The organism is Algibacter agarivorans (assembly GCF_039543245.1).
Taxonomy (GTDB): domain Bacteria; phylum Bacteroidota; class Bacteroidia; order Flavobacteriales; family Flavobacteriaceae; genus Algibacter_G; species Algibacter_G agarivorans.
Window position 1 is genome coordinate 1 of the sequence record NZ_BAABJJ010000027.1, and the last position, 57,671, is coordinate 57,671.

54 protein-coding genes and 1 pseudogene (1 of these 55 running past the window's edge) are annotated in these 57,671 nt (G+C 33.4%); 34 read left to right on the forward strand and 21 right to left on the reverse strand.

Going from position 1 to position 57,671, the window contains the following annotated elements; all coding sequences use genetic code 11:
• Window positions 1–172 precede the first annotated feature (172 nt).
• The 4 genes and pseudogenes from ABD935_RS08605 to ABD935_RS08620 form a co-directional block, all read right to left on the reverse strand.
• Window positions 173–730 (reverse strand): annotated as a pseudogene (locus ABD935_RS08605) (REP-associated tyrosine transposase).
• 113 nt (window positions 731–843) lie between these two features.
• On the reverse strand, window positions 844–1,875 hold the full coding sequence (locus tag ABD935_RS08610) for an aldo/keto reductase (protein WP_345191474.1): 1,032 nt from the start codon (window positions 1,873–1,875) through the stop codon (window positions 844–846).
• A 174-nt stretch (window positions 1,876–2,049) separates the two neighbouring features.
• A complete protein-coding gene (locus ABD935_RS08615; RefSeq protein ID WP_345191552.1) occupies window positions 2,050–3,006 on the reverse strand; it encodes an OmpA family protein in 957 nt (318 codons plus the stop codon).
• Between the two features lie 33 nt (window positions 3,007–3,039).
• On the reverse strand, window positions 3,040–3,822 hold the full coding sequence (locus ABD935_RS08620; protein ID WP_345191476.1) for an exodeoxyribonuclease III: 783 nt from the start codon (window positions 3,820–3,822) through the stop codon (window positions 3,040–3,042).
• A 278-nt stretch (window positions 3,823–4,100) separates the two neighbouring features.
• Between ABD935_RS08620 and ABD935_RS08625 the strand changes: the two genes are divergently transcribed.
• Window positions 4,101–7,523 (forward strand): hypothetical protein, encoded by a 3,423-nt coding sequence (locus tag ABD935_RS08625; protein WP_345191477.1) that lies wholly within the window; start codon window positions 4,101–4,103, stop codon window positions 7,521–7,523.
• Between the two features lie 66 nt (window positions 7,524–7,589).
• Here ABD935_RS08625 and ABD935_RS08630 read toward each other — a convergent pair whose 3' ends face one another.
• Window positions 7,590–8,507, reverse strand: coding sequence for a M28 family peptidase (locus tag ABD935_RS08630; protein WP_345191478.1), 918 nt, complete (start codon window positions 8,505–8,507; stop codon window positions 7,590–7,592).
• Between the two features lie 181 nt (window positions 8,508–8,688).
• Between ABD935_RS08630 and ABD935_RS08635 the strand changes: the two genes are divergently transcribed.
• Window positions 8,689–10,056 carry a T9SS type A sorting domain-containing protein gene (locus tag ABD935_RS08635; RefSeq protein ID WP_345191480.1) on the forward strand — a complete coding sequence of 456 codons (1,368 nt, stop codon included), beginning with the start codon at window positions 8,689–8,691 and terminating at the stop codon, window positions 10,054–10,056.
• Between the two features lie 78 nt (window positions 10,057–10,134).
• On the opposite strand, the gene ABD935_RS08640 is transcribed toward ABD935_RS08635, so the two are convergent.
• The 5 genes from ABD935_RS08640 to ABD935_RS08660 all read right to left on the reverse strand — a co-directional run bounded on the left by ABD935_RS08640 (window position 10,135) and on the right by ABD935_RS08660 (window position 17,748).
• The gene (locus tag ABD935_RS08640) at window positions 10,135–10,878 is read right to left on the reverse strand and encodes a succinate dehydrogenase/fumarate reductase iron-sulfur subunit (protein ID WP_345191553.1); all 744 of its coding nucleotides are present in this window, start codon (window positions 10,876–10,878) and stop codon (window positions 10,135–10,137) included.
• A gap of 14 nt (window positions 10,879–10,892) precedes the next feature.
• Window positions 10,893–12,908, reverse strand: coding sequence for a fumarate reductase/succinate dehydrogenase flavoprotein subunit (locus tag ABD935_RS08645; protein ID WP_345191481.1), 2,016 nt, complete (start codon window positions 12,906–12,908; stop codon window positions 10,893–10,895).
• A gap of 2 nt (window positions 12,909–12,910) precedes the next feature.
• Complete coding sequence (locus tag ABD935_RS08650; RefSeq protein ID WP_345191482.1) at window positions 12,911–13,591, reverse strand: succinate dehydrogenase cytochrome b subunit; 681 nt, start codon at window positions 13,589–13,591, stop codon at window positions 12,911–12,913.
• Between the two features lie 171 nt (window positions 13,592–13,762).
• Window positions 13,763–15,592 (reverse strand): T9SS type A sorting domain-containing protein, encoded by a 1,830-nt coding sequence (locus tag ABD935_RS08655; protein WP_345191484.1) that lies wholly within the window; start codon window positions 15,590–15,592, stop codon window positions 13,763–13,765.
• A gap of 347 nt (window positions 15,593–15,939) precedes the next feature.
• A complete protein-coding gene (locus ABD935_RS08660) occupies window positions 15,940–17,748 on the reverse strand; it encodes a T9SS type A sorting domain-containing protein (RefSeq protein ID WP_345191485.1) in 1,809 nt (602 codons plus the stop codon).
• A gap of 109 nt (window positions 17,749–17,857) precedes the next feature.
• Here ABD935_RS08660 and ABD935_RS08665 point away from each other — a divergent pair, with 109 nt between their 5' ends.
• Window positions 17,858–19,150: an aminopeptidase P N-terminal domain-containing protein gene (locus ABD935_RS08665; RefSeq protein ID WP_345191486.1), complete on the forward strand. Its 1,293-nt coding sequence runs from the start codon at window positions 17,858–17,860 to the stop codon at window positions 19,148–19,150.
• A gap of 59 nt (window positions 19,151–19,209) precedes the next feature.
• Here ABD935_RS08665 and ABD935_RS08670 read toward each other — a convergent pair whose 3' ends face one another.
• A complete protein-coding gene (locus ABD935_RS08670; RefSeq protein ID WP_345191487.1) occupies window positions 19,210–20,532 on the reverse strand; it encodes an aspartate kinase in 1,323 nt (440 codons plus the stop codon).
• Window positions 20,533–20,630: 98 nt separating this feature from the next.
• Between ABD935_RS08670 and ABD935_RS08675 the strand changes: the two genes are divergently transcribed.
• A complete protein-coding gene (locus ABD935_RS08675; protein WP_345191489.1) occupies window positions 20,631–21,287 on the forward strand; it encodes a hypothetical protein in 657 nt (218 codons plus the stop codon).
• Here ABD935_RS08675 and brnQ read toward each other — a convergent pair.
• Window positions 21,284–22,564 (reverse strand): branched-chain amino acid transport system II carrier protein, encoded by a 1,281-nt coding sequence (brnQ, locus tag ABD935_RS08680; RefSeq protein WP_345191490.1) that lies wholly within the window; start codon window positions 22,562–22,564, stop codon window positions 21,284–21,286. The two genes, ABD935_RS08675 and brnQ, sit on opposite strands and share 4 nt — an antisense overlap.
• A gap of 36 nt (window positions 22,565–22,600) precedes the next feature.
• Here brnQ and ABD935_RS08685 point away from each other — a divergent pair, with 36 nt between their 5' ends.
• The 3 genes from ABD935_RS08685 (at window position 22,601) to ABD935_RS08695 (ending at window position 24,042) form a co-directional block, all read left to right on the forward strand.
• Entirely contained in the window at window positions 22,601–23,380 is a 780-nt protein-coding gene (locus ABD935_RS08685) for an alpha/beta fold hydrolase (protein ID WP_345191492.1), read from the forward strand.
• Between the two features lie 59 nt (window positions 23,381–23,439).
• Complete coding sequence (locus ABD935_RS08690) at window positions 23,440–23,706, forward strand: hypothetical protein (protein ID WP_345191493.1); 267 nt, start codon at window positions 23,440–23,442, stop codon at window positions 23,704–23,706.
• A gap of 75 nt (window positions 23,707–23,781) precedes the next feature.
• Window positions 23,782–24,042: a hypothetical protein gene (locus ABD935_RS08695; RefSeq protein ID WP_345191494.1), complete on the forward strand. Its 261-nt coding sequence runs from the start codon at window positions 23,782–23,784 to the stop codon at window positions 24,040–24,042.
• A 31-nt stretch (window positions 24,043–24,073) separates the two neighbouring features.
• On the opposite strand, the gene thiL is transcribed toward ABD935_RS08695, so the two are convergent.
• On the reverse strand, window positions 24,074–25,120 hold the full coding sequence (thiL, locus tag ABD935_RS08700) for a thiamine-phosphate kinase (protein ID WP_345191496.1): 1,047 nt from the start codon (window positions 25,118–25,120) through the stop codon (window positions 24,074–24,076).
• 230 nt (window positions 25,121–25,350) lie between these two features.
• Between thiL and ABD935_RS08705 the strand changes: the two genes are divergently transcribed.
• The 16 genes from ABD935_RS08705 to ABD935_RS08780 all read left to right on the forward strand — a co-directional run bounded on the left by ABD935_RS08705 (window position 25,351) and on the right by ABD935_RS08780 (window position 40,958).
• Window positions 25,351–26,904, forward strand: coding sequence for a choice-of-anchor B family protein (locus ABD935_RS08705; protein ID WP_345191497.1), 1,554 nt, complete (start codon window positions 25,351–25,353; stop codon window positions 26,902–26,904).
• Window positions 26,905–26,913: 9 nt separating this feature from the next.
• On the forward strand, window positions 26,914–28,266 hold the full coding sequence (locus ABD935_RS08710; RefSeq protein ID WP_345191498.1) for a hypothetical protein: 1,353 nt from the start codon (window positions 26,914–26,916) through the stop codon (window positions 28,264–28,266).
• A 9-nt stretch (window positions 28,267–28,275) separates the two neighbouring features.
• Window positions 28,276–29,046 (forward strand): MbnP family protein, encoded by a 771-nt coding sequence (locus ABD935_RS08715; RefSeq protein WP_345191500.1) that lies wholly within the window; start codon window positions 28,276–28,278, stop codon window positions 29,044–29,046.
• 6 nt (window positions 29,047–29,052) lie between these two features.
• The gene (locus tag ABD935_RS08720; RefSeq protein ID WP_345191502.1) at window positions 29,053–30,102 is read left to right on the forward strand and encodes a cytochrome-c peroxidase; all 1,050 of its coding nucleotides are present in this window, start codon (window positions 29,053–29,055) and stop codon (window positions 30,100–30,102) included.
• A gap of 499 nt (window positions 30,103–30,601) precedes the next feature.
• Window positions 30,602–30,931, forward strand: coding sequence for a HesB/IscA family protein (locus ABD935_RS08725; protein ID WP_345191503.1), 330 nt, complete (start codon window positions 30,602–30,604; stop codon window positions 30,929–30,931).
• A gap of 15 nt (window positions 30,932–30,946) precedes the next feature.
• Window positions 30,947–32,395 (forward strand): Fe-S cluster assembly protein SufB, encoded by a 1,449-nt coding sequence (gene sufB / locus ABD935_RS08730; protein ID WP_345191505.1) that lies wholly within the window; start codon window positions 30,947–30,949, stop codon window positions 32,393–32,395.
• Window positions 32,396–32,456: 61 nt separating this feature from the next.
• Window positions 32,457–32,876, forward strand: coding sequence for a hypothetical protein (locus tag ABD935_RS08735; RefSeq protein WP_345191506.1), 420 nt, complete (start codon window positions 32,457–32,459; stop codon window positions 32,874–32,876).
• A 4-nt stretch (window positions 32,877–32,880) separates the two neighbouring features.
• Window positions 32,881–33,633, forward strand: a complete 753-nt coding sequence (sufC, locus tag ABD935_RS08740) for a Fe-S cluster assembly ATPase SufC (RefSeq protein WP_345191509.1) — start codon at window positions 32,881–32,883, stop codon at window positions 33,631–33,633.
• A 75-nt stretch (window positions 33,634–33,708) separates the two neighbouring features.
• Window positions 33,709–35,022 carry a Fe-S cluster assembly protein SufD gene (gene sufD, locus ABD935_RS08745; protein WP_345191510.1) on the forward strand — a complete coding sequence of 438 codons (1,314 nt, stop codon included), beginning with the start codon at window positions 33,709–33,711 and terminating at the stop codon, window positions 35,020–35,022.
• A 137-nt stretch (window positions 35,023–35,159) separates the two neighbouring features.
• Window positions 35,160–36,374 carry an aminotransferase class V-fold PLP-dependent enzyme gene (locus ABD935_RS08750; RefSeq protein ID WP_345191512.1) on the forward strand — a complete coding sequence of 405 codons (1,215 nt, stop codon included), beginning with the start codon at window positions 35,160–35,162 and terminating at the stop codon, window positions 36,372–36,374.
• Between the two features lie 154 nt (window positions 36,375–36,528).
• On the forward strand, window positions 36,529–37,674 hold the full coding sequence (locus ABD935_RS08755; RefSeq protein ID WP_345191513.1) for a zinc metalloprotease: 1,146 nt from the start codon (window positions 36,529–36,531) through the stop codon (window positions 37,672–37,674).
• Between the two features lie 87 nt (window positions 37,675–37,761).
• The gene (locus ABD935_RS08760; RefSeq protein WP_345191515.1) at window positions 37,762–38,568 is read left to right on the forward strand and encodes an META domain-containing protein; all 807 of its coding nucleotides are present in this window, start codon (window positions 37,762–37,764) and stop codon (window positions 38,566–38,568) included.
• Window positions 38,569–38,607: 39 nt separating this feature from the next.
• Entirely contained in the window at window positions 38,608–39,030 is a 423-nt protein-coding gene (locus ABD935_RS08765) for a SufE family protein (RefSeq protein ID WP_345191516.1), read from the forward strand.
• A 1-nt stretch (window position 39,031) separates the two neighbouring features.
• Complete coding sequence (locus tag ABD935_RS08770; RefSeq protein WP_345191517.1) at window positions 39,032–39,358, forward strand: SUF system Fe-S cluster assembly protein; 327 nt, start codon at window positions 39,032–39,034, stop codon at window positions 39,356–39,358.
• 37 nt (window positions 39,359–39,395) lie between these two features.
• The gene (locus tag ABD935_RS08775) at window positions 39,396–39,902 is read left to right on the forward strand and encodes a DUF2480 family protein (RefSeq protein ID WP_345191518.1); all 507 of its coding nucleotides are present in this window, start codon (window positions 39,396–39,398) and stop codon (window positions 39,900–39,902) included.
• Between the two features lie 126 nt (window positions 39,903–40,028).
• Complete coding sequence (locus ABD935_RS08780) at window positions 40,029–40,958, forward strand: DUF3078 domain-containing protein (protein WP_345191519.1); 930 nt, start codon at window positions 40,029–40,031, stop codon at window positions 40,956–40,958.
• Between the two features lie 138 nt (window positions 40,959–41,096).
• Here ABD935_RS08780 and ABD935_RS08785 read toward each other — a convergent pair whose 3' ends face one another.
• Window positions 41,097–41,846: a uroporphyrinogen-III synthase gene (locus ABD935_RS08785; protein ID WP_345191520.1), complete on the reverse strand. Its 750-nt coding sequence runs from the start codon at window positions 41,844–41,846 to the stop codon at window positions 41,097–41,099.
• A 19-nt stretch (window positions 41,847–41,865) separates the two neighbouring features.
• On the reverse strand, window positions 41,866–42,513 hold the full coding sequence (locus ABD935_RS08790) for a DUF4271 domain-containing protein (protein ID WP_345191521.1): 648 nt from the start codon (window positions 42,511–42,513) through the stop codon (window positions 41,866–41,868).
• 120 nt (window positions 42,514–42,633) lie between these two features.
• Here ABD935_RS08790 and ABD935_RS08795 point away from each other — a divergent pair, with 120 nt between their 5' ends.
• Genes ABD935_RS08795 through ABD935_RS08805 form a run of 3 tightly spaced genes read left to right on the forward strand, consistent with a single transcriptional unit; the run spans window position 42,634 to window position 45,286 of the window.
• Window positions 42,634–43,356 carry a polyprenol monophosphomannose synthase gene (locus tag ABD935_RS08795; RefSeq protein ID WP_345191522.1) on the forward strand — a complete coding sequence of 241 codons (723 nt, stop codon included), beginning with the start codon at window positions 42,634–42,636 and terminating at the stop codon, window positions 43,354–43,356.
• Window positions 43,357–43,364: 8 nt separating this feature from the next.
• Entirely contained in the window at window positions 43,365–44,708 is a 1,344-nt protein-coding gene (locus tag ABD935_RS08800; RefSeq protein WP_345191523.1) for a dihydroorotase, read from the forward strand.
• Window positions 44,705–45,286: a DUF4296 domain-containing protein gene (locus ABD935_RS08805; protein ID WP_345191524.1), complete on the forward strand. Its 582-nt coding sequence runs from the start codon at window positions 44,705–44,707 to the stop codon at window positions 45,284–45,286. The genes ABD935_RS08800 and ABD935_RS08805 overlap by 4 nt, the downstream gene beginning before the upstream one ends.
• Here ABD935_RS08805 and ABD935_RS08810 read toward each other — a convergent pair.
• Window positions 45,261–46,262: an NAD-dependent epimerase/dehydratase family protein gene (locus tag ABD935_RS08810; RefSeq protein ID WP_345191525.1), complete on the reverse strand. Its 1,002-nt coding sequence runs from the start codon at window positions 46,260–46,262 to the stop codon at window positions 45,261–45,263. The genes ABD935_RS08805 and ABD935_RS08810 overlap by 26 nt on opposite strands.
• 281 nt (window positions 46,263–46,543) lie before the next feature.
• Between ABD935_RS08810 and tyrS the strand changes: the two genes are divergently transcribed.
• Complete coding sequence (tyrS, locus tag ABD935_RS08815) at window positions 46,544–47,839, forward strand: tyrosine--tRNA ligase (protein ID WP_345191526.1); 1,296 nt, start codon at window positions 46,544–46,546, stop codon at window positions 47,837–47,839.
• Window positions 47,840–47,963: 124 nt separating this feature from the next.
• On the opposite strand, the gene ABD935_RS08820 is transcribed toward tyrS, so the two are convergent.
• From ABD935_RS08820 to ABD935_RS08830, 3 genes are all read right to left on the reverse strand, one after another.
• Complete coding sequence (locus tag ABD935_RS08820) at window positions 47,964–48,410, reverse strand: YHS domain-containing (seleno)protein (protein WP_345191527.1); 447 nt, start codon at window positions 48,408–48,410, stop codon at window positions 47,964–47,966.
• Between the two features lie 45 nt (window positions 48,411–48,455).
• A complete protein-coding gene (locus ABD935_RS08825; RefSeq protein ID WP_345191528.1) occupies window positions 48,456–49,436 on the reverse strand; it encodes a LuxE/PaaK family acyltransferase in 981 nt (326 codons plus the stop codon).
• An 83-nt stretch (window positions 49,437–49,519) separates the two neighbouring features.
• Complete coding sequence (locus ABD935_RS08830) at window positions 49,520–49,861, reverse strand: T9SS type A sorting domain-containing protein (protein WP_345191529.1); 342 nt, start codon at window positions 49,859–49,861, stop codon at window positions 49,520–49,522.
• Window positions 49,862–50,052: 191 nt separating this feature from the next.
• On the opposite strand from ABD935_RS08830, the gene ABD935_RS08835 reads away from it, so the two are divergent.
• Together ABD935_RS08835 and ABD935_RS08840 are read left to right on the forward strand one after the other, a co-directional pair.
• Entirely contained in the window at window positions 50,053–50,733 is a 681-nt protein-coding gene (locus tag ABD935_RS08835; protein ID WP_345191530.1) for a response regulator transcription factor, read from the forward strand.
• Window positions 50,733–51,776: a sensor histidine kinase gene (locus tag ABD935_RS08840; protein ID WP_345191531.1), complete on the forward strand. Its 1,044-nt coding sequence runs from the start codon at window positions 50,733–50,735 to the stop codon at window positions 51,774–51,776. The genes ABD935_RS08835 and ABD935_RS08840 overlap by 1 nt, the downstream gene beginning before the upstream one ends.
• Here the strand turns inward: ABD935_RS08840 and ABD935_RS08845 are convergent.
• Window positions 51,759–52,805, reverse strand: a complete 1,047-nt coding sequence (locus ABD935_RS08845; protein WP_345191532.1) for a glycosyltransferase — start codon at window positions 52,803–52,805, stop codon at window positions 51,759–51,761. The two genes, ABD935_RS08840 and ABD935_RS08845, sit on opposite strands and share 18 nt — an antisense overlap.
• 303 nt (window positions 52,806–53,108) lie before the next feature.
• Here ABD935_RS08845 and trmB point away from each other — a divergent pair, with 303 nt between their 5' ends.
• The 5 genes from trmB to ABD935_RS08870 all read left to right on the forward strand — a co-directional run bounded on the left by trmB (window position 53,109) and on the right by ABD935_RS08870 (window position 56,283).
• Window positions 53,109–53,783, forward strand: a complete 675-nt coding sequence (gene trmB, locus ABD935_RS08850; protein WP_345191533.1) for a tRNA (guanosine(46)-N7)-methyltransferase TrmB — start codon at window positions 53,109–53,111, stop codon at window positions 53,781–53,783.
• A gap of 2 nt (window positions 53,784–53,785) precedes the next feature.
• Window positions 53,786–54,415: a LysE family translocator gene (locus ABD935_RS08855; protein ID WP_345191534.1), complete on the forward strand. Its 630-nt coding sequence runs from the start codon at window positions 53,786–53,788 to the stop codon at window positions 54,413–54,415.
• Between the two features lie 2 nt (window positions 54,416–54,417).
• A complete protein-coding gene (locus ABD935_RS08860) occupies window positions 54,418–54,747 on the forward strand; it encodes an MGMT family protein (protein WP_345191536.1) in 330 nt (109 codons plus the stop codon).
• Between the two features lie 153 nt (window positions 54,748–54,900).
• A complete protein-coding gene (locus ABD935_RS08865; RefSeq protein WP_345191537.1) occupies window positions 54,901–56,037 on the forward strand; it encodes an Mrp/NBP35 family ATP-binding protein in 1,137 nt (378 codons plus the stop codon).
• A 3-nt stretch (window positions 56,038–56,040) separates the two neighbouring features.
• On the forward strand, window positions 56,041–56,283 hold the full coding sequence (locus ABD935_RS08870; protein WP_345191538.1) for a NifU family protein: 243 nt from the start codon (window positions 56,041–56,043) through the stop codon (window positions 56,281–56,283).
• Between the two features lie 132 nt (window positions 56,284–56,415).
• Here the strand turns inward: ABD935_RS08870 and nifJ are convergent, their stop codons facing one another.
• Window positions 56,416–57,671, reverse strand: the 3' end of a protein-coding gene (gene nifJ / locus ABD935_RS08875; RefSeq protein ID WP_345191539.1) for a pyruvate:ferredoxin (flavodoxin) oxidoreductase. It continues 2,275 nt past the right edge of the window; the window shows 1,256 of its 3,531 coding nt (coding positions 2,276–3,531); its start codon lies off the right edge, out of view; its stop codon occupies window positions 56,416–56,418.

A 57,671-nucleotide genomic window follows, 5' to 3' on the forward strand; every position in this document is an offset into this window, starting at 1 on the left:
AAAGCAATGAAATAAATCAGTAAAATGGTTAGATTTAGTGTGTCCAAAATTTATTTAGGACAGGATTGGTTTAATACATATAAAGTCTATTATCCTTTTTATTTTCATCCTTATGAAAAAACTCGATACCGCTAAGCTCTTGCTTAGTGGCTACAACAGCAAGCAAAAATAATCAACCCAAAAACCCAGTACTATCAATCTCTAAAATGACATGATCAGCCTGAAAATTTCTTGCACTAGAATATTTCCAATCTACAGGATTAGTTATAAAACCGCTTTCCACTGGGTTATAGTGAGTATAATCTATCTTTTGTTTTATAACTGAATCAGTCCATAATTCAATAGGCTGATTATGGTGTTGCCAAAATTGATATTTAGAACTATTACTTTTCTTTTTTGCAGCACGTTCAAAAAATCATAACAAATATTCTTTTCTGCTTTCTTGCGGGTTAGTTTCAATGGCTTCAATCATTTTCTTAGCCGTAAAATTTTTAAAATTTCTTAACAACCCATCGGGTTCATCAACACTAGATCGAAAAATTAAATGTACATGACTTGGCATAAAACAATAAGCATATAATTCCATGTCTTTCTTGGCTCTACAATGGTTTATATTTTCCGCTAATACATCAAAGTAAGCTTGTCTTATAAAAACATCTAACCAATATACGGTAGCAAACGACACAAAATACAACCCTGACTTATTATGAAATTTATAATTTCTACTCATTAGTCTAAAATACAAAAAGCTTTTACATCCTTTACATAGTGGATTGTAAAAGCATCTATTTTTATTACTATACCGCCACTAAGCGGGAGCTTAGCGGTAGCCTTTTGGGAAATTTAAGGTGCTGGATTAGGCATCATATTATGAATCTCATCAATTTGATGTAAAACGTCTTCACTTAAAGTAACATTTATACTCTCAATATTTTGTTTAAGCTGTTTTAAATTAGTAGCACCAACTATAGCACTGGTAACAAAAGGTTGTTGGTTTACAAAAGCTAAAGACATTTGTGCTAAACTCATGTTATTATCCTCAGCAATTTTTAAATAACGCTTTGCTGCTTCTGTCGCTTTTTCACCACTATATCTAGCAAATCGTGGAAATAATTTAAGACGTGCATTATCAGCGGCAGTTCCTTTTATGTATTTACCAGACAATACTCCAAATGCCATTGGGGAGTATGCCAATAAGCCAACGTTCTCTCTTAAGGCAACCTCAGCTAAATCGGTTTCAAAAGTTCTGGTTAATAAAGAATAGGCGTTTTGAATAGTCGCAACTCTAGGTAAATTATGATGTCTGGATTCTTCTAAATAGCGCATGGTGCCCCATGAGTTTTCATTTGATATCCCTATGTTTCTGATTCTACCTGCTTTAATTTCAGAATCTAAACTATGGAGTATCTCGTTAAAGTTGTCTTCCCATTTAGTATCAAGCTTAAAATTTCTAACACCAAACCTATTGGTGTCTCGTTCTGGCCAGTGTAACTGATATAAATCTATATAATCGGTTTGTAGTCTTTTTAATTCTAAATCCATGGCTTCTTTAATTGCGTTTGGGCTAAATCCTGTGGTACGGATATGTGCGGTATAATCACCTCCTCCTGCAATTTTTGAAGCTAGGATTACTTTATCTCTGTTGCCAGTTTTTTTAAGCCAAGATCCAATAATTTTACTGGTTCGTCCGCTCATTTCTGCAGTGGCTGGAACAGGATATAATTCTGCGGTATCAATAAAATTAACACCTTGGTCTAATGCGAAATCTAGCTGTTCGTGTCCTTCTGCTTCGGTGTTTTGATTGCCCCAGGTCATAGAGCCTAGGCATATTTTACTAACTTTTATATTGGTGTTTGGGAGTGTTGTGTATTTCATAAAGAGCTTATTTGTCATTCCAACCTTTCGTATTCGTTCAAGATAAACTACGGCGGGAATCTTTTTAATTGAACTTTTGATATAGTAATGCGTTACTGCCTTCGCAGGAATGACAAAAAGTAAAAGATACAGCGGATAGCCCGACCCTTTTCGGGTAACGCCCTAATGCTAATACTACTCACTCAACAACTTAGAAAGTTCGTCTAACTTTGGTGTTAAAATAACTTCGATACGTCTGTTTTTTGCTCTTCCTACTTTTGTTTCATTAGATGCAATTGGCGCAAATTCGCCACGTCCTGCTGCTGTTAAATTTTCAGGATTTATATTGCTATTTTCTCGTAAAATGTTAACGATTGCCGTAGCGCGTTTGGTTGACAAATCCCAGTTACTAGTTAGGATGCCGTTGCCTTTGTAAGGTACATTGTCGGTATGACCCTCGATTAAAACGGCAATATCTGGGTTGTCTCCAAGTACCTTGCCTAGTTGCCTAACTGCTCTAGTACCTTCTGAACCAACTGCCCAACTTCCAGAACTAAAGAGTAGTTTATTTTCCATAGATACATACACTTTTCCATCACGCTGCTCTACGGTTAAACCTTTGCCTTCAAAATCCGTTAAGGCCTTTGAAATTGCATTTTTTAATGCCGTCATCGCGGCATCTTTTGAAGCGATAACCTGCTCTAATTCTGCTACACGGTTTGAGCGGTCTTCTAACTCTTTTTTAAGTTTTGCTAAACGTGCATTTTCTGCCGCTAATGCCTGTTCTTTAGCCTCTAACTGTGCCAACAACTCTCTATTCTTTTTAGAGTTTGCTGTAATGGCTGCCGAACTATTTTTTTCTAAAGCATTATAAGAGGCTTTTAGATTGTCTAAATTAGATTGAGCAGCGTTGTAATCGGCTTGTAATTTATCGCGCTGCGCAACGGCTTCATCGTAGGCTGATTGTAGTTGCTTCAATTCGTTTTCGGCTGCTGTTTTAGCACTTATAAGCGCTTCGTTATTTGTAGAAAGCGTTCTGTTTTCCTTTTTTAAATTGGCATATTTTGCTTCTAACTCTTTATATACTTTTGGCGATACACAAGAGGCTAAAACCACTAGAGCTAATACTGTGAATATACTTTTTTTAATCATTTTGTTTGGGTTCATTTATTATTTATTAAATACTTAATTTTCTATTTCTACTAGAATGGGACAATGGTCGCTATGTACTGCTTCAGATAGTATAACGGCTCTTTTTATGTTTTCTTGCAATGGTTTTGATACCATGGCATAATCTAATCGCCAACCTTTGTTATTGGCACGTGAGTTAGCACGATAACTCCACCAACTATATTGTTGCAATTCAGGGTTTATAAATCTAAAAGAGTCAATGAATCCACTATCAATAAAACTTCCAATCCACTCGCGTTCAACTGGTAAAAATCCTGAAACGCCTTTCATTTTAGGGTTATGGATATCCATTTCTTCATGGCAAATATTATAATCGCCACAAATAATAAGGTTTGGAATATTTTTTTTAAGATTATTTATATTATCCTGAAACAAATCCATGTATTCTAATTTATGGTTTAATCTGGCATCATTTGTACCTGAAGGTAAATATAAACTCATTACCGAAACAGCATCTCCGCCCACGGAACTGGCAGGAAAATCGGCCCGAATGTTTCGTCCTTCAAAATCCATAGATGCTATTCCAGTGCCATACTCCACGTGACTGGGCTCTGTTTTACTTAAAATAGCCACACCACTGTATCCCTTTTTTTGAGCACTGAACCAGTAATTATATTTGTATCCAGCTTCTTCAAAAAGACTTAAATCCAATTGCTCTTTTAATGCTTTAATTTCTTGTAAACAAACAACATCTGGATTTGCCGCTTTTAGCCAATCTATAAAACCTTTATTGACTGCTGCGCGAATGCCGTTTACGTTATAGGATATGATTTTCATTTGATTTTTTTAAAGTTTAAAAAAATCCTGACCTTCGTCAGGACAATACACTTTTTTTTAAAAGTGTATTGATTTCTGCTAAAATAAATAATGCGTTACTTTTACACCATTAAATGTAGTGAGATTTAACGTTTTTTTTCAACATAAAGGTTGAATACTTGAGATCCCGACATAAAAAGTCGGGATTAGTTCGTCCATCTGTTTTGAGTGCGCCTTACAGGCTTCTTAAAATAGGGTCTCACTAAAATATTTTAAACGATTTACAGTTTAAGTATCTGATGAAGTTTTTTACATGCATTTTAGTACTTTTAATTGGTTTTTGCGGGTTTTCGCAAACCCAAAAATCGAACTATAGAACTAAAAAAGTTGCTGTAAAAGATTCTATTCGTATTGATAGCGTAAGTATAAATTCTAATGTTTTTTCAATTAGAAAAAAAGATAAAACGCTTATAGATTCTACTTTTTATAATATTGATTTTGCCAAAGCGCTTTTAACTTTTAACAAACCAATTGATACCGACTCCATCATAATAAACTATCTAAAATTTCCTGATTTTTTAACAAGAACTTATAAGCAATTGGATGATACCATTATTGTTGAAAACAATAGTAATAATCAAACATTGTACAAACTAACACAATCCAATACAGATAGAAATTTTATTCCGTTTGATGGTTTAACTACTTCGGGTAGTATAACGCGTGGTGTAACGGTTGGGAACAATCAAAACTCCGTTTTAAATAGCGAATTAGACCTTCAAATTACTGGAAAAATAAATGATAAGGTGTCTTTGCGCGCCTCTATACAAGATGCTAACATCCCGTTGCAAGAAAGTGGTTATAGTCAACGTTTAGATGAATTTGACCAGGTATTTATTGAATTGTTTAGTGACCGCTGGAACGTTCGTGCTGGTGATATTGATTTACTAAACAACGATTCTTATTTTGCTAGTTTTTCTAAACGTGTTCAAGGATTAAATTTCAATGTTAAATTAGGCGAAGAAGATGCACAAACTGATTTGTTTGTTGCGGGCGCTGTTGTACGTGGGCAGTTTACAACCAGTCAGTTTACAGCGCAAGAAGGCAACCAAGGGCCGTACAAGCTTCAAGGTCGAAATGGCGAATTATTTGTGCTTATCGTTTCGGGCAGTGAAACTGTTTATGTAAATGGTATTGCAGTAAAGCGTGGCGAAGACCAAGATTATATTATTGATTATAATGCCGGTGAAATTATTTTTAATTCCACTTTTCCTATAACCTCCGAAATGCGAATTACGGTAGATTATCAATTCAGCGAACGTAATTATTCCCGTTTTGTAGCTTATGGTGGAGGGAGGTATGAAAGCGAAAAACTAAAAATGGGTGTTTCGGTATATTCTGAAAATGATGCTAAAAACCAACCTTTACAGCAAAATTTATCAGAAGAACAAGTTCAGATTTTATCAGATGCTGGTGATGACAGGACACAAATGGTCGCACCATCAGAAGTTCGAGAAGCTTTAAATGAAAACAGGATTCTATATAAAAAAGAATTAATTGGTGGTGTTGAAGCTTTTGTGTTTTCAAACGACCCTAATGATGAATTATACAGGGTCACGTTTACATTGGTTGGTGAAAACCAAGGCGATTATGCTTTAAGTAATATTAATGCCATTAATAATATTTACGAATATGTGGGTGTTTTACAAGGAAATTATGCGCCTATTGTGCAGCTTGTAGCACCAACCAAACTGCAAATAGCTGTTGTAAACGGAAGCTATAAACCTTCTGAAAAAACGAGCATCAACTTTGAGGCTTCTGGAAGTAAAAAGGATTTAAACGCATTTTCGAATATAGGAGATGCTGATAATGATGGATATGCTGGAAAAATAAATATCAATCAAACGCTTATTAAAAATGACAGCCTTTGGAATTTTGATGTATTTGTTGATAGTGATTATATAAGTTCTGATTACAGAAATATTGAAGGTTTGTACAATCCAGAATTTAACCGCGATTGGAATTTAGACCAAACCAACATAAACGGTATAGGTCTTAATTTGGGCAATCAAATACTGCTGAATTCTGGCTTTAGAATGGTTCATTCTAAAAAAGGATTTATTAATTATCAGTTTGAGCATTTAAATTTTTCTGAAGGATTTAATGGTAACAGACATGTTGCAAATGCCAATTTACTTCTGAATAAATTCAATATTTCATCATATTCTAGTTTTTTAAACGCTAATTCTAATATAAATGTTTCGACCTTCTTGAGGTCTTATAATCGGGTTACTTATAGTATGAATAAAAGTTGGATAGGTGCAAAAATAGCTATTGAGGATAATGAACAACGAGCTGTTTCAACACAAACATTAACACCGTTAAGTCAAAAATTCAAATCTTATGAAGTGTTTGTAGGTGTTGGAGATAGTACCAAAGTCTTTGCCGAATTTGGTTATAAAAATCGTGTAAATGATAGTGTCAAAAATAACGAATTACAAAAAGTGAATACTTCAAACACCTTTTATTTAGATTCTAGATTTGTTCAAAATAAAAATACCAACCTGTCTTTATATGCTAATTATAGAGCTTTAAAAAGTGAGGAAGAAGGTGTTGAAAACGAAAGATCAATAAACTCTAGACTGCAATTCAATCAAAAGCTTTTTAAACAAATGGTGCAATGGAATACTATTTTTGAAACAAATTCTGGGACTTTGCCGCAGCAAGATTTTACTTACGTAGAAGTTGAAGCTGGACAAGGTACCTATACATGGAATGATTATAATGAAAACGGCATCCAAGAATTGGAAGAGTTTGAAATTGCACAATTTCAAGATCAAGGGACTTTTATTCGGGTGCTTTTGCCCAATCGTGTTTTTATAAAAACACATCAGAATAGACTGAGTCAGACGTTGACTATTAACCCTGCACAATGGTCAGTTTCAGAAATTAAATCGAAAAAATTCTGGTCGCATTTTTATAATCAGACTAGTTATTTGATTGACCGAAAAATAAAACGAGAAGGGAATAGTTTCAATCTAAATCCTTTTAACAATAATGAAGAAGACCAATTAGGTTTGCAACTCAATTTTAGAAATGTCTTGTTTTTTAATCGTGGTAAGCAACACTATACAACATCTTATACATTCCTAGATAACACAACGCGTAATGTTTTATCTGTTGGATTTATTCAAAATAGCTTAAAAAGCCATCAATTAAATTTTAATCATAAAATAGCTGAAAGTTGGTTAATCAATATGCTTTCGGTTTTTGAAAATAATGAAAGTATCAGTGAAAATTTTGCAAGCAAGAACTACAACTTTGATGAAGCCCGATTTAACCCGAAACTTTCGTATTTGTTTAATGATAATTCCAGTTTCGACATCTTTTATCAATTTGCCAGTAAAGACAATACTGTTGGCGATAAGGAATCTTTGAAGCAACAGAAATATGGCGTGTCTTTTACTTTGGCTAGTAGTCAAAAAAGTGCTATAAATGGCGAATTCAACTATTTTTCGAATGCTTACATAGGGAATCCAAATACGCCTGTAGCTTACCAAATATTAGAAGGTTTGCAACCCGGGAAAAACTTTACTTGGAGTTTATTAGCGCAAAAAAAACTAACAGATTTTTTAGATCTTAACTTAAGTTATTTTGGAAGAAAAACGGAGACTAGTAAAACCATTCATTCAGGATCTATTCAGTTAAAGGCTTATTTTTAAACTGGTCATCATAAACGGATCTCGTCCCTAAATTCTTTGGGAACGTTCAACCTAACAAATTCATCATTAAAATTTTGAACAATCTATTTTTTCAAAGACAGAAATAATAGTTTTAACAGCTTCAATATAAAACTCAGGGTGAATATTCTCGTAATCATCCGTTGGCTCGTGATAATCTTTATGGTCTTCAACTCCAAAATACAAAAACGGAATGCCCTTTTTATGAAAATTGGCATGGTCAGATGAATACGTCCAATTATCTAAACCATCATAGCCATCATGGCCTATTTTTAGTTTAATTTTATTTGAAGACTCAAAATGTTTAACAATATATTCTAAGCGCTTGTTGTGTGGGGTGCCTACTGCAAATAGTTCATTTTTAGCACTTCTACTAATCATGTCCATATTCAAATTAACAACGATATGCTTAGTAGAAATAACCGTATTGTCTACAAAGTATTTAGAGCCTTTTAACCCTAATTCTTCACCATCAAAAGCAGCTAAAATCACCGAATGTTTTGGTGGATTTTTTTTATAATATTCAGCAAAACTAAATAGGGCACTTAAGCCTGAAGCGTTATCATCTGCGCCATTATAAATTTTACCATACTTTACACCTTCATGATCATAATGTGCGCTAATAACTATATATTTTTTTGGTGATTCTTTGCCTTTTATAAGTCCCAAAAGATTTATGCCGTTATACTGTTTTCGTTTATTAATAAAGGAAAATGATTGTTCATAATTTTTACCCAAAGGCAAAACTTTTAAACTATGAAATTGATTAATAATATATTTTCTAGCTTTTAAAGCACCTTTTGTACCTGTTCTTCTGCCTTCAAAAGCATCAGAGGATAGTGACTTAACGTGTTTGAGAAGCTTCTTTTTATCAAATAAAGAACACTCTTTAGGTTCTGTTTGAGCAAAACTATCTGTCACTTGAAACGTTAAACAGAAAACAAGTAATAAAAGAATTTTATTCATAATGATTAAATATACGCTCCCAAATTGTTTCTAAATCAACATTTAAGAAATATTTTTAAAATTCTTGTCGTGAGTCGAAGTGTACAAACAATAACAATGTTCCAAAATGAGCAATATCATTGCCTAATAATACTAATTTTTAGAATTTAATTCTTTAAAATAATCTTTTAATTCATGTATCATGAAAACAAAACTACTAGTATTCACAATTTTTATAATCACAAGCATGTTATTACATGCTCAAAGTACTGCAATTCCTGATGCTAATTTTGAACAAGCATTGATTGATCTAAATATTGATACGGATAATACTATTAATGGTAGCGTTGCTACTGTTGATATTTCTGGTGTTAAGTCATTAATTATCAGAAGTAAAAATATTAGTAATCTAACTGGTATTCAAGATTTTTCATCCTTAATCCAATTAGATTGTTCCTACAATCAACTTACATCTTTAAATGTAACTCAAAACTCTGCTTTAACACAAATAACTGTTTATGACAATCAACTTACAGCTCTAGATGTTAGCCAAAATACTGCTTTAACAAGATTAACTTGTCCGGGTAATCAACTTACGACTTTAGATGTAACTCAAAATCTTGATTTGACAAGTTTAGGTTGTAGCGACAATCAACTTACAAATCTAGATATAAGTCAAAATACACTTTTAGGGAGTTTAAGTTGTTCTAACAATCTAATTACTAGTTTAGATGTAGCTCAAAATACACTTTTAGGAAGTTTAAGTTGTTCTAACAATCTACTTACTAGTCTAAATGTAAGTCAAAATACTAATTTAACAGAGTTGGGATGTGGTAACAATCAACTTGCAATTTTAAACATAAGTCAAAACACACTTTTACAGATTTTTAGTTGTTCTAACAATCAACTTACAACTCTAGATATAAGTCAAAATACAATGTTAGGAAATTTAGATTGTTCTAACAATTTACTTACAAATTTAATTTTAAATCCATCTATAACTTATTTAACTTGTTCTAATAATGAAATACAAAGTTTAGATTTAAGTCAAAATACTTATTTATATTTATTAGAGTGTGACTACAATCAACTTATATCTATAGATGTAAGTCACATTTCCAATATTCATGATTTAATTTGTAACAACAATCTACTTACGAGTTTAAATGTGAAAAACGGCAATAATTGGGGATTACAACAGTTTATTGCAACGAATAATCCTTCGTTATCATGTATTGACGTTGATAATGTAACTGATGCTAATAATAATTTTGGATGGGAAAAAGATGACACCACAACTTATTCAGAAGATTGTAGCACAATGAGCATTGAAGACTTTAATAATTATACATTCTCAATGTATCCTAATCCTGTTAGTAATGAGTTGATTATTGATTTTATTGAAGAAGCGCGCTATTCAATAATCCATTTAAATGGTCAGACCTTAAGACAAGGTAATTTAACCAAAGGAGAAAGTGCTATAGACTTTTCCAATATCTCTTCTGGATTATACTTTGTAAAAGTTAAAACAGATAAAGCCATTATCACTAAAAAATTGATAAAACAATAAGGCAATAAAAAATCCCAAACAACAGCTTGGGATTTTTGTTATTATTAGATGCTGAATCAAGTTCAGCATGACTTTAATTTATTTCAGATTAGCTTTCATAAGTTCTCTATTCATTCTAGCAATGTTGTCTAAAGAAATTCCTTTAGGACATTCCACCTCACAGGCGCCTGTATTGGTACAGTTACCAAAACCTTCTAAATCCATTTGAGCCACCATGTTTTGCACGCGGTCTGCTGCTTCAACTTGTCCTTGAGGTAATAAAGCATATTGCGATACTTTTGCACCTACAAATAACATAGCAGAAGAGTTTTTACAAGTTGCTACACAAGCACCACATCCAATACAAGCTGCTGCATCCATAGCCTCATCTGCTGCGTGTTTAGAAATTGGAAGGCCATTAGCATCTTGAGTATTCCCTGATGTATTTACAGAAATGTAACCACCAGCATGCTGAATACGTTCAAACGCCATTCTATCAACAATTAAATCCTTTATTACAGGAAATGCTGCTGCTCTAAATGGCTCAATTGTAATGGTGTCGCCATCGTTAAACATTCTCATGTGTAACTGGCATGTTGTAATCCCTCTATCCGGCCCATGTGCCTCTCCATTGATGTACAATGAGCACATGCCGCAAATTCCTTCACGACAATCATGGTCGAATGCTACAGGTTCCTCGCCAGAGTTTACCAATTGTTCGTTCAAAACATCGAGCATTTCTAAAAAAGACATATGCTCTGAAATATCAGTGACTTTATAATCGACCATTTGACCCTTTGCATCTGAGTCTTTTTGTCTCCAAATTTTAAGTGTTAGATTCATCATCATGCCTTTTCTTATTTGTATGAACGTTGTTTTAATTCAATATCTTTAAACTCTAATTGTTCTTTATGTAAAACCGCATCAGCAGGTTCTCCTTTATATTCCCAAGCAGATACAAAAGCAAAATCTTTATCATCACGTTTTGCTTCTCCTTTTTGCTCACCTTCTAATTCTACAGATTCCTCTCTAAAGTGTCCGCCACAAGATTCGTTTCTTACTAAAGCATCTTTGGCAAATAACTCTCCTAATTCTAAAAAGTCTGCTACACGACCAGCTTTTTCTAATTCAGTGTTCATCTCATTTGCATTTCCAGGAACTTTAACATCTTTCCAGAATTCTTCACGAATAACTTTAATTTCAGCCATAGCTGCTTTTAAATCTTTTTCGTTACGCGACATGCCTACTTTATCCCACATTACTTTACCTAAGCGTTTGTGGAAATGGTCAACAGATTTTGTACCTTTATTGTTGATAAAGAATTCGATTCTATCTTTTACTTCTTTTTCAACTTCGTCAAACTCTTTAGTTTCAGTAGAAATTTTTCCTGTTCTAATATCATCAGATAAATAATCACCAATGGTATAAGGCAATACAAAATAACCATCGGCTAAACCTTGCATTAAAGCAGAAGCTCCAAGTCTGTTAGCGCCATGGTCAGAGAAGTTTGCTTCACCAATACAATATAAACCTTCAACGGTAGTCATTAAGTTGTAATCAACCCAAACGCCACCCATTGTATAATGAGTCGCAGGATATATCATCATTGGAGTTTCGTACGGGTTTTCAGCGATGATTTTCTCATACATCTGAAATAAATTCCCGTATTTTGCTTCAATAATTTCTTGACCTAATTTTATGATGTCTTCTTTAGAAGCATTTTGAATTCCTTTTATTTTTGCTTGCTCACTTCCATAGCGTTCAAAAGCAGCAGCAAAATCTAAATATACGGCTTCACCTGTTGCATTTACACCATAACCAGCATCACAACGCTCTTTTGCTGCTCTTGACGCTACATCACGAGGCACCAAGTTCCCAAACGCTGGATAGCGACGCTCTAAGTAGTAATCTCTATCTTCTTCAGCAATTTGTGTTGGTTTTAATTTACCTTCTTGAATGGCTTTAGCATCTTCTAATTTTGCGGGCACCCAAATTCTACCATCATTACGTAATGATTCAGACATCAACGTTAATTTAGATTGGTAATCTCCAGAACGGGGAATACATGTTGGGTGAATTTGTGTGAAACAAGGATTTGCAAAGTAGGCTCCTTTTTTGTGGATTTTCCATGCTGCAGTGGCATTAGAACCCATGGCATTAGTTGATAAGAAATAAACATTTCCGTATCCTCCAGTTGCAATAACAACAGCATGAGCGGAATGACGTTCTATCTCACCAGTAATTAAATTACGTGCAATAATGCCTCTTGCTTTACCATCAACTTTTACAACATCTAACATTTCGTGACGATTGAACATTTCAATTTTACCACGAGCTATTTGACGATTCATTGCTGAATAAGCACCTAATAACAATTGTTGTCCTGTTTGACCTTTAGCATAGAATGTTCTGGATACTAAAACACCTCCAAATGAACGGTTGTCTAATAATCCACCATAATCACGTGCAAAAGGAACCCCTTGAGCCACACATTGGTCGATAATATTTCCAGAAACTTCTGCTAAACGATAAACGTTTGCTTCACGAGAACGATAATCACCTCCTTTAACTGTATCATAAAAAAGACGATAATTAGAATCACCATCTCCCATATAATTTTTTGCAGCATTAATTCCACCTTGTGCTGCAATTGAATGCGCTCTACGAGGAGAATCTTGATAAGCAAAAGCTTTTACATTATATCCTAATTCTGCTAACGTTGCGGCAGCAGAACCTCCAGCTAATCCTGTTCCAACTACAATAATGTCGATATGACGTTTGTTTGCAGGATTAACAAGATTGATTTTGTCTTTATACGTTGTCCATTTATCTTTAATTGGACCTTTTGGTACTTTTGAGTCTAACGTTGCCATATCTATGATAATACGTATTTAAGGTGATGATAAAGTGCTATAATTATAAACCCTAATGGAATTATAATTGAATATCCTTTCCCAATATTCTGTAATGTTTTCTTTCTACCCGCAGTTACTCCCATAGATTGAAAAGCAGATGTAAATCCATGTGCTAAATGCAATCCTAATAACACAAAAGCAACTACATAAGCAATCGTTCTTATATGACTGTGAAATTTCTCTACCAGTTCATGGAAGTATCTAAATTCACCATGGTGTAAACCAGACATGTCTCCAACAAGATATTTAGTGTTTAATTCTGGAATCCAAAAATCAATAAAATGGAGTACAATAAATGCAAGTATTGCCAGCCCACTGTAAATCATGTTTCTACTCATCCAGGTTGAATTTGCTGCACCGTTATTTTTAGCATATGATACACCATTTGCTTTTTTATTCTTAATTTCTAATACAAAGCCCATAACAAAATGAAACACCACGCCAAATATTAAAACGGGCTGTAGCGCAAATTGTATTAACGGGTTTGTTCCCATAAAATGAGACAATTGATTAAAGACCTCTTCACTAAAAAGTGATGTGATATTTACCGCTAAATGAATAATTAAGAAAAACATGAGGAAGAATGCTGAAAGTGCCATGGCTACTTTTCTTCCAATTGAAGATTTAAAAAATCCGCTCATTATTTTGAAGTTATTTTAATTGATTAGCAAAGGTAAGCTAGGATAGAGTTTTAGACAACTAACAAATGTCATGTTTTTGCTATTTAGAATGATTTTAAAGAAAATTATAACAGTTCATAAAAAAAGACACTCAACTTTGAGTGCCTCAATCCTTTTTCATCTTAAAAAATACTATTCCAAAATAAGTTTTTTAGTAATAAACGCTGTTTCAGAGTGAATATTAACAAAATAAATACCTTTAGAAACTCCTGCTAAACCAATAGTTGTTAAGCCAGATGTATTTGAAATGTCTCTTTTAACAATAAGCCTTCCCGATACATCAAAAACAACAACCTTCTCTAAATTAATATGTCCATCATTACGTATAAACAAATGGCCTTTAGTTGGATTTGGATAAACTTTAATGCCTTCATTTAATTTATCTTCTTCAATACCTAAAGCGCAATTACCAGAAAAATTAGTCATTAAAGGCTTACCGCATACTGGATTGTCTGTGCTATGTTCTTGTATCATGGTTGCGCCTTCAATATTGTCAGAACTTAAAAACCGTAACGATTCTCCTTTAGCAATAGCAAAATGCATTATATTGTCTGTATCAATAATATGATCCATTTGCCTGCAATGGCCTAATTCATGAAGCGCAACACTTTCAAAATCAAACTCGGTACTACTGGGGTTTTGTGAATTAAAGTTCCAATTGGTTTCATCATCAAATAGGATATCAAATTCAGTTACATACCATTCCAAACTAGAAGCGCCATTTTTTGTTACCGTACATCCTGAATAGTGGGAGGTTCTTAAACCAAGAACGGTGTCGGGTAGATTGTCATCTGGATTGGTACTTGTACTGTCATCAAAAGTTAATACATTAATACCATCTAAATTTGCTTTATGTTGTGCGCTAGGACTTGTTATAATGTTTGATTCATTCAAAATCCAATTAAGCTGAGTTTCGCAACTCCAAGTTTTTAATGCTCTTTGAAGTGCTTCTTTTGCTCCAGTTTGCTCAGAAAAACCCGATGACATATGCCACGTATATCCGCCACTACCATTATCATTAATTAATTGTGTTTTATATGCCACATTAACTCCTGAGTTAACATAATCTGAAACTATATTGGCTTGAGCATACCTAATGAATAATGTGTCGCTAGAAATTAAAAGGCTGCCATCATTATTGGTTACTTTTACTTTTCCTGTTCCAGCTTCAGAAGGAATTTCAACCGTAATTCTCGTATCTGTCCAAGTTAATATTTGACTATCTAAAGCATTTATAAAACCCGCACCTCCTTTATCAGCGTTACTAAAGCCAACTTTGCCTTTTGTAGTGCCAAAATTAGAACCTGTAATAGTTAAAACGGATTCTGTACCAGCTGTTGAATTTGTAGGAGAAAAGTTTGTAATGGTTACTGGAAGTGAATTGCTTGTTTTATTTGATATTGAGGTATCATTTTGAACATCAAAATTTGTTAGTTGAATATAATCAGTTTTTGTATAGCTCTTTATTTCATTGTAAAAAGAATTTGCAATTCCTTTTTTAGAAGTAAATTGATTTATTGCAGTATCACTATCTAAATCATATTTATAAAACCCTTGCAATGATCCGTAGGGTTTAAATTTAATTTTATTAGTCTCTTTTTTAGATTCTAATTCTACATGGCTATTGTATAAGGTAAAAACACCCGCATCATCTATGTTTAGTTTTAAACTTGGATAGACAATTTGAGCATCCATACCAATAACTCCACCAAGTGTTATAATTTCAATTGTCGGTAATATTTCGCCCTTAAATATTTTAGAGACTTCAACGGTATTTATAGTATATATTTTTTGATGATTTGTATCCCAAAAAGATTTTTTTGAAAGTACTCTTCCTTCTAATACTAATGTTGATTTTTCAATTTGTTTGTTTAATGATACTTTTTTAAGCATTAGTTGTGCAGATATTGATTTAGTTAATACTAAAAACAACAACAAACTAATTAGTGCATGTTTCTTCATTCTTTCAATTTATAAATAGTTAAATTACACCACATTATGGAGGGATAGGGGTGATTGGTTTTATCTACGGGAAGATTTCACTTTTAGACTATTGAGATATGTTAAAATCGATAAGAAGTTATAGATTGAATACTTTTTATTACAAACTGAAAATCAAATACTTACAAAAGTTTATTTTGATTTAGAACTGATCTTGACTTTTGTTTTTAATCGAAATTGAGATAAGATTATTTTTGAAAGGTATAGCATCGCTGCGCATAAGAAAATAGGTGAAATATGGGAAAATTTTAGCTACATTTTTGGAAATAGAAAAAGGCAAGATGAGTTCTTAGAAGTTTATTTGGTTATTATTCCAAAATAAGTTTTTTAGTAATAAATGTTGTTTCAGAGTGAATATTAACAAAATAAACACCTTTAGAAGCTCCTGTTAAACGTATAGTTAGTGTTCTTGAATTATCTGAAAAATTGTGGATGTATATGAGCCTTCCACTGATATCGTAAATAACCGCTTTTTCTAAATTAACAAAAGACTCATTTTTAATGTAAAATTGATTTTTTGCTGGATTAGGGTATATTGTAATTCTGCCTTCTAAATTTTTTTCTTCAACACTTAAACCACAATCACCAGAATAATTTGTCATAGCGAACTGACCGCAAAGCCCAGATGAGGTACTAAAACTTTGAATTATTCCTGCGGCAGTTTCATTATTAGTATTCAACGCACGCTGATGTTGGCCATTAGAAAGCGAATAATGCATGACATCATTAGTATTAATAACATGGCCTAGTTGATGTCCATGCCCTAATTCATGAAGCGCAACACTTTCAAAATCATAATTATCTGAACCTAATAGAGCTGCATCTGCTCCATAATACCAAGTTTCTGTAATACCACTAGTCTCATCACTATCAACATCGTCATTAAAAATAATATCTAATTGAGGAACAACATGACGTGAGGCACTGCAGCCTCCAGAAATAGTAACACATTCTCCTAAAACACCATCATCAAGTGGAACTGTTGCTAAGTCATCAAAAGTAATAACATTGTCGTCATTTAATCCTGCTTCATTTACAGTAGTAGTTCCTCCAATAACCCAATTAATCCCTGTAGCGCATCGCCAAATCTCAAAAGCTCTTAAAAAAGATTCTTTAGCAGCAGTATTATCATTAAAACGAGTGTTCATTTTCCATGTCATTTCCCCATCCATAGTTTCACCAACATGTTGGCGTAAAAATGCAGTCCCTGATTCTACGCTATTCTGAAGCGCGTAGGAAATAGTTAATGGGTCATTAGACACTTTTGAAGCGCCTCCGTTATCGGTTACTTTAATTGTTCCTGTTCCTGCTCCTGAAGGAACTTGAACAGTTATTTCGGTGTCAGACCACGTTATTACTTGAGAATCCAGAGCATCAACAAAAGTTCCTCCACCATCATCAGCATTAGAAAAACCTATCTTACCTTTAACACTGCCAAAACCCGTACCAGTAATTGTAAGTAATTCAACATTACCTGCTGTAATGGTTGTAGGGGTAAATACAATATTATCAGGTGCTAATAAGCCTTTGCCCTGATTATATTTGGAAACCTTGCTTGCAATATCAAAAGGCGTTATTTCTTTATATGTTGATTTTGTATGGCTACCAATTTCGTTATATAATAATTTAGAAATGTTTTTCCTTTGTTTAAAAGGGTTAACGGCTATATTTTTGTTGAAATTATATTTATAAAAACCTTGTAACGAGCTATAAGGTTTATACTTTTTAACAGAAGATTTATTTTTGCTATCTAATAAAATGTTGTTATCATACAAAGTAAAAACACCAATATCATTAGCATTTAAATTTAAACTAGGAGTTACTGTTTGCGTTGTAAAATCCAATGTGCCTCCATGTGTAATGACCTCGATAGTAACTACAGGTTCACCTTTAAAAACTTTGTAAACTTCAACAGTGTGGACGGTATAAATATTATTATGCTTTTCATTCCAAACGACTTTACTTGATATCACTTTTCCTTCAACGACTAAACTCGAATTTTTGATTTGTTGCTTTAGAGGTATTTCCCTAATCATACCTTGCGCACTAGAAATGCTCTGTATTATAAAAATGGACAACAGAGTAAGTAGTATTTTTGATGATAATTTCGTGTTCATGCGCAATATTTGTCCAAATAAAACTTTTGAGGTACTACCAAATATAACGAATAATATTTTACTTTTAATTTTTTACATTTACTACTAGTTAAACTTAAAGAAAATCAAGATGAAATACTTCCCCATAGATAGATCACTTTTTGTGAAAAATAGAGCCCAATTTGTTGCAAAAATGCAACCTGAAAGTTTGGCGATATTTAACTCAAATGATATTTATCCGATAAGTGCAGATAGTACGATGCCTTTTGAGCAACATCGAGACATTTTTTATTTAAGTGGTGTAGATCAAGAAGAAAGTATATTGGTTTTGTTTCCGGATTGCCCAAAGGAAAAGCATCGAGAAATGCTGTTTTTAAAGGAAACCAACGAGCATATTGCCATTTGGGAAGGCGAAAAATTAACCAAAGAGAAAGCTTTTGAGACTAGTGGAATAAGAACCGTTTATTGGTTGCAGGATCTAGAAAAAATCATGTTTGAAATCATGACGCAATGCCATACGGTTTACATTAACACAAACGAACACTACAGAGCAAATGTTGAAACCCAAACTCGGGAAGACCGTTTTACTAAATGGTTAAAGAACAAATATCCTGCGCACGCTGTTGCAAAAAGCAATCCTATATTACAACGCCTCCGTTCTGTAAAAAACGATATTGAAATTGATTTAATTCAACAAGCTTGTAACATTACAGAAAAAGGTTTTCGGCGTATTCTAAACTTTGTAAAACCGGGTGTTTGGGAATATGAAATTGAAGCGGAATTTATGCATGAATTTTTAAGGAACCGTTCTAAAAAGTTCGCTTACACACCCATTGTTGCCTCTGGTAATAACGCCAATGTACTGCATTATATAGAAAATAATCAACAGTGTAGAGCAGGAGAATTAATTTTAATGGATGTTGGAGCGGAATATGCCAATTATTCTAGTGACATGACACGCAGTGTCCCAGTTTCCGGTCGCTTTTCAGAAAGACAAAAAGCAGTTTACAATGCCGTGCTTAGAGTTAAAAACGATGCTACAAAAATGCTTGTTGCAGGAGCAGATTGGGCAGCATATCATGTTGAAGTTGGGAAAATAATGACCAGTGAATTATTAGGTTTAGGATTGCTTGATAAGACCGATATAAAAAACGAAAACCCTGATTGGCCAGCTTATAAAAAATATTTTATGCACGGCACAAGTCATCACATGGGACTGGACACTCATGATTATGGTATTTTAACAGAGCCCATGCAAGCCAATATGGTTTTTACTGTAGAACCTGGTATTTATATTCCTGATGAAGGCTTTGGAATCCGATTGGAAGATGATGTTGTTGTTCAAGAACAAGGAGACTCTTTTAATTTAATGCGAAACATTCCTATTGAAGCTGACGAAATTGAAGATATTATGAATTCTTAAAAAAAAAGAAAGGGTCGTTGAAAAACGACCCTTTTAGCTAACAAATCTAATATTGTAATTTATAGAGTGACTAATTCAAATAAATAATCGTTTAGTTTTCGTAGCGTATTAATTTTATCTTTTGTATCTACTAATAACGAGATGTTATTCTTACTTCCGCCGTAAGATATCATTCTAATTTTAGTGTCCTGTAATATTTGGAATAATTTATATGTGTTTTGATGATTTACTACTGAATGCCCAACTAAACACACAATACTTTGGTTCTTATCAACTTCTGTTAAAGATATCTCATCTAATTCTGTAAGAATTTTGCCTAAATTTTTATCGTCATCTATGGTAAGTGATACAGCTACTTCAGAAGTGGTTATCATGTCGATAGACGTCTCATATTTTTCAAAAATCTCAAATACTTTCTTCAAGAAACCATGCGCTTGCAACATGCGTGCAGACTTAATTTTTATGGCTGTAATATTATCCTTTGCAGCAATTGCTTTAATGCCATTTCCTGAAGTCTGACTAGAAATTAATGTGCCATGCGCATCAGGATTCATGGTGTTTTTGAGCCTAACAGGAATATTATCTGCTCTTACCGGAGTAACGGTTTGCGGATGCAATATTTTAGCACCAAAATATGCTAATTCGGCAGCTTCTTCAAACGATAAATTCGAAATGGCCTTAGTGTTTTCAACATACCTAGGGTCGTTATTATGCATCCCATCAATATCTGTCCAAATCTGTACCTCTTCAGCTTTAATAGCTGCGCCTATAATAGTTGCAGTATAATCACTACCGCCACGTTGCAAGTTTGAAATGTCTCCAAGATCATCTAAACAAATAAAGCCTTGAGTGATATATATATCTGAATCTTCGGCAGCATTCAAAACAACTTGGAAATTTTCTTTTATATAATCAAGGTCTGGTTCTTTATTATCATCAATTCGCATGAAATCTAAAGCAGGTAGTAATGCAGAACGTATACCTTCTTGCTTTAAATAACTGTTAAACATGTACGTTGAAAGCAACTCGCCTTGAGCTACAATTTGGTTATCTAATAATTTAGAAGCCTCTTTATATGTACATTCAACTAAAAAACTAAAAATCCCTGAAACATAAGTTTTAACTTCTTTATTTAAAAGTTCATTTGAAAGAAGTGTGTCTATAGTAACAAAATAGGTTTCATGTAGCTTGTTGATTTTTTCAATAGCTTCATTAGGTTTGCTATCTGAAATATCTTGAGCAATTGCAACTAATTGATTAGTGGTTCCAGACATAGCTGAAAGTACCACAACCTTTTTCTTCCCATCGTTAATTATACTTTTAACGTTGCTCATGTTTTCAACGGATCCTACTGAGGTTCCTCCAAACTTTAAGACTTTCATAATCATGAATTTGAGCGGCAAAATTAGGGTTCATTTGCGTAATACCTATGTTTCTTAAAAAAATTGTTTATTTTTGCACATATTGTTAAATAATTAACATGAAGACCGTATCTAACTGTGTTGAAGATATTTTAATATCGCAACCATACCTAGAAGAAGCACTATCAAGAAACATCATAAACTTTAGTGCTTTAGCTATTGAATTGGTGGAGCCCATAAGCAATATGCTTAAAAAAGAGGTAAAGCCCGGTGCTATTATGATGGCGCTTAGACGTTACAATCCTCCAGTTGCCTTATCTAATTCGTTAAAAATGAGAAGGGTGATTCAGAATTTAGGCGATATAACCGTGCGTTCAAACTTAACCGATTTTACAGTTAAAAATTCTGATTCTATTATTGATAACCACGCCAAGATTTTAGAGCGTATTAATCAAGAATCCAAACTGTTTTACACCTTTACTAGAGGTATTCATGAAAGCAATATTATCATTTCCAGTAGTTTAAACGATTTTATAAAGGACTCTTTAAAAAACGAAACTTTTTTAGCTGTACAAGAAGGGTTATCTGCCATTAGTATAAACTTGCCTCAAGACAACTCGAAAATTGCCGGTTTATATTATCATTTTTTTAAACGTTTGGCTTGGGAAGGCGTGGTTTTATATGAAGTTATTTCAACTACAAATGAGTTTACTATTTTAGTTGAAGATGAATATGTAGACAAGGCTTTTGCTGCTATTAAAAAGGTGAAGTCTTAATCACTAGCTTTTGATTTTTTAAATAAATTTACCAATATAAACGTAGCTATAGCTGGTAAAACCCATCCTAAATTTTGATTTGCTAAAGGAATTATTGATTTAACAGGTTCTAAGTTTTCATTACGGATTATAAATCCTAAAAAATCTGGAATACTAAAAATAAAAGTTATTAAAACCACCCATCTAAACACAAGTTCTGATGCGAACTTTATTGGAATAACATTCAATAAAATGAGTACAATACACAACGGGTAAACAAACATCAAGGCGGGTAATGCAATATCTATAATATATTTTACATCCATTTGTCCAACGGCAATACCAACTAAACAACAAATAATAGCAGTTATTAAATATCCGTGTTTAAAGGTCTTAAAATAGGCTTTAAAAAAATCTGAAATACTAACAACAATAGTAACAGCAGTTGTAAAACAAGCTAGAGCAATTAGAATACTTAAAAAAGTTGAACCCACATGTCCTAAAGTTTTTACGGCAAGTCCAGATAGCAAATTAGTTCTTGAGATATGTTCACCAAATTGGCCATTATAATATGCTCCAATTGCAATTAAACCTGCATAAATAATTAATAAGCCAAACATGGCAATTAAACCAGATTTAGCAATCATTATTTTTTTATCATGAAATGACATTTTGTTTTTAGAATTATTAATGGACACTAAAACAATGCCGCCCATGATCATTCCAGCTAGAGCGTCATACGTCTGATAGCCTTCTAGCAAACCACTAATTATTGGTGATTCAAAATTTGATGGATTCATTCCAGCTACAGGAGAACAAATTCCAACAGCAATTATAACTAGCAGTATTAAAACAATGATTGGTGTTAAGTATTTGCCCAGTATACTTAATACTTTATTTCTGTTCATTACAAAAATAAATACCATTACAAAATATATGACGCTCGTAAGCAAAGGGCTTGTGCCAAAAAATGGGGCAATTGCCATTTCATGAGTAACCGCAGCGGTACGAGGACTTGGTAAGGCAATGGTAATAGTAAACAGACAAAAACAAAAGATTAAGCTGAAAATTGGCGATACCTTTTTTCCAAAATCAAATAAAGTGCCTTGCAATTTAGCATGTGCAAAAATGGCTAATAAGGGAATTATGGTTGTAGTTATTATAAACCCTAGAGTTACCAACCACCAGTCTTCACCGGACTTAAAACCTAGTAACGGGGGTAATATTAAATTTCCAGCGCCAAAAAATCCAGCAAATAAAGCAAAACCAAATACAAAGGTTTCTTTAGTTTTATTCATAGTATGATTTTATCTTTGCCTAAGATAAATTAAACAATGATTGTAGAGTATAAAGGCATCAATATTTTTTACACAGACCAAGGAAAAGGTAATGCTGTGGTATTATTGCATGGTTTTTTAGAAAACACCTCTATGTGGGATGCATTTATACCCGCACTTTCAAAAAAAAACAGAATCATTTGTATTGATTTGTTAGGTCATGGCAAAACTGAATGTTTAGGCTATGTACATAGCATGGAGCTTATGGCAGAGGTTGTTGAAGCCATTCTTAAACATTTGAAGATAAGACGTTCCATATTTATCGGTCATTCTATGGGTGGGTATGTGGCGCTCGCTTTCGCGGAAAAAAACCCTGATGTTTTAAAAGCATTGTGCTTAATGAATTCTACCGCTAATGCTGACACGCCCGAAAAAAAACAAAATCGAGATAGGGCAATTTTAGCTGTAAAACAAAATCATAAAACATTTATAAGAATGGCTATCGCCAATTTGTTCAGGCCAAAAAACAGAACGCTTTTTTCAGAACAAATAATACAAGTAATAGAAACCGCCTTAAAAACACCATTACAAGGTATTATTGCAGCACTTGAAGGCATGAAAATTAGAGAAGACAGAGAAGTGTTGCTCCATTTTACACCGTATAAAAAAATGTTGATAGTTAGCAAAAAGGACCCAGCTCTAGATTACGAATCTTTAATTGCCCAGACCAAAAATACTGATGTAGAATTAGTGGAATTCCCTGATGGACACATGAGCCATATTGAAAATAAAGATGAATTCCTACTAAAAATAATGTATTTCATCGAAAATAATTAGCTTTTCATCGATTTATTAATTTTTTATTGTTAACTTTATGGCTCCCAAACGATAGAGTCATGAAAAAAAACACGAATAAACCTACATTGATTCCAAAAATGTACTGCAATCTTTTTGGGCATGATTATCAAGTAACTAAAAAAGTAACTTACCACGTTAAAGAATATACTTGTAGGCATTGCAAAAAAGAATTAACTACAAATAGTAATGGAAATCTAATTGAGCTTACACCTAAGTTTAGAGAAATAAATGCTATTCTAGAACGCATATACGCGTCAAGGATGCAACGTTTAAAGGAGAAAACATTCGCTTCGTCGATTTATTAACTGCTTATTAACAATTACTCGCTGGTTTTTAATACTTTAACAGTCTCTCTGAAAATAATTAATAAGTATAGTAACATGAAAAACATTCATTGCAAGGTGTTTGGGCATGATTATAAAGTAACACGACACGTTACATATCATGTAAAAGAATACACCTGTAAAAACTGCAGAAGAGAGCTTACTACCAGTGGAAATGGTGATTTAATTGAACTCACACCAAAGTTTAAAGAAATTAATGACGTTTTAGAACGCATACACTACAAGCGTATTTTAAGAACGAACAAACACCATTCTAATGTACAGGTTCTAAACAAGTCGAAATTACGTATTGCTTAGAGGCTGTTTTGGCATATTTCAAAACAATCTTTTAGTCATTAAAATTTTTCCAACCTTGTGCTTTTATTGGAATTCTAGAATCTCCTCTAGTTACTAAATGCATGCCTTCATTTACCGCTTTCATATAACCGATAACAGTTAAATTTGGATTTGCCTTTATTTTAAGAAAATCGTTTTGTGAAACAGTGAATAAAAGCTCATAATCTTCACCTCCATTTAAAGCCACCGTTGTACTATCAATATTAAACTCTTCGCAAGTAGATATTACTTGTGGGTCTAATGGGATTTTTTCTTCGTATAAATCGCAGCCAACTTCACTTTGTTTGCATAAATGTATAATTTCAGAAGATAACCCATCGCTAATATCAATCATAGCAGTTGGCTTAATGTCCAAATCATTCAATAATTTGATAATATCTTTACGCGCTTCTGGTTTTAATTGGCGTTCAATAATATACGAATATTGCTCTAAATCTGGTTGGCTATTAGGGTTTACTTTATACACTTCTTTTTCGCGTTCAAGTACTTGCAAGCCCATATATGCTGCGCCTAAATCGCCAGAAACAACTAGCAGGTCATTTGGTTTGGCGCCATTTCTATATACTTCATTGTTTGTTTCAATTTCACCAATAGCAGTAACAGAAATCAATAAGCCTGTATTAGAAGATGTGGTATCTCCGCCAATAACATCAATATTATAAATGGACGCCGCAGTTTCAATACCAGCATACAAATCTTCTAAAGCTTCTAACGGAAATCGGTTAGAAACCGCAATAGAAACCGTTATCTGAGTCGCTTTAGCGTTCATGGCATAAACATCCGATAAATTTACAATAACCGCTTTGTAGCCTAAATGTTTAAGCGGCATGTAGCTTAAATCAAAATGCACGCCCTCAATAAGCAAGTCTGTAGTAACAACTATTTTTTTGTTATCAAAATTCAATACGGCAGCATCATCACCAATGCCTTTTATAGTTGACGATTGTTTAATTTTGAAACTCTTGGTTAAATGCTCTATTAGTTTAAATTCTCCTAAATCACTTAGCTGAGTTCGTTGTTGGTTTTTATCTTCTATCATGGTGCAAAAATAAGAAGCTAATTTTTATTAGACCTTATTCTTTTAGAGAAATAAGTTTTTGATCAATGCCCGTTTTAGCATTTAAATGGATAACACACTCAGTAAATTAACTATATTATATTAACTTTGAATAAACAAAATAGCTAAATAAGAATTCGTTTTAATATAGTGCTATGATATTAAAACAATATGCCTAACCTCGAAAAAGATTAATTAAAAACCCATCCTTTATGACTTGTCTTAATAAAAGTATAATCCTTAAATTTTTTATTTTAGGATGTTTTGTTATTCAATCCTGTAGTAGTATTGATTCAGCTGACTCAGATAGTGATGGCATTGCAGATAGCTCAGATAATTGTCCAACTTTTGCAAACCCAAATCAAGAAGATGAAGATAATGACGGTATAGGGGATGTTTGTGATATAGATGGAGATAATGATGGTGTTTTAGATAGCTTAGACAACTGCCCTACGCAAGCAAATCCAAATCAAGAAGATAATGATAATGATGGTGTTGGTGATATTTGCGACGACGACGACGATAATGATGGTGTTTTAGATACAAATGATAACTGTCCGCTAACGATAAATCCTAATCAGGCAGACGACGATAATGATGGTTTAGGTGATATTTGTGATGGTGATTATGACGATATAACAACACCTCTTGCTGTTTGTAATAATGGTTTTGCAAATAATTTTCCTTGTAGCGATTATGATTTAATGGCGCAAATTCCATTAAGTACATTCGGAGCTTCGGCAGGAAATGATTCTTGGGGATGGGTAGACCCAACAACTGGTAAAGAATATGCTATCATGTGTCTTAATAATGGCGTTACTTTTATTGATATTACAGATACTTCCAGCCCTATATATTTAGGAAAACTACCTACTGCTAGTATAAATAGCCCTTGGCGCGATGTTAAAGTGTATAATAATTATGCTTTTATAGTTGCTGATAGAGCAACAACGCATGGTATACAGATATTTGATTTAACCCGCTTACGAAATGTAACAAATACGCCTGAAACGTTTACAGCAGACGCACGTTATACTGGTTTTGGAAGTGCACATAATATTGTTATTAACGAAGCTACAGGTTATGCTTATGCAGTAGGCACGAGCAGAACGGGAACATTTGCCGGTGGGCCTTTATTTATTAATATACAAAATCCTTTAAGCTCAATTGATTCAGGTGGGTTTACTGGTTACGCTCATGATGCTCAAGCAGTAACATACAAGGGGCCTGACGTAGATCATATTGGAAAAGAGATTTTAATAGGAAGCAATGAAACAGAGATAGTCATTGTTGATGTAACAGATAAAGCAAATCCAATAGAGCTATCTACAATCAGTTATAATAATGTGGGCTATACGCATCAAGGTTGGTTTACCGAAGATATGAAATATTTCATCTTAGGTGATGAACTAGATGAGGTAAATATAGGCACCAATACGAGAACTATTATTTTTGATTTTACCGATTTAGATAGCCCAAAATATCACATGGATTATCTAGGGGCTTCAGGTGCCATAGATCATAATGGATACGTTAAGGGGGATTCGTATTTTCAAGCAAGTTATACCGCGGGCATGAGGATACTTGATATTTCAAATATTGCAGGTAAGAGCATAAGTGAAATTGGCTTTTTCGACACCTATCCTGATAACAATGGCACCAGCTTTAACGGCGCATGGACTGTTTATCCTTATTTTCCAAGTGGAAATATTATTATAAGCGATATTAATAGAGGGTTATTTGTTGTTAGAAAAAGTGGAACATAACTTAGAATTATGTACGACTACTTTAAAAAATATATATTTGCCCTAAGTATCATGTTTACTGTTTTGCTGGGGTTTAATTGCTCTAAAAACGATGATGGCTCAAAAATCCCAACGGATTCTTCAGTAGCAATCGATTTTATAAAAACTCTAGGCGGAACAAAAAATGAAAGTGCAAAAGCCATTGCCAAAACTTCCGATGGTGGTTATGCTATTTTAGGTCACGCACAAAGTATGGATGGTGATGTATCCAACAAAACCAATGAATTTTTTGATTACTGGCTACTTAAGTTTGACAAAAACAGCATGCTTCAATGGCAAAAAACATATGGTGGAACGGATGATGATAGAGGGAGCGATATCATTCAGACGTCCGATGGCGGTTACGCCATTATAGGATCCAGTAAAAGTAATGATGGTGATGTAACCGAAAATGCTGGAGCTAATGATTTTTGGGTGTCAAAACTAAATGATTCTGGAGCTATATTGTGGCAAAAATCTTTTGGGTTTTTGGGAGCTGATAATGGTGTTTCCTTAATTGAAACGAATGATAACGGTTACCTTCTTGCCGGTGTTCTAGATGTTTCTGCATCAAATGGCGAAGGCAACAGTAAATCTTCTTCGGTAAAACATGCTGGAGGCGATTATTGGGTTGTTAAAATTAACGCTTTAGGTGAGAAACAATGGAGTAAATTTTATGGTGGCACGTTTACAGACACACCTTATGATGTTATTCAAACGGAAGATAACGGTTATATTATTATAGGGTCATCAGATAGTGATGATGTTGATGTTAAAGGAAGTAAAGGCGCATACGATTTCTGGGTGGTTAAAATATCTGAAACAGGAAATTTACTTTGGGAAAAATCTTTTGGAGGTTCACAAATTGATGAGGCTCATGCTATTTCAAAATCAAGCGATGGCAATTATATAATTGTTGGAGATACTAGAAGTAAAGATTTAGATGTTTCAAACAATAAGGGTGCTGCCGATCTGTGGACTATTAAAATAGCGCCTTCAGGCGAGCTTATTTGGGAGAAAACCTATGGAGGCAGTAGTTTTGATGTTGGGCGTTCTATTTCAAAAACTCAAGATGGTAGTTTTATCATTTCTGGAAGTTCACGAAGTGCTGATGGGGACTTATCAAAAAATAATGGTCAGAATGATGCATGGGTTTTAAAAATTGATACCAATGGTAATTTAAAATGGCAAAAAACAATTGGCGGTTCAGGTATCGATTTTGCCTATGATGCTGTCGAACTAGATGATAAAACAATAGTTGTTGTTGGAGAATCTAACAGCTCAAATTTGGATGTTCCAGAAAACAAAGGCTTTACAGATTTATTGGTGTTCAAAATAAAATAGCTAGCAAAAATGAAAAGAATAACCCCCTTTTTTCTAATTTCTTTAATTGCAATATTGTCCTGTAGTGAAGATAATGACGATAAAGTTTCACAAGCTAATGTTGCTTTTAATTTTAGTCATAATTGGGATGGGACATCTGTTGGAAATGCAGATTTTAACATTATAAAATTCACTAACACCAATGGCGAACAACTCAGTATTTCTAAATTAAGGTATCTCATTTCAAACATAACATTCAAAAAATCAACAGGAGAAATATTTGTGATTTCCGGATACTATTTAGTGGATGTTACCAACAATACCAATCTATCGTTTGCTCCAAATATAACAATCCCACTGGGGGCTTACAGTAAGGTGTCCTTTGCTTTCGGTTTTAACAACGATGATAATTATAATGGAAATTATGCTGATTTGAATTCTGCTTCCTGGATTGTTCCTGAAATGCTCGGTGGGGGGTATCATTTCATGCAATTGGAAGGTAAATTTATAGACAACACAACTGCCGAAATAGGGTATGCCTATCATGCTATTAGAGCTGTGGATAACTCTAAAACACCCCAAGAATTTCAAGATACTTTTTTTGAGGTAAATTTAGGTGCAATTACCATTGCAAATAGTACGGCTTTTAAGATTGAAATGAATATTGCCGAATGGTTTAAAAACCCAAATACTTGGGATTTGAATGTTTTGAACAATACGCTGATGCCTAATTTTAACGCCCAAGTGATGATGTTCGAAAACGGGCAAAATGTATTTAGTTTAGAATCTGTTAATCAATAATTTATTTTGAAAAAATGGTCTTTATATATCGTTATACTTTCACTTTACTTTTCTTGCACAAATGAAAGTGTAGATAAATATGTTGCTACGCCTAGTCCGATTAGAATCCCGAAATTATTTAAAGACAATATCCTTCCGCCAGTAATTCCTATAGATAATCCACAAACCGTTGAAGGGATTGCATTAGGAAAGAAATTATTTTTCGACCCCATTTTGTCAGCAGATAACTCTCAATCTTGTGCTGATTGTCATGCTCCAGAAAACGCATTTACAGATTCAGACAGATTTAGCGATGGTATTGATGGTATTTTAGGCACTCGAAACTCCATGCCGCTTTTTAATTTAGCATGGAATTATGATGAAAAATTCTTTTGGGACGGCAATACGTTTAGTCTAGAGCATCAGGCTTTTGTTCCTGTTTCCGACCCTATTGAAATGAATAGTTCTTGGGTTGATGTTGAGCAAAAACTACAACAGCACGCAGAATATCCGGTTTTATTTGAACAAGCTTTCGGAACTTCAAAAATAGATTCGACTTTAGTCACAAAAGCTATTGCACAATTTGAACGTACTTTAATTTCTTCAAACTCAAAATTTGATAAGTTCCTTTTAGGTGACATTGAATTAACACCGCAAGAATTAAATGGATTTAATATATTTATGGATGAAGCTAAAGGCGATTGTTTTCATTGTCATGGTAGTGATAAAAACCCGTTATGGACAGACAATATTTTTCATAACAATGGTTTAGACGAAATATTTGCAGATTTAGGTTTAGGCGCAGTTACTGGCGACCCTGCCGATAATGGGAAGTTTAAATCACCATCACTCAGAAATATAGAGTTTACAGCACCTTACATGCATGATGGTAGATTTGCAACTTTAGAAGACGTTATAAATCATTATAGCGAAGGCTTAAAAACCTCTGCGACCATAGATCCTTTAATGAAGAAGGTTGCTCAAGGTGGTGTTGGTTTATCAGATAGAGATAAGGCAGATTTAAAGCTATTTTTATTATCGCTATCAGATTATGAGTTTATAAATAGTTTTAATTAAAACGAGTAATCCTACGCAAAACAATGTATTTCATCGAAAAAAATATAAATTTCGTCTAACTTTTTATAATTTTATTTAAATTGACTACTTGAAACTATTCATGTATGAATAAAAGAATAACATCCAATATTTTTTGTTCCACGTATGGACATAATTATTTTCGCTTGAGTCATGCAAATGCTAATACTCCAGAGCTAATATGTAAATGTTGCAAGAGTTATTTTAAATTCGAAAATGATGGTGCAATAACTTCTGTTTCCCAAAAAGAAAACGAAAAATTCTCCTCGCTTCTCTACAGAAAAAGGATAGCTTAAATTTTAAAAGCAATCTTTAAAGGAGCACTTTATAAACCAATAAGAAAAACCTATAAAACTATATGCTAATATAATGTTAGGTTATGTGGTAATCCATGACTTATATTGTATATTTGCACTCTATTTAGAAACTGTCTTAATAAAAATAAGCATTAATTCATAACTAAATCTAATAAAAAATTAATATGATAAAAGTCTCTGAAACAGCAAAGAAAAAAGTGGTTGAGCTTATGACCGATGATGGTTATAGTGCCTCAACAGACTATGTTCGTGTTGGTGTAAAAAGTGGCGGTTGCTCTGGATTATCTTATGATTTAAAATTTGATAAAGAGCATCAAGAAGATGATAAGGTTTTTGAAGATAATGGTGTAAAAATCATAGTTGACAAAAAAAGCTTCTTATACCTAATAGGAACTACTTTAGAATATTCAGGAGGTTTAAACGGAACAGGTTTTGTGTTTAATAATCCAAACGCTAATCGTACTTGCGGTTGTGGCGAATCATTTTCACTTTAAAATTTAGAAAGCATTATGTCGAAATATACCGAGGATGATTTACGCGAAGAGCTGAAGACTAAAGAATACGAATACGGTTTTTATACTGATATAGAATCAGATACATTTCCTAATGGTTTAAATGAAGATATTGTTCGAGCAATTTCTAAAAGGAAGGAAGAACCAGAATGGATGACTGAATGGCGTTTGGAAGCCTTTAAAGTTTGGGAAGAAATGACCGAGCCAGAATGGGCAAACGTACATTACAAAAAGCCAGATTTTCAAGGTATTTCTTATTACTCTGCACCAAATAGCAAACCTAAATACGATAGTTTAGATGAGGTAGATCCTGAGCTTTTAGCAACGTTTGCTAAACTCGGTATCTCAATCGATGAACAAAAAAAATTAGCTAATGTAGCTATGGATGTTGTGGTAGATTCTGTTTCTGTAGCCACCACATTCAAGAAAACTTTAGGTGAAAAGGGTATAATATTTATGAGTATTTCGGAAGCTATCAAAGAGCATCCAGAACTTGTAAAAAAATATTTAGGGACCATTGTTCCTCAAAAAGACAACTTCTATGCCGCTTTAAACTCGGCCGTATTTAGTGATGGGTCTTTCTGTTATATTCCAAAAGGGGTGCGTTGTCCAATGGAATTATCTACATATTTTAGAATTAATCAGGCAGGAACCGGTCAGTTCGAAAGAACCTTAGTAATTGCTGATGAAGGCAGTTACGTGAGTTACTTAGAAGGTTGTACGGCTCCAAGTCGTGATGAAAACCAATTACACGCTGCCGTTGTAGAACTTATTGCTTTAGATGATGCCGAAATAAAATATTCAACAGTACAAAACTGGTATCCAGGAAATGCAGAAGGTAAAGGTGGTGTTTACAATTTTGTAACAAAACGTGGTTTATGTGAAAAAAACGCAAAAATCTCTTGGACTCAGGTTGAAACTGGCTCTGCTGTAACTTGGAAATACCCAAGTTGTATATTAAAAGGCGATAATTCTGTTGGTGAGTTTTACTCCATCGCAGTAACAAATAATTATCAGCAAGCGGATACAGGTACTAAGATGATTCACTTAGGTAAAAACACCAAATCGACTATTATTTCAAAAGGAATTTCCGCTGGGAAATCTCAAAATAGTTACCGTGGTTTAGTTCAAATAAACTCAAGAGCAGAAAATGCACGTAACTTTTCGCAATGCGATAGTTTGTTAATGGGCAATGAATGTGGCGCACATACATTTCCTTATATAGAAGCAAAAAATAAATCGGCAAAAATAGAACACGAAGCGACTACAAGTAAAATAGGCGAAGACCAAATTTTTTATTGTAATCAACGAGGGATAGATACTGAAAAAGCCATCGCATTAATTGTAAATGGTTTTAGCAAAGAGGTATTAAATAAGCTCCCTATGGAGTTTGCTGTCGAGGCTCAAAAATTATTGGAAATAAGTTTGGAAGGAAGCGTAGGGTGATTTTTTTGTCATTACTGCAAGAGCAGGAGTTTCATTAATTGAATCGAAAATATTAATAAAAATGAAGAAAGTATTAATTCTATTAGTATGTATTTCAGCATTTGTAAGTTGTAAAAATGATACTAAATCAAATCAAAAAGAAGAAACAACTATTTCAGATGATTCTGAAAAAACAGCAAAACAAAGTGATGGACTCACGTTGCTAAAAGGTGAGTTTGTTTATTATGGTGACGCTGCAGTATTACAAACACATGCTGAAATTTATGGTGTTTTAGTCACAGATAAAATGCTTGAATTGAATAAGCTTGCTGAAAAATATAAAACGGAGCCTACGGATATGGTTCAAGTTGAAATACGAGGAAAAATTACAAACCAAAAAGACGACAAAATTCTTTGGGAAAATAAAGTTGAAATTGTTGAAATACTAAATGTTCAATCAGCATCCAAAGAAGATAACAACGTAGTGAAACTAGGAAATTAATTGTATGTTAAAAATAGATGATTTACACGCAAGTGTTGAAGATAAAGCCATTTTAAGGGGCATTAATTTAGAAGTGAAACCAGGAGAAGTGCATGCTATTATGGGGCCTAACGGTTCTGGAAAAAGCACATTGGCTTCTGTTATTGCTGGAAAAGAAGAGTACGAAGTTACCAAGGGTAGCATTGTCTTTGAAGGTGAAGATATTGATGAATTGGCTGCTGAAGAGCGTGCCCATAAAGGGGTGTTTTTATCATTTCAATATCCTGTTGAAATCCCTGGGGTTTCTGTTACCAACTTCATTAAAACCGCTATTAACGAAACTCGCAAAGCTAAAGGCTTAGATGATATGCCTGCTAAAGATATGCTTAAACTCATTCGTGAGAAATCTGAGTTATTAGAGATTGATAGAAAATTTTTATCACGTTCATTAAACGAAGGGTTTTCTGGTGGTGAAAAAAAACGAAACGAGATTTTCCAAATGGCCATGCTTGAGCCAAAATTGGCTATACTTGATGAAACGGATTCAGGTTTGGATATTGACGCACTGCGTATTGTAGCCAATGGTGTTAACAAACTTAAAAGTAAGGATAATGCTGTAGTCGTAATTACACATTACCAACGTTTGTTAGACTATATTGTTCCTGACTTTGTTCATGTTCTTTACAATGGTCGTATTGTAAAATCTGGAGGAAAAGAACTAGCTCATGAGCTTGAAGAAAAAGGATACGATTGGATTAAAGAAGAAGTGAACGCGTAAAATAGTCGCAGTATTCAGTCGCAGTTTGCAGTACGCAACTAAGGACTAATAACTAACGACTAACAACTGAACAACATGGATTTAAAAGACAAATTATTATCATCCTTTCTAGTGTTTGAAAATCAAGCAGATGTAGATACTTATGTACACGATGTTAGGAACGATGCTATAAAAATATTTGAAGAAAAGGGGTTTCCTTCTAAAAAAGAGGAAGCTTGGAAATATACGTCGTTAAATAAAATCTTAAAAGAAGATTATAGTGTGTTCCCTAAACAGGAAAACGCCCTAGAATATAGAGATGTAAAAAAATATTTTATCCACGATATAGATACGTATAAAATTGTGTTTATCGATGGAAAATATTCATCACACTTATCCCAAACAACACATGACGGGTTGGATGTCTGTTTAATGTCTGCAGCATTATCAAAACCAAAATACCGTTTAATTATTGAAAATTATTTCAATAAAGCCGCTACAAAAGACAGTTTGCCGTCTTTAAATACGGCATTTTCAAATGAGGGAGCTTACATTCAAATTCCAAAGAATAAACTAGTACAGAAACCGATTCAAATTATTCATTTATCAACTGGAAATGAATCGGCTACAATGTTACAGCCACGTAATTTAATTGTAGTTGGGGAGAATTCTCATGTGCAAATTATAGAGCGTCACCAAAGTTTAACGGATAATCCAGTTTTAACCAATAGCGTTACCGAAATTTTTGCAAATAAACGTGCTATTATAGATTATTATAAAGTTCAGAATGATAATTCTAATGCGTCGTTAATAGACAATACGTTCATCAAACAAAAACGAGAAAGCGTTGCCTCAGTGCATACTTTTGCATTTGGTGGTAAGCTAATTCGCAACAATTTAAACTTTTATCAAGAAGGCGAACGTATAGATTCTATTTTAAAAGGTGTGACTATTATTGGCGACAAACAACATGTAGACCACAACACGTTAGTACATCATATTGAGCCAAATTGTGAAAGTCATCAAGATTATAAAGGCATTTTTGGCGAGAATTCAACAGGTGTTTTTAACGGAAAGATAATTGTCGAAAAAGAGGCTCAAAAAACCAATGCGTTTCAAGCCAATAACAATATTTTAATAAGCGATAAAGCTACAATAAATACCAAACCGCAATTAGAAATTTTTGCTGATGATGTAAAGTGTTCACATGGTTGTACTATTGGGCAACTAGATGAAAGTGCTTTGTTTTATATGCAATCGCGTGGTATTCCAGAAAAAGAAGCCAAGGCACTTTTAATGTATGCATTTAGTAATAACGTGTTAAGTTCGGTTAAAATTCCAGAAATTAAACAACGAATCACTAAAATTATCGCAAACAAATTAGGGGTTAATATTGGGTTTGATTTATAGATTTGTCATTCCCTTGAAGAAGGGAATCTCATGATGATAACTAAAATTATTAATTATTAGAAGCTAATCCCGCTTTCGGCAGTCGCTCTCTTTGAGGAGCTCCAACAAATGCCTCAATCGGGGCTAAACATCCAGCTATGTTCAACGTAGAAGACATTAGAAAAGACTTTCCCATTCTTTTTCGTAAAGTAAATGGTAAACCCTTAGTGTATTTTGATAATGCAGCAACATCTCAAACCCCACAACAGGTTATTGATGCTATTGTAGACTATTACTCAAATTACAACGCCAATATTCATCGTGGTGTACATACGTTAAGTCAAGAAGCTACCGATTTATACGAACAAGCCCGATATAAAATACAAGCACATTTTAATGCCAAGTTTTCTCATGAAATCATTTTTACCTCAGGAGCAACTCACAGTATTAATTTAGTGGCAAACGGTTTTTCATCACTATTAAAAAAAGGCGATGAGATTATTGTGTCTGCTTTAGAACACCATAGTAATATTGTGCCATGGCAAATGTTATGTGAGCGTATAGGGGCAACTTTAAAAGTCATTCCAATGAATCAAGAAGGGGAGTTGGTCATGTCTGAGTTCGATGAGTTGCTGTCTGAAAACACCAAATTAGTATTTGTAAATCATATATCAAACGCTTTAGGTACCATCAACCCTATAGAATATATTATTGAAGAAGCACACAAAATTGGCGCAGCAGTTTTAATTGACGGTGCACAATCAACGCCACATATAAAACCAGATGTTCAAAAACTTGATGTCGATTTTTACGTTGCTTCCGCTCATAAAATGTGTGGGCCAACAGGCGTTGGTATGCTTTATGGTAAAGAGGAATGGTTGAAAAAATTACCGCCATATCAAGGTGGTGGCGAAATGATTGCCGAAGTCACATTCGAAAAAACTACTTATGCCGATTTGCCTCATAAATTTGAAGCGGGTACCCCAAATATTTGTGGCGGTATTGCTTTTGGAACGGCCATAGATTATATGAATCGTGTAGGTTTTGAAAACATAGCTAAATATGAGCATGAATTATTAGAATATGCTACAGAAAAACTTTTAGAAATAGATAGTTTGAAAATCTACGGAACTTCCAAAAATAAAACTTCGGTTATTTCTTTTAATTTGGAAGGTATTCATCCTTATGATGTGGGTACTATTTTAGACAAATTAGGTATTGCTGTTCGTACTGGTCACCACTGTGCTCAACCTATTATGGATTACTTTAAAATTCCAGGAACGGTAAGGGCCTCTTTTGCGTTTTATAATACTAAGCAAGAAATAGATATTTTGATGGCTGGTGTTAAAAAGGCAAAACTGATGCTTTCTTAAATCAGTTTGAAACACTTCTAAAACAAAATATCTACTGTCCATTATATTTAGATTGTGCATTTTATCTAGGAATTCATGTCTTCGCACGATTAGTATTAATCTTTTCTTAAAAAAACCTATCTTTAATAGATTCTAACTTTCTAATTAATAGCACATGAAAAAATTAATACTGGCATTTGCTGCCCTATCTTTTATTTTAACATCGTGTAGCAATAATGAAAATGACATTACTTCGGAGCAATCCAAGATTGATATGAGTGATTTTTATGTTTACACTAATGCCGATGTAGATGAAACCTCTAAACTGACAGCAACAAAAAGCCCTATAAAGTCTTGTTATACCATGGTTAATCTTAACCGGTTATTAAAGGAAAACCCTGGTCTTGAAAAAAAAATGTATGATATTGAATATTTTACAAGACAGTTTATTGCAGGTAAAAAACCAACTGGAACACCAGGTGGAGGTCCAGGCGGTGGCACAACAGATCCGATAGTTGACACGGATGGTGATGGTACACCAGACTCTTCCGATTTATGCCCTAACGAAATTGGCCCTTCTTATAATTCTGGGTGTCCAGACAATATTAATGATTATACTTTAACTATTCCTCTTGTAATCAACATTATAGAAAAGTCTCCTGGTCAAGTAACAGATGCACAGATAGATTCGCAAATAGCTATATTAAATATAGACTTTGATAATAGAAATCTTAATAAACCTGATGATCTCAAAATATTTACCGGTGTGGATGCGGATTTTGATATTAAATTCACCAAACATATTGTAAATAGGGTCTCTTCAAAGAAAAAAAATTGGGGAACGAGAGACGCTATGAAATTTTCCAGTCAAGGTGGTATTGATGCTACTGACACATCAACTTATTTGAATATTTGGGTTTGTGAAATTGGTCGTGGCATATTAGGTTATGCGCAATTTCCTGGTGGTCCAGAGGTGACAGATGGTGTCGTTATTGGTCCCGATTATTTTGGAGAAACAGGTGGCAATTATGGGCATGGAAGAACGGTCACACACGAAATTGGACATTGGTTAAACCTAAGACATATATGGGGAGATGGTGGGTGCTCTGACGATGATTTTGTGTCGGATACACCATCATCGGATGGACCAAATTATGGCTGTCCTGCTTATCCTACTGTTAATTGCAACTCAACCGATATGACCATGAATTATATGGATTATGTTTACGATGATTGTATGTACATGTTTACTAATGGCCAAAAAGACAGAGCAAGTGCTTTATTTGCCATTGGTGGTTATAGGTACAGCTTTGTAGACTAAACCGATAATTGTTTGTAAACTATTTAAAAGACACCAACTTTGGTGTCTTTTTTGTATATTATTTTTTCAAATTTTAAAATAATATTCATGAAGCTTTTAATACTATTGCTCACGGTGTTTGTTCTACAATCTTGTAAATGTCAAAATGAAACATCAACTATGAGTGGTGATTCTGAACAAGAAAAACAAACTGAAATACTCTATGGTAGCTATACAATTTCATCAATAGAAACTAACAGAAATCTTCCTGGTAATTTAAGCATAACATTTGGTCAAAACACGAATAAAGTATCAGGTTTTAGTGGGTGTAATCGGTTTTTTGGAACCTATACAATTGAAAAAAACTCGATATTCATTAGCAATTTAGCAACTACAAAAATGTATTGTGAAAATGTTATGGATGTTGAACAATACTTACTAAAAGCTTTATCTAATGTTAACATGTTTTTGGTAAAAAACAATCAAATAAATTTAAATAATGGTGATGCTATTTTAATTGAAGCTTCAAAAGATTCAATTTATAGCATACAACCAGAAAATAATTATCTTATTGAATATTCTGTTTCATCAAGAGGCTTTTACAAACAAATTACAATAAACAAAAAAAGCATTACAATCTTAGAACAAAGAGCAGGCACGCCAGAAGCTAAGGGTTTAGGGGAACAGAACTGGAAAACCCTTATAAAAGCCATTAGTTCTATAAATATTAAAACCATCCCTAAGCTTGAAGCTCCAAGTAAAGCATTTCAATATGATGGCGCAGCTATTGCACGATTAAAAATAACTGATAATGGTAAAACTTATCAAACTCAACCTTTTGACCATGGAAACCCACCAAAAGAAATAGCAAATCTTGTTAAAGAAATACTATCAATTTCAGAAAACATTGAATAGCAACATTTGATGTTGTATTTTTACATAAAATTTTTAAGAATGAGTATTGAAGACATTCAAAACGAAATAATAGACGAATTCTCAATGTTTGAAGACTGGGAAGAACGTTACCAATATATGATTGATTTAGGGAAAGATTTACCCTTAATTGACGACCAATACAAAACAGATAGCAACATTATAAAAGGTTGCCAAAGTAAAGTTTGGGTACATGCCGAAATGAATGACGATAAAATAAGCTTTACCGCAGATAGTGATGCCATAATCACTAAAGGTATTATTGCTATATTAATACGTGTATTTTCTAATCAGCATCCAAAAGACATCATTAATGCAGATACTGATTTTATTGATAAAATTGGACTTAAAGAGCATTTGTCACCAACACGAGCTAACGGACTGGTAAGTATGGTGAAGCAATTAAAAATGTATGCTATTGCATACCAAACACAATTGAATTAAAATGAGCGATACAACAATAGATACTGCCGAATTAGGCGAAAAAATAGTAAACGTACTTAAATCGATTTACGATCCAGAAATACCTGTGGATATATACGAATTAGGATTAATTTATGATGTATTTGTAAACGAAGATTATGATGTAAAAATCTTAATGACCCTTACAACTCCAAACTGCCCGGTTGCAGAAACGTTGCCTTTAGAAGTTGAAGAAAAAGTAAAATCGCTTAATGCTGTAAAAAGTGCGGAAGTTGAAATTACGTTTGATCCACCTTGGACACAAGAATTAATGAGTGAAGAGGCAAAGTTGGAATTGGGTATGCTTTAATTAGCTTACAGTAAACGCAACTTAATAACATAGCTTTTTGAAAGACGACATCATAAATCGCGTAGCGAATAGTAAATTAATAACCATTGACCTTGAGGATTATTATCCAAAAGGAACACGTGTGCTTTTTGATATCAAAGATTGGCTTTTTGAAGGTTTTGTGCTTCGTGAAAAAGACTTTAGAAATCAAATAGCAGCGTTCGATTGGAGTCAATATCAAGACTACTACATCGCACTAACTTGTAGTAGTGATGCTATTATTCCTGGTTGGGCTTATATGCTATTAAGTATTCAACTAGAAACCTATGCCAAAAAAATTGTTATTGGCACGCTTGATAATCTAGAGACTTCAATTTACCAAGACATTATAAATAACCTTGATGTTTCGGACTTCAAAGATAAACCCATTATTATAAAAGGGTGTTCCAACAAACCTGTGCCTCAAAATGCTTATATCATGCTTTCTAATAAGCTTAAACCTATTGTAAAATCCATTATGTATGGTGAGGCTTGCTCTTCTGTGCCGCTTTATAAAAACAAATAATCTTGTTATTTTTAATGTGACCTTATTATAAAAAAGGGTCTAATTGACAATCGCTTTAATAGTTAGAGTGGTTTTATTGAACTTAAAATTAACTTATATTTGCACGCATTTTAATACAAATACAAAATGAAAAAAACATTACTACTATTAGCATTATTTATCGGATTGATTTCGGTTAATGCGCAAACTAAAGAAGAGTTACAAGCTCAGAAATCCGAAAAACAAGCTGAAGCAGATGCAGCGCAAGCTGAAGCAGATGCACTACAAGCTAAAATTGATGCTCTTCCAGGATGGAAAAAAGGAGCTTTTGGTACTATTGGTGGTAGCTTATCTAACTTTAGCAACTGGTACTCTCAAGACAAGCCTAATAATGCTTCTGGGAATATTGGGTTAACTGTAAATGCTTTTGCTAATTTAATTCAGGAGAAATTCTTTTGGAGAAACGCTTTAACCACAAACTTAAACTGGGTAAAACTAGATGATAAAGATAATGGTACAGATGCTGATGATGGTTTTAGCCCAACTACGGATGTCTTTAATGTTTCATCTTTATACGGTAGAAATATTGCTAAAACAATAGCCGTTTCTGGATTAATGGAATACAGAACAACATTATTAGACAACTTTAATGATCCTGGATATTTAGATTTAGGGATTGGTGCTACTTGGACACCTATTGAAAATTTAATTGTAGTGGTGCACCCATTAAACTACAACTTTGTTTTTGCTGATAACGATGCCGTATTTGATTCATCTTTAGGGGCTAAAATAGTTGCAGATTATACAAGACAAATTGGAGCTATAAACTTTAAAACAAACTTCTCTACATTCCAAAGTTATAAAAGTGGAGACTTATCAAACTTTACGTGGACCAATTCATTTGGCTATACCTTATGGAAAATGATTGGTGTTGGCTTTGATTTTGGTTTAAGGAGCAACAAACAGGAGGCTTTAAACTATGCTTTAGCGCAAACTCCAGCTACAGCAACTTCGTTTGATGATGTTGATAATGATTTGCAAACCTATTATACATTTGGATTGAGTTATAAATTCTAATTTAAACCAATATTATAAAAAAAAATGTGCTTCTTTTTTTGGAAGCACATTTTTTTTTATTAGAAATTGAACCGTTCTACTACGTTCAACCACTAGCTATTTATTTGAGTTCGTCTCTGAAAGCGAGTGATAAAAGCTTTATTTTCCTTTATTAGCCTTTTCAATATATTTTTGTAATGCCATGGTCATCGAAGGTGTTTCAGGTGTTGGTGCAGCAATATCTACACGTAAGCCCTTTTCTTCAACGGCTTTAATGGTTGTATTTCCAAAAACAGCAATTCGCGTTTCGTTTTGTTTAAAATCCGGAAAGTTTTGAAATAAAGATTCTATTCCAGAAGGACTGAAAAACACCAAGACATCATACGATACATTTGCTAAATCAGATAAATCGCTAACCACCGTTTTGTAAAATGTAGCTTGTTTCCAATTTACACCTAAAGCGTCCAAAGTTTCAGGAACGGCAGGCTTTACTTTATCGGTATTTGGTAACAGGAATTTTTCGTCTTTATATTTCTTTATTAATGGCGAAAGCTCAGCAAACGTACGTTTTCCAACATAAATTTTACGCTTTCTGTACACGACATATTTTTGAAGATAATAGGCCACAGCTTCAGACTGACAAAAATATTTCATAGAGTCTGGAACTTTAAAACGCATTTCTTCAGCAATTCTAAAAAAGTGATCCACAGCATTTCTACTTGTTAAAATAATAGCCGTGTAATTATTTAGATCAATTTTTTGATGTCTAATTTCTTTAGCAGAAACACCTTCAACATGAATAAAAGGTCTGAAATCTATTTTTACGCGTTGTTTCTCCTGTAAATCGAAGTAAGGCGAGTTTTCAATTTTAGGTTCTGGCTGAGATACTAAAATGGTTTTCACTTTCATAAGCGCAAGTAGTTTGTTGTTATTTGGTAACAAACACCTTATATAAAATAATATAGGGTGCGATTTCAAGAGCGCAAAGATACAAAATAAAATAAAATAAGTTGTTTTTTATTAAACTTTGGTGAGTTTTAAATGAACTATTTAGACCGATTATATTTACAATTATCAATAAAATAATCATGCCATAAATTATTGGTAATGTGGGCTGAAAACTAAACAGCAATAAGGCATTTATTGGCAATAACAAAATGCCTAAAAAATTTTTATAACTTGTTTTTTGAAAGAGGTATTGGTCTATAATCTTGTCAATTTCAAAAAGGCTTCCAATTAAGCGCTCAAAAAGCACTTTTATAAGGATGAAAACACCAATTCCAAAAGCTAATTTAAACATAGTATTCATTGTAGTTTGATTAGATTCGGTTATGTGCCGATAAATAATAAAGCAGAATACCGTTAAGGAAAGAATTAAATTGCTGAACAACAAACCATCAAACCTGTCGAAAAATTTCTGGTCTTTAGAATAAATTTTAAGGTATCTAGTGTTTCCTAAAACAATTATAAAATCATCAAAACGCTTAGGGGCTGTTAATTTAGCAATAGCTACAATGACTAAGCCAATGATAATTAAGATAGTGAATATTTCGTTTGAAATGATGTTACGAAGCATGGCATAAAATTATTATAATTTTTAATATAGGGCTATATTATTAAGAAATATTTAAAATAAATAAACGCTTATTAATGTACATTTGCTAAAAACTATTAAGAAGTTTTATTTATAGGAAATATGCAGGAAACAGTTGTAATTATTCCAACATATAATGAAATAGAAAACATTGAAGCTATTATTAGAGCCGTGTTTTCCGAGTCAGATGCTATTCATATTCTTGTTGTAGATGATAATTCACCGGATTTAACGGCTTTAAAAGTAAAAGAACTTCAGAATGATTTTCCTAATCGATTGTTTTTAGAAGTACGACAAGAAAAATCTGGTTTAGGCACAGCATATATTCATGGGTTTAAATGGAGTTTAGAAAAAAAATACAATTACATTTTTGAAATGGATGCCGATTTTTCACATAATCCAAAAGATTTGATCAAACTGTACAATGCATGCCATATTGGTGGTGCAGATATGGCAATAGGCTCAAGGTATAAAACGGGTGTTAATGTGGTTAATTGGCCAATGGCAAGGGTATTGATGTCTTATGGCGCTTCAAAATATGTGCGTTTAATAACGGGGATGAAAATTCATGATACCACTGCTGGTTTTGTTTGTTATAAAAGGAAAGTGTTAGAATCTATAGATTTAAATGCTGTTAAATTTATAGGTTACGCATTTCAAATTGAAATGAAGTTTAAAACCTATTTAAAGAAATTTAAAATTGTTGAGGTCCCTGTTATATTTACTGATAGAACCCGAGGTGAATCTAAATTGAATACAGGGATTATTTCTGAGGCTATTTTTGGAGTCATTTCTATGAAGTTCAAGAGTTTATTTAAAAAGTAGAAAGTTATATGAAGAAAACAACACTTATAAAAAACGCGAAAATAGTAAATGAAGGAACTGTTTTTAGCGGAGATATATTAATTGAAGGCGAATATATAAAAGAAATAGGAGCTTCCATAAGTGCAAAATCTGCCGATGTTTTGGTTTTTGATGCTGAAGGGAAATATTTGCTACCAGGAGCTATTGATGACCAAGTGCATTTTAGGGAACCTGGGTTAACGGATAAGGCAAATATTGAAACCGAATCTAAGGCGGCTATTGCTGGCGGAATTACGTCGTTTATCGAAATGCCAAATACCAATCCGCAAACAACCACGATAGAAAAGTTAGAAGAAAAATTTGAGATTGCTGCAAAAACGTCATCGGCCAATTATTCATTTATGTTTGGCGGAACTAATGATAATTTAGATGAGATTTTAAAATTAGATGTCAATCAAGTTGCTGGCTTAAAATTGTTTTTGGGGTCTTCAACAGGTAATATGTTGGTAGATGATCCTAAGGTTTTAGAGAAAATTTTCGAAAGCACCAATATGCTGATTTCGGTACACTGTGAAGATGAGGGTACCATAAAAGAAAACTTTAAAAAACATTATGAAGAGTTTGGGGATGATATCCCCGTTAAATATCATCCAATTATACGAAGTGAGGAAGCTTGCTATTTGTCATCTTCAAAAGCCATTGAATTAGCCAAAAAAACAGGTGCGAGATTGCATGTTTTTCATCTGTCAACGGGAAAGGAAACAAATTTATTTACAAATAAAATCCCTTTAAAAGATAAAAAAATTACAGCTGAAGTGTGTGTACATCATTTATGGTTTTCCGATGAAGATTATGATAAAAAAGGCACATTTATAAAATGGAATCCTGCAGTAAAAACAAAAGCAGATAGAGCTCAATTATGGGAAGCTTTATTAGATGATAGAATTGATGTTATTGCTACAGACCATGCGCCACATACTTTAGAAGAGAAGAAAAACGTTTATACTAGTGCGCCTTCAGGAGGGCCGTTAGTGCAACACGCTTTGCCTGCTATGCTGGAAATGTATCATAAAGGAAAGATATCTCTAGAAAAAGTAGTTGAAAAAATGTGCCATAATCCAGCTATATTATTTCAGGTTGAAAGACGCGGATATATCAAAGAAGGCTATTTTGCCGATTTAGTTTTGGTGGATTTGAATAACCCGTGGACTGTAAATAAAGATAATATTCTGTATAAATGTGGATGGTCGCCTTTTGAGGGCACAACCTTTAAGTCTAGAATTACCCATACTTTTTTAAATGGTAATTTAGTGTATCAAAATGCTAAGTTCAATAATGTGAAATCAGCCAAACGATTAACTTTTAATAGATGATTTTAAAAAGATTCATAATTTGTTTAGGTGTTATTTTAATGGCCACTGCTTGCAATAGGGTAAAGGCTCCAGAAAAACCTAAGAATTTAATTTCGAAGGATAAAATGGTGGATATTTTAATCGACTCTAAAATTATAGCTTCTGCAAATTCTGATAATAAAAAAATAATGAAAGATAATGGTGTTAATTTGGATGCTTATGTATTTGAAAAACATAATATTGATAGTTTACAGTTTGCTTTAAGTAATAATTATTATGCATTCCATATAAAAGATTACGAAGCGATTTATGAAAAAGTTAACGATAGTTTAGAGGGTCTTAAAGTAAAGTTTAAGGATTTAGAAGCTAAAGAATGGAAAGAACAGACAAAGCGGGAAGAAGATTCGCTTAAATCTATTAAAAAAGTAAAAGACACTTTAAAAACAGTAACAATAAAAGATTCTATTAATTTAATTGAAATAGAAGATGCTCTAAAAGATATAGGAATAGATGATTCTTTAACTGAAAGATTATTAGAAAAGAAGATTGAACAAAAGAAAGGTTTGATTAAACCTATTTCAGATAAAGAGTTCCAATAGCATCAATAGTTTTATCAACAGCTTTGAATTTGTAATTTAAAGCTGTTTTTATTTTATCACTATTATGATTGGTTTCAGTAACTAATGATTTTGCCAAGTGTTTAGTTATTTGGCGTCTTTTACCTGTTAATTTGTGTTTTAACCAATCTAATTTCCAAACTAAATTTAATAACCAAGGACCTGCTAATTTTTTTGGAGGTATCACATCTACAGATTTTGCCAAAGCCTGTAAAAAATCTTTATAGCTCCAATCTTCAGCAACTAATACAAAACGTTCATTTGTAATAGGGCTATTCATTAATTCAATCATAATAGATACCACATCGTCAACAGCGATAAGAGCAACCGTTCCAGAAGTGTAATATTTTAAACCCTTGTGTGCTTTTTGAAATAAACTTCCTGAACCATAACGCCAAATACCAGCACCTAAAATAACTCCAGGATTTACAATTACGACATCTAAACCTTCTTGTGTAGCACGCCAAACTTCCATTTCGGCGCCATACTTTGTTATAGCATAAGCATTATTGTCTTCTTCAGGATTCCAGTTTGTATCTTCAGTAATGGACTTGTTATTTAGCTCATGTCCTAATGTGGCGATAGAACTCACGTAGCAAAGTTTTTCAACAGTATTAGAAAGACATAGATTTACAATATTAGCAGTGCCTTCAATATTTGTTCGTCGTAAAAGCTGGTATTTATCAGGCTCAAAAGACACAAAAGCAGCACAATGGTAAATACGAGAAATACCGGTGAAAGCTTCAGAAAGGGCAGGGATATCTAAAATATCTGCTTGAATCCATTCCACAGCATTAAAAAGAGATTCATAATCATCGGTATAACAAGAAAACACGTTTTTTACGTTGCTCAGTTTACGTTCGTTCCTGTAAATAGCTTTTACTTTTTCATGGCTATTTACAAGCTTAAAAAGTAAATGTGCGCCTACTAAACCCGTGCCTCCTGTTACTAAAATCATACAACGAAAGTAATGAATATTTAAAATAATTAGAAGGAAAAAAATAGTTTTCAGTCACAGTATTCAGTTAGCAGTAAACAGTCAAAACATCAGTGTTAGTATTAAGTCTCAGTATTCAGTAATAACTATGCGTCTTTAGGTGAAAAATTAATTTCGTTTCAACTTTGCTATCCGTCATTTGTCATCGGTCTTCCGTCTTTTATCCAAAGAATTACACAGAAACCATAACTAATTCTACATTGATTTTTATATTTGCCATAGTTTTGTAAAATAGAAGAAGCATGATAAAGAATTTTGTTGAAGAATTAACTTGGAGAGGCATGATACATACCATAATGCCAGGAGCTGAAGAACATTTAATGGAAAGCATGCGTAGTGCTTATGTAGGGTTTGACCCTACCGCAGATTCTTTACACATTGGTAATTTGGTGCCTATTATGTTATTGGCACATTATCAGCGTTGTGGACATAGGCCTGTGGCGTTGGTTGGTGGGGCAACAGGTATGATTGGCGATCCGTCAGGAAAATCTAATGAGCGTAATTTGTTAGATGAAAATACATTGCGCCATAATCAAGATGCTATAAAAGGGCAATTAGCACATTTTTTAGATTTTGAAAGTGATGTTGAAAACGCTGCAGTTTTAGTGAATAATTACGATTGGATGAAAGACTTTTCGTTTCTTGGATTTATTCGCGATGTTGGGAAACATATTACCGTAAATTATATGATGGCTAAAGATTCTGTGAAAAATAGAATTTCATCGGATGCTTCTGAAGGGATGAGTTTTACAGAATTTACATACCAGCTTGTACAAGGTTATGATTTTCTTCATTTATATAAAACAAATGATTGTTCTATACAAATGGGAGGGAGTGACCAATGGGGAAATATTACAACAGGAACTGAATTAATTAGAAGAATTTCTGGAGGAAAAGGCTATGCTATTACCTGTCCTTTAATTACAAAATCTGATGGTTCTAAATTCGGGAAGTCTGAAGGCGGAAACGTTTGGTTGGATGCCAACAGAACGTCGCCATATAAATTCTACCAATATTGGTTAAATTCTAGTGATGAAGATGCTGAAAAGTATATTAAGATTTTTACTTTTTTAAAGGAAGGCGACATAAATGCTTTAATCAATGAGCATCAAGAAGCGCCGCATTTAAGAGTGTTACAAAAGCGTTTAGCAGAAGAAATCACAACAATGGTACATTCTAAAGACGATTTAGAGAATGCTTTAAAAGCGAGTAGTATTCTTTTTGGGAAATCTACAAGTGAAGATTTAAAACAATTAAATGAACAAACCTTTTTAGATGTTTTTGATGGTGTACCACAAACCCAAATTGCACAATCTGATATTGAAAACGGATTAGATATTATTGCTGCTTTAGCGGAAAAAGGAGGGTTTTTAAAATCTAATGGAGAAGCAAGGCGCGCATTAAAAGAAAACTCAATTGCTGTAAATAAAGAAAAAGTAAAAGACGATTATAGAATTACTTCTAAAGATTTAATAAACAGTAAGTTTGTGCTTTTACAGCGTGGTAAAAAGAACTATTTTGTATTACAGGTAGTTTAGAAAATAGTAAAGCCTGAGTAAGAACTCAGGCTTTACATTTAACCAACCAACTAAAAACTAATTTTTCTTTTTCTTAGTTTAAGGTTTTGTCGTAATATTTTAGAATACCTTACAAAAGGATACGTTATTTTTTATATTTTATAGATTCCCAGTTTTTGTCTGCTTTCTTTTTAAGGTAAGTAGCGTTTTGGTTGTTCCATAATTCAAGCGTATTTGTTCCCCAAGCATTATAAAAGAGATACAGCTTGCCATCTTTAACTTGAAATGTTTTAGGGTTAATAGATCCTTTATTGCTTTTCTCAGCTACAGCATAAGCACAATAACCACCATACTGCGGCAAATATTTTTCTGGGTTCTTGTTAAATTTTTCAAGGTTTTCTTTCGAAGAAAATTTATAGTTCACACCATCATGTGTGGTAATAAATGCTTTATTCCCTTCAATGGCTTTATTTTTAAAATAGGCAACAACGTCGTAGCCATTTGCAGCAAATCCTTTTTTTGTATTGTAGTCAATATTTTGTGCAAAAGTTGAATTGAAAACAAGAAAAACAAAGAGTATTAGACTTTTCATAACATGTATTTTATAATGAGTCTAAAAATAAGCTAGAACTTACAGTTAAAGCACCATAAGGTTACACCCGCGAATATCAGAATTATCAAAACGACCAATCACTTCAAAGGAACCATCAGCATTAACTCTGCCTAAATCTTGCGTAGCAATAAAAGCGCAAGAATTAATGTTGGCTAAATCAATAACATTAATACCTCCAGCTTTACCGTAGTTTTGAATGCTAAGCGCATCTTCAGTATCACGTGTTAAAATTTTCATCCATGGCGGACAGTTAAAAACACCTTGCCCTTTAGAGTAGGCTTGACTTAAAAGTTCGGTCATGCCATATTCGCTATGTATGTTGTCAACTCCAAATCCGTCTTTTAATGTTTTATGAAGCTCGGCTCTAATCATTTCTTTTCTTCGGCCCTTCATGCCTCCAGTTTCCATGATTATTGTATTGTTTAGGTTGAATTTATAAGTTTCAACTAAATTTAATAAAGCAAAAGATACGCCGATTAACAAAACTTTTTTTTCTTCAGAATCCAATTTAATTAAGGTGTCTTTTAATGCTGAAATAGTATTCAAATAAAAACCACTTTCATCATGCTTAGAGATTTTAATCATGGCATCTACCATGTAAATTAAGGATGAACCCTCGCGTTCTAAATAAGAAGGGAGTAATCCTAAAATAACATAATCTTCAATATTTCCATAAAACTGCTGAAACCCCTTTGTAAAACTTTGAGTGTAAATTTCTAAATCCGTTACATGGTGTTTACTCGTTGAACTTCCTGTGGTTCCAGAACTTGTAAAGGTTGTTTTAATTGGTTCTTTGGAACTTAAAACAGCCTTCGTTTTAAAGAATTGAATGGGTAAAAAAGGAATGTCTTTTAAGGTTTTTACATCGCTTGGATGTTTATACAATAAATCGCAAAAAGACCGATACACCCTATTGTTTTCAAATTGAAACTTAAAAACTTGCAGTGCTAAGTTCTCAAATTCAGTCTGATTTTTAATATTAAAAATGGCGTTGGAATCAATCATACTTTTATAAAGAAACAAAAGTATATAAAATAAAAAAGCGTTGCTACTAGACAACACTTTTTAAATGCAATATGATTTTATAGTTATTTTATAACCAATTTTCTTATTTCACTAATATTGTTTTCAGTAATTTTCAAAATATATACACCTTTGCTCAAGTTTGAAATATTTAATTCTTTACCGGTTATATAAGTAGAAAACAATTGTTTTCCTAAAACATTATAAAATTCAACTTTCTTATTTAAACGGAGTTTTGATGTAATGTAAACATAGGTTTTTCCATCACTAACAGGGTTCGGATATACAGATAAGCCTTCTATGTTTTTTTCAATAGGTGTGTTATTAGCATTATTTTGAGCATCACTATATGGAGTGGTAAAAAATGCTAAAACTATTAATAAAGATAAAAAGTAGTTTCTTTTCATACGTCGTGTCAGTTTTATAAAGGTAATAAATTAGCGCAAAAGTGATGCCAAAAAAGTGTTAAAGATTATAGTTGTTGGTCGAAAGATTAAATTACTGTAAGTTGATTGTTACCTTAATGTTATTAATTTTAGAATTTTCATAAAATCATGTTATAAGCTTTATATTTACTTCAACAAACAAGTAAGTAATAATGAAAAAGAAGGATATTAAGATACTATTAGTTGATGACGAACCAGATATTTTAGAAATAGTTGGATACAATTTATCAAATGAAGGCTATCAGGTAATTACTGCTGAAAATGGACAAGAAGGTGTTAAAAAAGCAAAAAAGGAACTACCACATTTAATCATTTTAGATGTTATGATGCCTGAAATGGATGGTATAGAAGCTTGCGAAATTATTAGAAAAAACCCTGATTTAGAAAATACCATAGTTACTTTTTTAACCGCTAGAGGAGAGGATTATTCTCAGGTCGCAGGTTTTGATGCCGGAGCAGATGACTACATTACCAAGCCCATAAAACCAAAAGTTTTAGTGAGTAAAGTCAAAGCCTTATTAAGACGTTTTAAAGAAGAGGATGTTGCCGACACCCTTAAAGTTGGAAGTTTAGTAATAAATAGAGACGAATACAAGATTATCTCAAAAGGGAAAGAACTTGTTTTACCTAGAAAAGAATTTGAATTGCTATCTTTACTGGCATCTAAACCGGGGAAAGTTTTTAAAAGAGATGAAATTCTTGATTCGGTTTGGGGTAATGAAGTCGTTGTTGGAGGCAGAACGATTGATGTTCATATTCGTAAACTGCGTGAAAAATTAGGAGATAAAAGCTTTAAAACTATAAAAGGTGTAGGCTATAAGTTTGTAGATTAATGCAAGCAAAATTTAAAAGACCATATCGATTTGCGATAAAAACATCGCTTTATATAACTTTATATATAACGCTCTTAATGAGTGTTTTTTTATACTATTTCTATGTCTTTAAATGGTTTCAAGTACTAGGCCTTTCAGCTAGTGTATTTGTGTTCTCGTTTCTAATTATTCAATTCAGCGTAGAACGTTTTATATATAAACGTGTTAAAAAGATTTATGACGATTTAACACTTTTAGAATCGGCAAATTTAAGAAAGGGGCCTATTACTACAGATATGCAAACATTAACCCAAGAGATAGATAAATTTGCTCGCGACAAAAAAATTGAAATAGAAACCCTTAAAGTTAGAGAAGAATATAGAAAAGAGTTTTTGGGCAATATTTCACATGAATTAAAAACACCATTATTTACCGTTCAAGGGTATATTCTAACCTTGTTAGATGGAGCAATGAACGACAAAAATATTAGAGAAAAATATTTAGAAAGAGCAAGCAAAGGCATAGAAAGACTCGGTTATATTGTTAAGGATTTAGACATGATAACCAAATTAGAAGTTGGCGATCTAAGTTTAAATTTAGAAGTGTTCAATATAGTGGAGTTGGTAAGAAATGTTTTTGATATGCTAGAAATGAAAGCGGCCAAAAAAAGAATAACGCTTATATTCGATACCGACTACGCCAATCCTATAATGGTTAAAGCCGATAAGGAGCGTATACAACAGGTACTAGTGAATTTAATTGTAAATTCAATAAAATACGGAAACGAAAATGGGACTACCGAGGTAAGCATAGAAAACCTTATAAAAAATAAGGTAATTGTTAGAGTGACCGATAATGGAGAGGGTATTGAAAAAAGATATTTACCGCGTATATTCGAGCGATTTTTTAGAGTGGATAAAAGTGGCTCTAGAAAAGAAGGCGGATCTGGTTTAGGCTTAGCAATAGTTAAACATATTATTGAAGCTCATGACGAAAGAATATATGTGGAAAGCGAACTTAACGTAGGTAGCGAATTTTCATTTACCTTAGAAAAGGCTAAATAAGTCTTTGTAATCTACTTCAAAATCAAACGATTTTAAACCATTATAAGCTGGAATTTCATCTAATTTTTTTAATGTAAAATCATCTTGTTTACAACTGGGTACTAAATTCTTTTTAGACAATCTTTTAGCCAAATATTCCTGTTCAAATTGCCCTGGCGTTGGTATAAAAAAAGCTTTTTTATTAAGTTTAGCTAAGTCCATAACCGTGGTGTAGCCAGATCTCGAGATTATTAAAGTACTTTCGTTTATTGATTTTTCTAATAAACTAGAGGTCATAAAATTATAAACAGACATATGTTCATTAACCTGAATAGTTTGCTCGTTTTCCATGATGCCCTTTACAAAAATCACTTTTCCGGTATAGTCCTTTAATTCTCGTAATAGGGTTTCTTCAAGAAAAGTCCGTTGTGGTTCGGGACCTGAAATTAGAACCATTAAATCGTTTTTAATTTCAGAATCGGTTTTAGTAAATCGACTTAGCGGGCCAATATATTTTGTAGGAATCTCAATAGATGTAGCATGACCTAATTTTCCACTTAAATTAATCGCTCCTTCCATATCAGGAACCCAACATGCATCAAATTTTTTGATAATGTTTTGATGTATTTTGGTGCTTAGCCAAGTGGTGCTGCCACTCAAAACATGTAATTGATGCGTTATAAATACAGACGGTACTTTTTTACTTCGCACACCCAATCGGTTATCCGAAATTATACCAGCAATATCATGATGTTCTAAAATAGATTTAACCGCTTGTTTCTCCGCATTAATAGCCTTTAAAAGCTTTGGCGAATCTTTAAGGAGCTTTATTTTTAAATGTTTACCGTTTTTAGCATAAGTTACATTATAAGAAGGCAATTCAATAGACAGAAGGTTAGGAAATTCTTTTTGAAGTAGCGTTAAAGCAACCCCATCACTCGCAATAACGGGCATAAAGCCTTCCATGATCAACGCTTTGATAATAGGAATGCATCTAGCAGCATGTCCAAGTCCCCAATTTAGTGGTGCAACTAAAATTTGTTTCTTCATGTTTAATAATTATGGCGTGCCCCAAAAGGGGCGGGCTTTCACTGCTCGCTTCCCGAGAAAAATCGGGAGAGCTCAAACAAGCCGTTCAATCCCTCACGCACTTTTTTGCTAATTTCAAAGATAAGGATATTAAGGCTCGGGTATATTTGCTTAATAATAATAAATTCCCCGAAATTATTTCTCGGGGTTTCAGTTGAAATTGTCATTCCCGTAAAAACGGGAATCTAAATTAGAGAATTTTGTTTCAAGAAATTCTCTACTTTTACCAAAAATAAAGTAGTAACAAGAAATAGTTAATAAACTTTGGGAAGCAAAAATAAACTTAGAAGATTCAAAGAAAATGAAACCTTCGCGAACGTATTTCAACCAACTAGAGACGGGTTGGTTAATTCAAATTTCAACTTAAAAGGGAATTGGAGAACACAGGTTTTTAAAAACGATAAGCCTTTAGTGTTGGAATTAGGCTGTGGTAAAGGTGAATATTCCGTAGCCTTAGCGAAAAAATATCCTAATAAAAATTTTATTGGAATAGACATAAAAGGAGCGCGTTTTTGGCGAGGTGCTAAAACAGCAATTGAGGAAAATATCCCGAACGTTGCATTTCTGCGTACCCAAATAGAATTAATAGACCATGCATTTGCCGAAAATGAGGTGGATGAAATCTGGATAACCTTCCCAGACCCTCAAATAAAATATAAACGTACCAAACATAGAATGACCAATGCGGAATTCTTAAAACGCTACAAACAAATATTAAAACCAGAAGGCGTTGTAAATTTAAAAACCGATAGTGAGTTTATGCACGGTTACACGCTTGGTCTATTACATGGTGCAGGACATGAAGTGCTTTATGCTAACCACAATGTTTATAAACAGGAAGGTAGCCCCGAAGAAGTGACAAGCATTCAAACCTTTTATGAATCTCAATACCTAGAGCAAAATAAACCAATTACGTATATTAGGTTCAAAATAAAATAATAGTGGATATTACATTAGTCTTTATTCTAGGGTTGTTTTTAGCACTTGTTGGGGTTATTCCGCCAGGGTTATTAAATATGACAGCAGCCAAAATAAGTTTAAAAGAAGGTCATGTTAGAGGCATTATGTTTTCAATAGGGGTTTGCGTTATTGTTTTAGTACAAACCTATGTAGCCGCTATTTTTGCGCGTTATTTAAGTAAACATTCAGAGGTTATAGATGTTTTGCAACGTGTAGCTTTCGTTATTTTTATTTTAATAACCGTTTATTTTTTATTTATAGCCAAACCGCAACCAAAGCAACAAATCGAACCCAAAATTAAAAGTAAGCATAGTCGTTTTTTTCAAGGTGTTTTTTTGTCGGCTATTAATGTGTTTCCTATACCTTACCAGGCCTATATGACTATTACTTTAGCGTCATACGGTTGGATGACCTTAGACCAATTTAATATTATATCCTATGTGTCTGGTGCTGCTACAGGAACTTTTGTAATGCTATATATGTATATTTTCTTTTTCGATAAGATAAAAAGTAAAACATTGACTTCGCAAAAGAATATGAATAGAATCATCGGTGGCATCACTGGGGTTATATCTATAGTGACTTTAATTAACATCATTAAAGATTTCTAACAATGAAATCTGAAACACTTCATTTTTTTGATAGAGTTTACGAAATCGCAAAGCTAATTCCTTATGGCAGAGTTACCAGTTATGGTGCTATAGCAAAGTATTTAGGCGCAGCCAGAAGTTCACGTGTGGTGGGTTATGCTATGAATGGTTCGCATGGAAAAGATGTACCAGCACATCGTGTTGTAAACCGAAAGGGGTTATTAACGGGAAAACATCATTTTGATGGCACAAACCTCATGCAACAGCTTTTAGAAAGTGAAGGGATTATCGTTATTGAAAATCAAATTCAGGATTTAGAAACCGTGTATTGGGACCCTTCAAAGGAATTGTAAATAGTTCCTATTTTATGTAAGATTTACACATAATTACAAATCCACCTCTATAATTCAACCCAATAACATCATAGTAAAAACTTCTAGCAACTAGCTTCTATCTTCCAGCTTTATTGTATATATTTGCCTTTAGAATGATTCTTAATAAAAGAAATGAAACTTAATAAACAAGATATATTAAAAGCGCTTGAAAGTATTACTGTTCCTGGTGAAGGGCAAAATATGGTAGAAAGCGGAGCGGTTAAAAACGTCATCACTTTTGGCGATGAGGTTATTGTAGATATCACAATACAGAACCCAAGCTTGCAAGCTAAAAAACGTACAGAAGTTGATATACTTAAAACTATTCATGAGCAGGTTTATGAAAAGGCTAAAATAACAGTTAATGTAAAAGTTGAAGCACCTGAAAAACCAAAAGCTAATGTTATAAAAGGAAAGCCTGTTCCTGGTCTTCGAAATATAATTGCTATAGCATCAGGTAAAGGGGGTGTTGGAAAATCTACAGTTACTGCAAATCTTGCCGTTACTTTAGCAAAAATGGGCTTTAAAGTGGGGGTTTTAGATGCCGATATTTATGGGCCATCTATTCCAATAATGTTTGATGTGGTAGCCGAAAAACCTTTAGCGGTAAACATTGATGGGAAATCTAAAATGAAACCTGTAGAGAACTATGGGGTTAAAATATTGTCTATCGGGTTTTTTACACAACCTGATCAAGCGGTAGTTTGGAGAGGACCAATGGCTGCAAAAGCATTAAATCAAATGATTTTTGATGCACATTGGGGCGAACTTGATTTCTTATTACTCGATTTGCCTCCTGGAACTGGCGATATTCATTTAAGTATTATGCAATCTTTACCAATAACGGGAGCAGTTGTGGTTAGCACGCCTCAAAATGTGGCACTGGCTGATGCTAAAAAAGGTGTGTCCATGTTTCAGCAAGAAAGTATAAATGTTCCTGTTTTAGGAATTATAGAAAATATGGCGTATTTTACTCCTGCCGAATTACCAGATAATAAATATTTTATCTTTGGAAAAGAAGGCGCTAAAAACCTTGCAGATGATTTAAAAGTGCCATTTTTAGGTGAATTACCATTAGTGCAAAGTATAAGAGAAGCTGGGGATGTTGGTCGTCCGGCAGCATTACAAACAGCAACACCATTAGAAAAGGCTTTTGAGGAAATAACTCAAAATGTAGTTCAAGAAGTTGTAAGACGAAATGACGATTTACCACCTACCGAAGCCATTAAAATTACAACTATGGCAGGTTGTGCAGCAGTAAAAAAATAATAGATGACTTCAGAAGAACTAAGATTAAATGTAGAAAAAGCGTTAGACGAAATCCGTCCGTTTTTACAAAGTGATGGTGGTGATATATCTTTATTGTCTATTGAAAATGATAATCTAGTTAAGGTGCAACTTCAAGGTGCCTGTGTAGGTTGTAGTGTCAATCAAATGACACTTAAATCTGGTGTAGAAATGACTATAAAAAAATATGCACCACAAATAGAACAGGTTATTAATATTGATGCATAAACTAGAAGTTCACTTCATAGCAATTTCTTTGGTTAAATAAGAATTAACCAAATTATTAATAAAAATCATTCCCCATGCTGTATTCATAGCATAGAGAATGATTTTTGTTTAAACAAAGTTTCTTAAAGAATATTACATATCTCTATAAAGCTCTAGACGTTCCCATTTAGAATTAACTTCAGTTTGAGCTTGTTCAAGAAGTTGAGCCCCTAGTTCTGCATCGTCTTTCACAACTCTAGTAAATCGTGTTTCATTGTACATAAAGTCTTTTAGAGGAATTGAAGGCGCTTTAGAGTCTAATTTAAACTTCTTGCCTTTTGGCTTAGAAGGGTTAAATCTAAATAATGGCCAATAGCCACTTTCTACCGCTTTTTCTTGTTGTGAAGCGCCATCTGCTAGATCATACCCATGTTCTCCACAATGGGAGTACGCAATTATTATTGATGGTCCGGGATATGCTTCAGCCTCTTCAATAGCCTTAAGCGTTTGAAGGTCTTTGGCTCCTATGGCGATTTGAGCAACATAAACATTTTCATAAGAAACGGCCTGTAACGCTAAACTCTTCTTGCTAGTTCGTTTACCAGAAACCGAGAATTTCGCACTTGCTCCTAATGGTGTAGCTTTAGATGTTTGTCCGCCAGTGTTCGAATACACTTCGGTGTCCAATACCATAATGTTGATATCCTCACCTGTAGCTAAGATGTGATCTACACCGCCATATCCAATATCGTATGCCCAACCATCTCCACCTAAAATCCACACTGATTTTTTACGTAGATATTCAGTGAGTTGAGATAATTTTTTTGCTTTATCATTATTGATATTAGCTAGTTTGATTTTTAATTTATCTAAGTTTTTGAAGTTTTCCGCTTTTTCAGTTTCCGTTTTTTCAGGATTATTCAATATAGCATCCACGAAATCAGTTCCAATTTCATTTTTAATTGATTTAAGTAAGTTTACGGCAATTTCTTGTTTCTTACTTAATGCTAATTTCATCCCTAAACCAAATTCGGCATTGTCTTCAAATAAAGAATTAGCCCAAGCAGGACCGCGTCCAAATTCATTGGTTTTATATGGTGTTGTTGGTAAATTACCCCCATAAATTGAAGAGCATCCAGTTGCATTTGCAATCAATATACTATCTCCATAAAGTTGTGTTAGTAATTTAATATATGGTGTTTCACCACAACCAGAACACGCCCCAGAGAATTCGAATAAAGGCTCTAGGAATTGAGATCCTTTTACGTTTGTTATTTGTAACTCCGTTCTATTATAATCAGGTAAACCAATAAAGTAATCCCAATTTACATCTTCTACTGTTTCCACTTCAAGCTTTTTATGCATATTAATAGCTTTAAAGTCGGGGTCTTCCTTGCTCACAGCAGGAC

Bases quoted from the DNA above. Each gene is read 5' to 3' on its own strand.
- ABD935_RS08860 (WP_345191536.1), top strand. From the start codon at position 54,418: ATGAAATCTGAAACACTTCATTTTTTTGATAGAGTTTACGAAATCGCA.
- ABD935_RS08800 (WP_345191523.1), top strand. From the start codon at position 43,365: ATGAAGAAAACAACACTTATAAAAAACGCGAAAATAGTAAATGAAGGA.
- ABD935_RS08790 (WP_345191521.1), bottom strand. From the start codon at position 42,513: ATGCTTCGTAACATCATTTCAAACGAAATATTCACTATCTTAATTATC.
- ABD935_RS08715 (WP_345191500.1), top strand. From the start codon at position 28,276: ATGAAAAGAATAACCCCCTTTTTTCTAATTTCTTTAATTGCAATATTG.
- ABD935_RS08630 (WP_345191478.1), bottom strand. From the start codon at position 8,507: ATGAATAAAATTCTTTTATTACTTGTTTTCTGTTTAACGTTTCAAGTG.
- ABD935_RS08835 (WP_345191530.1), top strand. From the start codon at position 50,053: ATGAAAAAGAAGGATATTAAGATACTATTAGTTGATGACGAACCAGAT.
- tyrS (WP_345191526.1), top strand. From the start codon at position 46,544: ATGATAAAGAATTTTGTTGAAGAATTAACTTGGAGAGGCATGATACAT.
- ABD935_RS08805 (WP_345191524.1), top strand. From the start codon at position 44,705: ATGATTTTAAAAAGATTCATAATTTGTTTAGGTGTTATTTTAATGGCC.
- sufC (WP_345191509.1), top strand. From the start codon at position 32,881: ATGTTAAAAATAGATGATTTACACGCAAGTGTTGAAGATAAAGCCATT.
- ABD935_RS08655 (WP_345191484.1), bottom strand. From the start codon at position 15,592: ATGAAGAAACATGCACTAATTAGTTTGTTGTTGTTTTTAGTATTAACT.
- brnQ (WP_345191490.1), bottom strand. From the start codon at position 22,564: ATGAATAAAACTAAAGAAACCTTTGTATTTGGTTTTGCTTTATTTGCT.
- ABD935_RS08705 (WP_345191497.1), top strand. From the start codon at position 25,351: ATGACTTGTCTTAATAAAAGTATAATCCTTAAATTTTTTATTTTAGGA.
- ABD935_RS08840 (WP_345191531.1), top strand. From the start codon at position 50,733: ATGCAAGCAAAATTTAAAAGACCATATCGATTTGCGATAAAAACATCG.
- ABD935_RS08785 (WP_345191520.1), bottom strand. From the start codon at position 41,846: ATGAAAGTGAAAACCATTTTAGTATCTCAGCCAGAACCTAAAATTGAA.
- ABD935_RS08820 (WP_345191527.1), bottom strand. From the start codon at position 48,410: ATGAAAAGTCTAATACTCTTTGTTTTTCTTGTTTTCAATTCAACTTTT.
- ABD935_RS08635 (WP_345191480.1), top strand. From the start codon at position 8,689: ATGAAAACAAAACTACTAGTATTCACAATTTTTATAATCACAAGCATG.
- ABD935_RS08725 (WP_345191503.1), top strand. From the start codon at position 30,602: ATGATAAAAGTCTCTGAAACAGCAAAGAAAAAAGTGGTTGAGCTTATG.
- ABD935_RS08710 (WP_345191498.1), top strand. From the start codon at position 26,914: ATGTACGACTACTTTAAAAAATATATATTTGCCCTAAGTATCATGTTT.
- ABD935_RS08795 (WP_345191522.1), top strand. From the start codon at position 42,634: ATGCAGGAAACAGTTGTAATTATTCCAACATATAATGAAATAGAAAAC.
- ABD935_RS08825 (WP_345191528.1), bottom strand. From the start codon at position 49,436: ATGATTGATTCCAACGCCATTTTTAATATTAAAAATCAGACTGAATTT.
- ABD935_RS08830 (WP_345191529.1), bottom strand. From the start codon at position 49,861: ATGAAAAGAAACTACTTTTTATCTTTATTAATAGTTTTAGCATTTTTT.
- ABD935_RS08625 (WP_345191477.1), top strand. From the start codon at position 4,101: ATGAAGTTTTTTACATGCATTTTAGTACTTTTAATTGGTTTTTGCGGG.
- ABD935_RS08650 (WP_345191482.1), bottom strand. From the start codon at position 13,591: ATGAGCGGATTTTTTAAATCTTCAATTGGAAGAAAAGTAGCCATGGCA.
- ABD935_RS08870 (WP_345191538.1), top strand. From the start codon at position 56,041: ATGACTTCAGAAGAACTAAGATTAAATGTAGAAAAAGCGTTAGACGAA.
- ABD935_RS08770 (WP_345191517.1), top strand. From the start codon at position 39,032: ATGAGCGATACAACAATAGATACTGCCGAATTAGGCGAAAAAATAGTA.
- sufB (WP_345191505.1), top strand. From the start codon at position 30,947: ATGTCGAAATATACCGAGGATGATTTACGCGAAGAGCTGAAGACTAAA.
- ABD935_RS08735 (WP_345191506.1), top strand. From the start codon at position 32,457: ATGAAGAAAGTATTAATTCTATTAGTATGTATTTCAGCATTTGTAAGT.
- ABD935_RS08670 (WP_345191487.1), bottom strand. From the start codon at position 20,532: ATGAAAGTCTTAAAGTTTGGAGGAACCTCAGTAGGATCCGTTGAAAAC.
- sufD (WP_345191510.1), top strand. From the start codon at position 33,709: ATGGATTTAAAAGACAAATTATTATCATCCTTTCTAGTGTTTGAAAAT.
- ABD935_RS08765 (WP_345191516.1), top strand. From the start codon at position 38,608: ATGAGTATTGAAGACATTCAAAACGAAATAATAGACGAATTCTCAATG.
- ABD935_RS08755 (WP_345191513.1), top strand. From the start codon at position 36,529: ATGAAAAAATTAATACTGGCATTTGCTGCCCTATCTTTTATTTTAACA.
- ABD935_RS08690 (WP_345191493.1), top strand. From the start codon at position 23,440: ATGAAAAAAAACACGAATAAACCTACATTGATTCCAAAAATGTACTGC.
- ABD935_RS08645 (WP_345191481.1), bottom strand. From the start codon at position 12,908: ATGGCAACGTTAGACTCAAAAGTACCAAAAGGTCCAATTAAAGATAAA.
- ABD935_RS08760 (WP_345191515.1), top strand. From the start codon at position 37,762: ATGAAGCTTTTAATACTATTGCTCACGGTGTTTGTTCTACAATCTTGT.
- ABD935_RS08675 (WP_345191489.1), top strand. From the start codon at position 20,631: ATGAAGACCGTATCTAACTGTGTTGAAGATATTTTAATATCGCAACCA.
- ABD935_RS08615 (WP_345191552.1), bottom strand. From the start codon at position 3,006: ATGATTAAAAAAAGTATATTCACAGTATTAGCTCTAGTGGTTTTAGCC.
- ABD935_RS08665 (WP_345191486.1), top strand. From the start codon at position 17,858: ATGAAATACTTCCCCATAGATAGATCACTTTTTGTGAAAAATAGAGCC.
- ABD935_RS08640 (WP_345191553.1), bottom strand. From the start codon at position 10,878: ATGAATCTAACACTTAAAATTTGGAGACAAAAAGACTCAGATGCAAAG.
- ABD935_RS08620 (WP_345191476.1), bottom strand. From the start codon at position 3,822: ATGAAAATCATATCCTATAACGTAAACGGCATTCGCGCAGCAGTCAAT.
- ABD935_RS08750 (WP_345191512.1), top strand. From the start codon at position 35,160: ATGTTCAACGTAGAAGACATTAGAAAAGACTTTCCCATTCTTTTTCGT.
- ABD935_RS08610 (WP_345191474.1), bottom strand. From the start codon at position 1,875: ATGAAATACACAACACTCCCAAACACCAATATAAAAGTTAGTAAAATA.
- thiL (WP_345191496.1), bottom strand. From the start codon at position 25,120: ATGATAGAAGATAAAAACCAACAACGAACTCAGCTAAGTGATTTAGGA.
- ABD935_RS08780 (WP_345191519.1), top strand. From the start codon at position 40,029: ATGAAAAAAACATTACTACTATTAGCATTATTTATCGGATTGATTTCG.
- ABD935_RS08660 (WP_345191485.1), bottom strand. From the start codon at position 17,748: ATGAACACGAAATTATCATCAAAAATACTACTTACTCTGTTGTCCATT.
- ABD935_RS08810 (WP_345191525.1), bottom strand. From the start codon at position 46,262: ATGATTTTAGTAACAGGAGGCACGGGTTTAGTAGGCGCACATTTACTT.
- ABD935_RS08685 (WP_345191492.1), top strand. From the start codon at position 22,601: ATGATTGTAGAGTATAAAGGCATCAATATTTTTTACACAGACCAAGGA.
- ABD935_RS08845 (WP_345191532.1), bottom strand. From the start codon at position 52,805: ATGAAGAAACAAATTTTAGTTGCACCACTAAATTGGGGACTTGGACAT.
- ABD935_RS08865 (WP_345191537.1), top strand. From the start codon at position 54,901: ATGAAACTTAATAAACAAGATATATTAAAAGCGCTTGAAAGTATTACT.
- ABD935_RS08695 (WP_345191494.1), top strand. From the start codon at position 23,782: ATGAAAAACATTCATTGCAAGGTGTTTGGGCATGATTATAAAGTAACA.